The sequence below is a fragment of the Streptomyces sp. NPDC005303 genome (assembly GCF_040607335.1).
GTDB lineage: Bacteria > Actinomycetota > Actinomycetes > Streptomycetales > Streptomycetaceae > Streptomyces.
In genome coordinates this window covers 226,288-283,958 of the sequence record NZ_JBEXGM010000002.1, presented here as the reverse complement: position 1 = coordinate 283,958, position 57,671 = coordinate 226,288, and the positions used below count along the sequence as shown (strand labels likewise).

47 protein-coding genes and 1 pseudogene (2 of these 48 only partly in view) are annotated in these 57,671 nt (G+C 71.3%); 26 read left to right on the top strand and 22 right to left on the bottom strand.

Annotated elements, in window-relative coordinates; all coding sequences use genetic code 11:
* The 3 genes from ABZT93_RS05230 to ABZT93_RS05220 all read left to right on the top strand — a co-directional run.
* Positions 1–1,747, top strand: partial view of an ABC transporter ATP-binding protein gene (locus tag ABZT93_RS05230; protein ID WP_356099159.1) — the end only. The gene continues 1,961 nt to the left of window position 1, outside the view; only the last 1,747 of its 3,708 coding nucleotides appear in the window; the start codon falls outside the window, past its left edge; its stop codon occupies positions 1,745–1,747.
* Between the two features lie 454 nt (positions 1,748–2,201).
* A complete protein-coding gene (locus ABZT93_RS05225; RefSeq protein WP_356099156.1) occupies positions 2,202–2,591 on the top strand; it encodes a hypothetical protein in 390 nt (129 codons plus the stop codon).
* A 130-nt stretch (positions 2,592–2,721) separates the two neighbouring features.
* A complete protein-coding gene (locus ABZT93_RS05220) occupies positions 2,722–4,161 on the top strand; it encodes a S28 family serine protease (protein WP_356099153.1) in 1,440 nt (479 codons plus the stop codon).
* A 38-nt stretch (positions 4,162–4,199) separates the two neighbouring features.
* Here ABZT93_RS05220 and ABZT93_RS05215 read toward each other — a convergent pair whose 3' ends face one another.
* The gene (locus tag ABZT93_RS05215) at positions 4,200–4,841 is read right to left on the bottom strand and encodes a hypothetical protein (protein WP_356099150.1); all 642 of its coding nucleotides are present in this window, start codon (positions 4,839–4,841) and stop codon (positions 4,200–4,202) included.
* 132 nt (positions 4,842–4,973) lie between these two features.
* Complete coding sequence (locus tag ABZT93_RS05210) at positions 4,974–6,758, bottom strand: glycoside hydrolase family 3 protein (RefSeq protein WP_356099147.1); 1,785 nt, start codon at positions 6,756–6,758, stop codon at positions 4,974–4,976.
* 357 nt (positions 6,759–7,115) lie between these two features.
* On the opposite strand from ABZT93_RS05210, the gene ABZT93_RS05205 reads away from it, so the two are divergent.
* Positions 7,116–7,373 carry a hypothetical protein gene (locus ABZT93_RS05205; protein WP_356099144.1) on the top strand — a complete coding sequence of 86 codons (258 nt, stop codon included), beginning with the start codon at positions 7,116–7,118 and terminating at the stop codon, positions 7,371–7,373.
* Between the two features lie 59 nt (positions 7,374–7,432).
* The gene (aroA, locus tag ABZT93_RS05200; protein WP_356099142.1) at positions 7,433–8,692 is read left to right on the top strand and encodes a 3-phosphoshikimate 1-carboxyvinyltransferase; all 1,260 of its coding nucleotides are present in this window, start codon (positions 7,433–7,435) and stop codon (positions 8,690–8,692) included.
* A gap of 134 nt (positions 8,693–8,826) precedes the next feature.
* Here the strand turns inward: aroA and ABZT93_RS05195 are convergent, their stop codons facing one another.
* The 4 genes from ABZT93_RS05195 to ABZT93_RS05180 form a co-directional block, all read right to left on the bottom strand.
* Positions 8,827–10,062, bottom strand: a complete 1,236-nt coding sequence (locus ABZT93_RS05195; RefSeq protein WP_356099139.1) for an MFS transporter — start codon at positions 10,060–10,062, stop codon at positions 8,827–8,829.
* 85 nt (positions 10,063–10,147) lie between these two features.
* A complete protein-coding gene (locus tag ABZT93_RS05190) occupies positions 10,148–10,948 on the bottom strand; it encodes a sugar phosphate isomerase/epimerase family protein (protein ID WP_356099136.1) in 801 nt (266 codons plus the stop codon).
* An 85-nt stretch (positions 10,949–11,033) separates the two neighbouring features.
* Complete coding sequence (locus ABZT93_RS05185) at positions 11,034–11,966, bottom strand: bifunctional helix-turn-helix transcriptional regulator/GNAT family N-acetyltransferase (protein WP_356099133.1); 933 nt, start codon at positions 11,964–11,966, stop codon at positions 11,034–11,036.
* Positions 11,967–12,043: 77 nt separating this feature from the next.
* Positions 12,044–12,640, bottom strand: a complete 597-nt coding sequence (locus tag ABZT93_RS05180) for a dihydrofolate reductase family protein (RefSeq protein WP_356099130.1) — start codon at positions 12,638–12,640, stop codon at positions 12,044–12,046.
* 163 nt (positions 12,641–12,803) lie between these two features.
* Between ABZT93_RS05180 and ABZT93_RS05175 the strand changes: the two genes are divergently transcribed.
* Positions 12,804–13,391, top strand: a complete 588-nt coding sequence (locus ABZT93_RS05175; RefSeq protein WP_356099127.1) for a DinB family protein — start codon at positions 12,804–12,806, stop codon at positions 13,389–13,391.
* 129 nt (positions 13,392–13,520) lie between these two features.
* Here the strand turns inward: ABZT93_RS05175 and ABZT93_RS05170 are convergent, their stop codons facing one another.
* Complete coding sequence (locus ABZT93_RS05170; RefSeq protein WP_355739154.1) at positions 13,521–14,567, bottom strand: LacI family DNA-binding transcriptional regulator; 1,047 nt, start codon at positions 14,565–14,567, stop codon at positions 13,521–13,523.
* Between the two features lie 296 nt (positions 14,568–14,863).
* Here ABZT93_RS05170 and ABZT93_RS05165 point away from each other — a divergent pair, with 296 nt between their 5' ends.
* The 3 genes from ABZT93_RS05165 to ABZT93_RS05155 are packed head-to-tail and all read left to right on the top strand — an operon-like array spanning position 14,864 to position 17,999.
* The gene (locus ABZT93_RS05165) at positions 14,864–16,021 is read left to right on the top strand and encodes a Gfo/Idh/MocA family oxidoreductase (protein ID WP_356099124.1); all 1,158 of its coding nucleotides are present in this window, start codon (positions 14,864–14,866) and stop codon (positions 16,019–16,021) included.
* Positions 16,018–17,172 (top strand): dihydrodipicolinate synthase family protein, encoded by a 1,155-nt coding sequence (locus ABZT93_RS05160; protein WP_356099121.1) that lies wholly within the window; start codon positions 16,018–16,020, stop codon positions 17,170–17,172. Before ABZT93_RS05165 ends, ABZT93_RS05160 begins: the two co-directional genes overlap by 4 nt.
* Complete coding sequence (locus ABZT93_RS05155) at positions 17,169–17,999, top strand: sugar phosphate isomerase/epimerase family protein (RefSeq protein WP_356099118.1); 831 nt, start codon at positions 17,169–17,171, stop codon at positions 17,997–17,999. The genes ABZT93_RS05160 and ABZT93_RS05155 overlap by 4 nt, the downstream gene beginning before the upstream one ends.
* A gap of 200 nt (positions 18,000–18,199) precedes the next feature.
* On the opposite strand, the gene rbsD is transcribed toward ABZT93_RS05155, so the two are convergent.
* From rbsD to ABZT93_RS05125, 6 genes are all read right to left on the bottom strand, one after another.
* Positions 18,200–18,589, bottom strand: a complete 390-nt coding sequence (gene rbsD / locus ABZT93_RS05150) for a D-ribose pyranase (RefSeq protein ID WP_356099115.1) — start codon at positions 18,587–18,589, stop codon at positions 18,200–18,202.
* Positions 18,586–19,488 (bottom strand): ribokinase, encoded by a 903-nt coding sequence (locus tag ABZT93_RS05145; protein ID WP_356099112.1) that lies wholly within the window; start codon positions 19,486–19,488, stop codon positions 18,586–18,588. The genes rbsD and ABZT93_RS05145 overlap by 4 nt, the downstream gene beginning before the upstream one ends.
* A 66-nt stretch (positions 19,489–19,554) precedes the next feature.
* Positions 19,555–21,492 carry a substrate-binding domain-containing protein gene (locus ABZT93_RS05140; RefSeq protein WP_356099109.1) on the bottom strand — a complete coding sequence of 646 codons (1,938 nt, stop codon included), beginning with the start codon at positions 21,490–21,492 and terminating at the stop codon, positions 19,555–19,557.
* Positions 21,482–23,008, bottom strand: a complete 1,527-nt coding sequence (locus tag ABZT93_RS05135) for a sugar ABC transporter ATP-binding protein (protein ID WP_356099106.1) — start codon at positions 23,006–23,008, stop codon at positions 21,482–21,484. The genes ABZT93_RS05140 and ABZT93_RS05135 overlap by 11 nt, the downstream gene beginning before the upstream one ends.
* Positions 23,005–24,024, bottom strand: a complete 1,020-nt coding sequence (locus ABZT93_RS05130) for a LacI family DNA-binding transcriptional regulator (RefSeq protein WP_356099102.1) — start codon at positions 24,022–24,024, stop codon at positions 23,005–23,007. Before ABZT93_RS05130 ends, ABZT93_RS05135 begins: the two co-directional genes overlap by 4 nt.
* A 103-nt stretch (positions 24,025–24,127) precedes the next feature.
* A complete protein-coding gene (locus tag ABZT93_RS05125) occupies positions 24,128–27,814 on the bottom strand; it encodes a BTAD domain-containing putative transcriptional regulator (protein WP_356099099.1) in 3,687 nt (1,228 codons plus the stop codon).
* A 202-nt stretch (positions 27,815–28,016) separates the two neighbouring features.
* On the opposite strand from ABZT93_RS05125, the gene ABZT93_RS05120 reads away from it, so the two are divergent.
* The 4 genes from ABZT93_RS05120 (at position 28,017) to ABZT93_RS05105 (ending at position 33,474) form a co-directional block, all read left to right on the top strand.
* Positions 28,017–28,718, top strand: a complete 702-nt coding sequence (locus ABZT93_RS05120) for a hemerythrin domain-containing protein (RefSeq protein WP_356099096.1) — start codon at positions 28,017–28,019, stop codon at positions 28,716–28,718.
* On the top strand, positions 28,715–29,674 hold the full coding sequence (locus ABZT93_RS05115; protein ID WP_356099093.1) for a pyridoxamine 5'-phosphate oxidase family protein: 960 nt from the start codon (positions 28,715–28,717) through the stop codon (positions 29,672–29,674). The genes ABZT93_RS05120 and ABZT93_RS05115 overlap by 4 nt, the downstream gene beginning before the upstream one ends.
* Positions 29,675–29,733: 59 nt before the next feature.
* On the top strand, positions 29,734–31,953 hold the full coding sequence (locus tag ABZT93_RS05110; protein ID WP_356099089.1) for an ATP-dependent RecD-like DNA helicase: 2,220 nt from the start codon (positions 29,734–29,736) through the stop codon (positions 31,951–31,953).
* Positions 31,954–32,184: 231 nt separating this feature from the next.
* Positions 32,185–33,474, top strand: a complete 1,290-nt coding sequence (locus tag ABZT93_RS05105) for a citrate synthase (protein ID WP_356099086.1) — start codon at positions 32,185–32,187, stop codon at positions 33,472–33,474.
* 610 nt (positions 33,475–34,084) lie between these two features.
* Here ABZT93_RS05105 and ABZT93_RS05100 read toward each other — a convergent pair.
* Positions 34,085–36,307 carry a heavy metal translocating P-type ATPase gene (locus tag ABZT93_RS05100; RefSeq protein ID WP_356099084.1) on the bottom strand — a complete coding sequence of 741 codons (2,223 nt, stop codon included), beginning with the start codon at positions 36,305–36,307 and terminating at the stop codon, positions 34,085–34,087.
* Between the two features lie 83 nt (positions 36,308–36,390).
* Positions 36,391–36,630 carry a heavy-metal-associated domain-containing protein gene (locus ABZT93_RS05095; protein WP_356099081.1) on the bottom strand — a complete coding sequence of 80 codons (240 nt, stop codon included), beginning with the start codon at positions 36,628–36,630 and terminating at the stop codon, positions 36,391–36,393.
* Positions 36,631–36,781: 151 nt separating this feature from the next.
* Between ABZT93_RS05095 and ABZT93_RS05090 the strand changes: the two genes are divergently transcribed.
* On the top strand, positions 36,782–37,825 hold the full coding sequence (locus ABZT93_RS05090; RefSeq protein ID WP_356099078.1) for a zinc-dependent alcohol dehydrogenase family protein: 1,044 nt from the start codon (positions 36,782–36,784) through the stop codon (positions 37,823–37,825).
* Positions 37,826–37,879: 54 nt separating this feature from the next.
* Here ABZT93_RS05090 and ABZT93_RS05085 read toward each other — a convergent pair.
* From ABZT93_RS05085 to ABZT93_RS05075, 3 genes and pseudogenes are all read right to left on the bottom strand, one after another.
* Positions 37,880–38,102 (bottom strand): annotated as a pseudogene (locus tag ABZT93_RS05085) (GNAT family N-acetyltransferase); the annotation flags it as partial.
* Between the two features lie 163 nt (positions 38,103–38,265).
* A complete protein-coding gene (locus ABZT93_RS05080) occupies positions 38,266–38,466 on the bottom strand; it encodes a MerR family transcriptional regulator (protein WP_356099075.1) in 201 nt (66 codons plus the stop codon).
* Between the two features lie 288 nt (positions 38,467–38,754).
* A complete protein-coding gene (locus ABZT93_RS05075; protein ID WP_356099072.1) occupies positions 38,755–39,672 on the bottom strand; it encodes a sugar phosphate isomerase/epimerase in 918 nt (305 codons plus the stop codon).
* Between the two features lie 131 nt (positions 39,673–39,803).
* Between ABZT93_RS05075 and iolC the strand changes: the two genes are divergently transcribed.
* Genes iolC through mmsA form a run of 5 tightly spaced genes read left to right on the top strand, consistent with a single transcriptional unit; the run spans position 39,804 to position 45,851 of the window.
* A complete protein-coding gene (gene iolC / locus ABZT93_RS05070) occupies positions 39,804–40,754 on the top strand; it encodes a 5-dehydro-2-deoxygluconokinase (protein WP_356099069.1) in 951 nt (316 codons plus the stop codon).
* Positions 40,751–41,632, top strand: a complete 882-nt coding sequence (locus tag ABZT93_RS05065) for a deoxyribose-phosphate aldolase (RefSeq protein WP_356099064.1) — start codon at positions 40,751–40,753, stop codon at positions 41,630–41,632. The genes iolC and ABZT93_RS05065 overlap by 4 nt, the downstream gene beginning before the upstream one ends.
* A gap of 10 nt (positions 41,633–41,642) precedes the next feature.
* Positions 41,643–42,458, top strand: coding sequence for a 5-deoxy-glucuronate isomerase (iolB, locus tag ABZT93_RS05060; protein WP_356099061.1), 816 nt, complete (start codon positions 41,643–41,645; stop codon positions 42,456–42,458).
* The gene (gene iolD / locus ABZT93_RS05055; RefSeq protein WP_356099058.1) at positions 42,455–44,332 is read left to right on the top strand and encodes a 3D-(3,5/4)-trihydroxycyclohexane-1,2-dione acylhydrolase (decyclizing); all 1,878 of its coding nucleotides are present in this window, start codon (positions 42,455–42,457) and stop codon (positions 44,330–44,332) included. The genes iolB and iolD overlap by 4 nt, the downstream gene beginning before the upstream one ends.
* Before the next feature lie 16 nt (positions 44,333–44,348).
* Positions 44,349–45,851 carry a CoA-acylating methylmalonate-semialdehyde dehydrogenase gene (gene mmsA, locus ABZT93_RS05050; RefSeq protein WP_356099055.1) on the top strand — a complete coding sequence of 501 codons (1,503 nt, stop codon included), beginning with the start codon at positions 44,349–44,351 and terminating at the stop codon, positions 45,849–45,851.
* Positions 45,852–45,898: 47 nt separating this feature from the next.
* Here mmsA and ABZT93_RS05045 read toward each other — a convergent pair whose 3' ends face one another.
* Positions 45,899–46,732, bottom strand: coding sequence for a hypothetical protein (locus ABZT93_RS05045; RefSeq protein ID WP_356099053.1), 834 nt, complete (start codon positions 46,730–46,732; stop codon positions 45,899–45,901).
* Between the two features lie 202 nt (positions 46,733–46,934).
* Between ABZT93_RS05045 and ABZT93_RS05040 the strand changes: the two genes are divergently transcribed.
* The 4 genes from ABZT93_RS05040 (at position 46,935) to ABZT93_RS05025 (ending at position 53,694) form a co-directional block, all read left to right on the top strand.
* Positions 46,935–48,326, top strand: coding sequence for an APC family permease (locus ABZT93_RS05040; protein WP_356099049.1), 1,392 nt, complete (start codon positions 46,935–46,937; stop codon positions 48,324–48,326).
* Positions 48,327–48,529: 203 nt separating this feature from the next.
* A complete protein-coding gene (locus ABZT93_RS05035) occupies positions 48,530–51,154 on the top strand; it encodes a CocE/NonD family hydrolase (protein ID WP_356099046.1) in 2,625 nt (874 codons plus the stop codon).
* Positions 51,151–52,017: an ABC transporter permease gene (locus ABZT93_RS05030; RefSeq protein WP_356099043.1), complete on the top strand. Its 867-nt coding sequence runs from the start codon at positions 51,151–51,153 to the stop codon at positions 52,015–52,017. The genes ABZT93_RS05035 and ABZT93_RS05030 overlap by 4 nt, the downstream gene beginning before the upstream one ends.
* Before the next feature lie 174 nt (positions 52,018–52,191).
* Entirely contained in the window at positions 52,192–53,694 is a 1,503-nt protein-coding gene (locus ABZT93_RS05025; protein WP_356099040.1) for a von Willebrand factor type A domain-containing protein, read from the top strand.
* A 58-nt stretch (positions 53,695–53,752) separates the two neighbouring features.
* Here the strand turns inward: ABZT93_RS05025 and ABZT93_RS05020 are convergent, their stop codons facing one another.
* The 3 genes from ABZT93_RS05020 to ABZT93_RS05010 all read right to left on the bottom strand — a co-directional run bounded on the left by ABZT93_RS05020 (position 53,753) and on the right by ABZT93_RS05010 (position 55,847).
* Positions 53,753–54,433 carry a chaplin gene (locus ABZT93_RS05020; RefSeq protein ID WP_356099037.1) on the bottom strand — a complete coding sequence of 227 codons (681 nt, stop codon included), beginning with the start codon at positions 54,431–54,433 and terminating at the stop codon, positions 53,753–53,755.
* A gap of 285 nt (positions 54,434–54,718) precedes the next feature.
* Entirely contained in the window at positions 54,719–54,994 is a 276-nt protein-coding gene (locus ABZT93_RS05015; protein WP_356099034.1) for a hypothetical protein, read from the bottom strand.
* A 76-nt stretch (positions 54,995–55,070) separates the two neighbouring features.
* Positions 55,071–55,847: a hypothetical protein gene (locus ABZT93_RS05010; protein ID WP_356099032.1), complete on the bottom strand. Its 777-nt coding sequence runs from the start codon at positions 55,845–55,847 to the stop codon at positions 55,071–55,073.
* Between the two features lie 472 nt (positions 55,848–56,319).
* Between ABZT93_RS05010 and ABZT93_RS05005 the strand changes: the two genes are divergently transcribed.
* The 3 genes from ABZT93_RS05005 to ABZT93_RS04995 all read left to right on the top strand — a co-directional run.
* Positions 56,320–56,799 (top strand): hypothetical protein, encoded by a 480-nt coding sequence (locus tag ABZT93_RS05005; protein WP_356099029.1) that lies wholly within the window; start codon positions 56,320–56,322, stop codon positions 56,797–56,799.
* Between the two features lie 173 nt (positions 56,800–56,972).
* Positions 56,973–57,263, top strand: a complete 291-nt coding sequence (locus ABZT93_RS05000; RefSeq protein ID WP_356099026.1) for a hypothetical protein — start codon at positions 56,973–56,975, stop codon at positions 57,261–57,263.
* A 199-nt stretch (positions 57,264–57,462) separates the two neighbouring features.
* On the top strand, positions 57,463–57,671 hold the 5' portion of the coding sequence (locus ABZT93_RS04995) for a hypothetical protein (protein WP_356099024.1). The gene runs 79 nt beyond the window's last position; only the first 209 of its 288 coding nucleotides appear in the window; its start codon is at positions 57,463–57,465; its stop codon lies beyond the right edge, outside the window.

Below are 57,671 nucleotides of genomic sequence, written 5' to 3'. Positions count from 1 at the left end.
CACGTCCGAGGAGTCGTACGGTCTGCGCCGGCTGCTGCGCGGCTTCGGCCGCCCGCTGCTGATCAGCCTGGGCCTGGTCGCCGTGGACGCGGGCATGGGCCTGCTGCTCCCGGTGATGATCCGGCACGGCATCGACGACGGTGTCTCGCGGATGGCCATCGGGGCGGTCTGGACGGCGACCGCGCTCGCCCTGCTCTCGGTGCTCGTCCAGTGGGCGGCCCAGATCGGCGAGACCCGGATGACCGGACGCACCGGCGAACGGGTCCTCTACTCCCTCCGCCTGAAGATCTTCGCCCAGCTCCAGCGGCTCGGACTCGACTACTACGAGCGGGAGTTGACGGGCCGGATCATGACGAGGATGACGACGGACGTCGACGCCCTGTCGACCTTCCTGCAGACCGGCCTGGTCACCGCGTTCGTCTCCGTCGTCACCTTCTTCGGCATCATGGTCGCCCTGCTGGTGATCGACGTACAGCTGGCCCTGGTCGTCTTCGCGACCCTGCCGCCGCTGGTCGTCGCCACGTACTTCTTCCGCAAGGCGAGCGTGAAGGCGTACGAACTCGCCCGTGAGCGCGTCTCCGTGGTCAACGCCGATCTCCAGGAGTCGGTGTCGGGGCTGCGGATCGTGCAGGCGTTCCGCCGGGAGCGGGACGGCGGGGCGCGCTTCGCGGAGCGCAGCGACAGCTACCGCCAGGCCCGCATCCGGGGCCAGTGGCTGATCTCGATCTACTTCCCCTTCGTCCAGCTGCTGTCCTCCGTCGCCGCGGCGGCCGTACTCATCGCGGGCGCGGGCCGGGTGGACGCGGCGACCCTGACGACCGGCGCCCTGGTCGCCTACCTCCTCTACATCGACCTGTTCTTCGCCCCGGTCCAGCAGCTCTCCCAGGTCTTCGACGGCTACCAGCAGGCGACCGTCTCCCTGGGCCGCATCCAGGAGCTGCTGCGGGAGCCGACGTCCACGAAGGCGGCCGACGAACCCTCGGAGGTCCTCTCCCTGCGCGGTGAAGTGGCCTTCGAGAACGTGCACTTCGCGTACGGGGACGACGAGGAGGCCCTCGGCGGGATCGACCTGAAGATCCCCGCCGGTCAGACGGTCGCCTTCGTCGGCGAGACGGGCGCCGGCAAGTCCACCCTGGTCAAGCTGGTGGCCCGGTTCTACGACCCGACGGGCGGCCGGGTCACGGTCGACGGCACCGACCTGCGCACCCTGGACCTGACCTCCTACCGCCACCGCCTCGGCGTGGTCCCCCAGGAGGCCTACCTCTTCCAGGGCACGGTCCGCGACGCCATCGCCTACGGCCGCCCGGACGCCACCGACGCCGAGGTCGAGGCGGCGGCCCGCGCGGTCGGCGCCCACGAGATGATCGCCACGCTGGAGGGCGGCTACCTCCACGAGGTAGCCGAACGCGGCCGCAACCTCTCGGCCGGCCAGCGCCAGCTGATCGCCCTGGCCCGCGCCGAGCTGGTCGACCCGGACATCCTGCTCCTGGACGAGGCCACGGCGGCCCTGGACCTGGCCACCGAGGCCCAGGTCAACCAGGCCACCGACCGCATCGCGGGCCGCCGCACCACCCTCGTCGTCGCCCACCGCCTGACGACCGCCGCCCGCGCGGACCGGGTCGTCGTGATGGATCATGGCCGCGTGGTGGAGGACGGCACCCACGACGAACTGCTCGCGCGGGAGGGGCGGTACGCCGAGTTGTGGCGGACGTTCGTGGGGGAGCCGGTCGAGGTGTCCCGCCGGTAGGTTCCGCAACCCGGTTCGAGAGTGACCACGGGCTGCGGGCGATCCACGGCGGGCTTCACACCCTGTGAACGGGAAAAGCGATCAGTCCCTCTCCTGAGTTCAGCAGCGTGCCGGCAGCCCGTACGACCGCGTCGGACCCAGTCAAGGTCCGGGGGAGTTCCTGGAACAGAGCAGGGGGCAGGCGTACGACGCCGTCCTGCCTTCACATCGCCCTTACATGGGCTTGTGCGGGCTTCCAGTGGGATGGTTTCTTGGTCAACACTTGATGGAAAATCATCTCAAGTCGCAAAAAGAGGGCAATAGTTTGACGCGATGTCGACCAGGTCATTCACATCCGCAGGACCCGGTGCGCACCGAGTTGTGGACCCTGTGCCGCTGACGGTCGTGCAACCGTCCGACATACGTTGTGCGTCCGTACACCTGTACGCCCAGAAGAGCTGCGGGAGGGACGGCAGTGAAGAGTGGAGCGATACGGCGGCTGGCGGTGGGGCTGGCCGTGACAGCGGCCGCCGGGATGCTCGGGGTCGCGGTGCCGGGGCAGGCGCACGCCGCGGCCACGTCGTGCGAGGGGCGCAAGGTCAGGTCGTACCCGTTCTCCACCGGCACGGTGGAGGTCTACAAGCGGAGCGGCTATGTGTGCGCGGTCACGCTTCCCCGGCGGGTGGGGGGCCGCCAGTACATGATGGTGAGTCTGCGGGCGTACGGGCTGCGGCCGGTCGAGGACGCGGGCCGGTACAAGTACCGGGCCGGTCCGGTCACCGTGCACGCCGGGCAGCGCAAGGTGTGGATCAAGGGCGGGGTGGGGCGGGGCAGGTACGACTCGGACGGCTGGATCCGGCTCTGACGCGCAGGATCGGGCTCCGAGGCACGGATTCCTCACAGGGTTTTCCCCATCGAGGTGCCATCTCCCCTGGTGCGGAACGGACTTGCGCCGCTAGCGTCCGGCGCACATCTGTACTCACAGGGGAGGGTGCATGCGCAAGGCGCTCAGATGGCTTCTCACGCTGGTCGTGCTCATAGGCACGGTCGGCACGGCAGGGGCGGCCACCGCCGCCGAGCCGGAGGCCCGAGGCACCGGTGCCACCACCGACATCAAGGATCAGCTCCTCGCCGTCCCGGGGATGAGCCTGATCGAGGAGAAGCCGTACACCGGTTACCGCTTCTTCGTGCTCAACTACACCCAGCCGGTCGACCACCGGCACCCGTCCAAGGGCACGTTCCAGCAGCGCATCACCGTGCTGCACAAGGACGTGAGCCGGCCGACGGTCTTCTTCACCGGCGGCTACAACGTCTCCACCACGCCTCGCCGCAGTGAGCCGACCCAGATCGTGGACGGCAACCAGGTCTCCATGGAGTACCGCTTCTTCACGCCCTCCCGGCCCGCCCCGGCCGACTGGAGCAAGCTGGACATCTGGCAGGCCGCCGGCGACCAGCACCGCGTCTTCAAGGCGCTGAAGAAGATCTACTCGAAGAACTGGATCTCCACCGGCGGCTCCAAGGGCGGCATGACCGCCACCTACTACGAGCGCTTCTACCCGCGGGACATGGACGGCGTCGTCGCCTACGTCGCCCCCAACGACGTGGTGAACAACGAGGACTCCGCCTACGACCGCTTCTTCGCGAGCGTCGGCACCAAGGAGTGCCGCGACCGGCTGAACGCGGTGCAGCGCGAGGCCCTGGTCCGGCGCGAGCCGCTGGAGAAGAAGTACGCCGACTACGCGGCGGCGGAGGGCCTCACCTTCACCACCGTCGGCAGTCTGGACAAGGCCTACGAGGCCGTCGTACTCGACTACGTCTGGGGCTTCTGGCAGTACAACCTGCTGGCCAACTGCGGCGACGACACGTTGATCCCGGCGGACGCGAAGAGCGCGACCGACGACCAGATCTGGAACTCCATCGACACGATCTCCGGCTTCTCCGCCTACGCCGACCAGGGCCTGGAGACGTACACGCCGTACTACTACCAGGCGGCCACCCAGCTCGGCGCACCGACGATCAAGTTCCCGCACATCGAGAAGAAGTACATCCGCTACGGCTACCAGCCGCCGCGCAACTTCGTCCCGCGCAGCATCCCGACGAAGTTCCAGCCGTACGCGATGCGGGACGTGGACACCTGGGTGCGCAGCAACGCCCACCACATGCTGTACGTCTACGGCCAGAACGACCCGTGGGGCGCGGAGCGGTTCCGCGTCGACAAGGGGGCCAAGGACGCGTACGTGTTCACCGCGCCCGGCATGAACCACGGGGCGAACGTCGCCGGTCTGGTCGCCGACCAGAAGTCGTTCGCCACGGCCAGGATCCTCGCCTGGGCGGGCGTCCCGGCCACCGCCGTGACCGAGGCGAAGCCGCTCGCGAAGTTCGACCGGAAGCTGGACGTACGGGACGTGGAGCGGGAGCCCACCCTGCGTCCGTAGTCCCTCGTCCGTAGTCCGCTCGCCGCGCCCGGCCGGGATCACAACGGCCGGGCGCAGCCCACCGGCTGGGGGCCGCCGAGCTGCACGTACAGGGCCGTCGACAGCGGGCAGCGGCTGCGCGTGGCGACCGCCTTCACCACCTTGTACTGCGGTTTCCGCTCGCCCTTGCCGTCGCACGCGGTCTCCCTGACCTGCCCGCTGCCCGAGCCGTACACGCAGTCGCCGACGATGGTCCGGGGTCCGCCCCCGCCGCCGGGGTCGCCCGGATGCGGCGGCTGCAGGTTGCGCATGCAGGCGTAGCCCTGTGGCACGGCCCCGTCGCCGTCCTCGTCGGAGACCTGGCTCTGCTCACTGATGTGCAGCACGAAGTCGGTGGTCGCCGGGCAGGGCGGCCCACCCGTCGTGGTGCCGTCGTGCCGGGCCACGACCCGCGCCGCCGCCCGCTCACTGGTGCAGGGCACCTCGGTGAAGCTGGACTTGCCGAAGGAGCTGCACTCGTCGACCGCGAGGAACACCGCGCCGAAACCGGAGGCCCGGGTGGCGGACGGCGGGACGGAGGCCGTGCCGGCGGCCCCCTTGTCGTTCTCCCCGCCGGCGGCCGACTGCGTACACCCCGTCAGCAGGACGGCGAGCAGCACCGCCAGTGCGCACACCACCCCCGTGGACCACCTGTCGCGCATCGCCATCCCCCCGGCCTACCCCCGCGTCCAGCGTGACCGTCGCGGCGGAGCCACGCCAGACATGTGGGGTCCTTTGCGCCTTTCGGGGGTGATGTACGAGTTGTGAGTCGTACGGCGCCTACGCCCCGCGCGCTACCGGCCGTACGACAGCCCGTACCCGACCGGGTACAGCACCTGCGCCGGATCGTCGGCCCGCTGCACCGGCACCGGCAGCCTCCCGCGCGGTGCCGTCCTCCCGGCGATCACCCGCGCGGCCGCCCGCAGTTCGACGTCGGTCCAGGAGTAGGTCGCCAGGCAGGCCGGGGCGGTGGGCAGCCGGGCCACGTCGTAGGGATTGCGGATCGCGACCGCGACCACCGGCCGCCCGCTCGCCACGAGCTGCTCGACGAGCGCCTGCTGGGCGGCCGTGATGTTGTACGTCCCCACGACCACCGCGTCCGCGTCCCGTGCCGCCGCGACGGCCTGGGCGACGGTGGCCGCCGAGGGGGCCGTACCGGTCGACAGGGCGGTGGCCGTGAAGCCCAGTTCGGTCAGGGCGGCGGCCAGTACCCCGGTCGGCGGGCCCGTCGTACCGGACGGGGAGGCGGGGTCGGCGCCCACGACGAGCAGCTTGCGATGGGTGCGACGGGAGAGGGGCAGCAGTCCGTTCTCGTTCACCAGCAGGGTCGTCGTGCGTTCGGCGAGCCGGTCGGCGGCGGCGAGGTGGGCCGCGGTGCCGACGGTCCGGGTCACGCCGCCCCGGCTGACGTAGGGCTCCTCGAACAGTCGCAGCCGGGCCTTGAGCCGCAGGATCCGCAGGATCGACTCGTCGAGGCGCGCCTCGGTGAGCTCTCCGTCCTGTACGGCCTTCAGGACGGCCTGCCACGCCACGTCCAGGGAGGGCGGGTTGAGGAGCTGGTCGGCCCCGGCCTTGAGGGCGAGGACGGGCACGCGGTCGTCGCCGTACTTCTGCCGGACGCCCTCCATGCCGAGGGAGTCCGTGACCACGACCCCGTCGTAGCCGAGTTCGCCGCGCAGGATGCCGGTGAGGATCGGGTGGGAGAGCGTCGCCGGGTCGCCGGAGGGGTCGAGGGCCGGGAACTGGATGTGCGCGGTCATGACCGAGTCGATGCCCGCGCGGATCGCGGCCCGGAAGGGGACGGCGTCCAGCTTCTCCCACAGCTCCCGGCTGTGGGTGATGACGGGGAAGCCGTAGTGGCTGTCGACGGCGGTGTCCCCGTGCCCCGGGAAGTGCTTGGCGGTCGCGGCGACCCCGGAGCCCTGGTACCCGGCGACCTCGGCGGCCACGAGACCCGCGACGGCCTGGGGGTCGGCCCCGAAGGAGCGGACGCCGATGACCGGGTTGGCCGGGTTGACGTTGACGTCGGCGACGGGGGAGTAGTTCTGCCGGATGCCGATGGCCCGGAGTTCCTGCCCGGCGATACGGCCGAGGGTGCGGGCGTCCCTGCGCGAGCCCCCGGCGCCGACGGCCATGGCGCCCGGGAAGAGGGTGGCGGGCTCGCCGACCCGGCAGACGATCCCGTGCTCCTGGTCGGTGGAGACGAGGACGGGCAGTCCGCGCGGCTGTCGCAGTGAAGCCCTCTGGATGCCGTTGGAGAGATCGGCGATCTGGTGCGGATCACGGGTGTTGTGGGCCCAGGTGAAGTAGATGATCCCGCCCACCCGGTACCTGGCGATCATCTCGGCGGCCGTACGGACGCCGATCTCCTTGAGGTTGGCGTCGATGTCCGCCTGGTCGGGGGCGGTGGCGGAGTGGCCGTAGACCCGCATCACGAAGAGCTGGCCGACCTTCTCCTCGAGCGTCATACGGGAGATGAGGGAGCGGAGCTTCTTGTCGTCGGCGTGCGCGGTCCCGCCGAGGGCGAGTGAGGCGGCGACGCCTGCTGTGGCGGCGAGGACGGTACGTCTGGAGGGCACGTGCGCTCCTTCCGGAGGTGATCCGCTGAAGGAAACTTCCGTGGGGTCACCAATATCCGGGAAGTTTCTGCCAGTCAAGGGAGTGCACAGTAACCAGGGAGGGGCCGCCATCGGCGCAGTTGGAGGGGGGCGCGCCGATGACGGCGTGCTGCCGGCCGCAGTACGCAGGAGAGGGTTGGTCAGCGTTCGCAGCCAGCAGCGAGGCCGACGCCGCACCACGGTGACTCTCCGGCAGCTTGCGCTTTGGACGAGCGGCGGCGGGGCGGGGTTCCCGGCTCGGGCCGAATTTCCCAAAGTTGGTGTGGCCGGGGCCAACGGGGCGGATGAGTCGGCGACTTGTCGGCGTATGGTCGCTGCATGGGTCAGTTGATGCCGCTCCTGATCGTCATCGGTGCTCTCGTCGTCGTACTCGGCCCCTTCACGGCCCTGGCCCGGCATATCCGCAGACGGGGCACGGCCGGGGGCGGTCTGCGCGGGGCGCTGGCCGCACATGACGAGGCGTTCCACGGGACGGCGGCCGACTCGTACTACGAACTCCAGGTGCAGACGGACCGGAAAGCGCCGGTGCCGGACGACCGGTGGAAGCGGGGACCACGCTCCGGGCGCCGCGCCTGAACGGGTCCACCCCGTGGACGTCCCGGCGTCGGAGGCGGTCGTGGGCGATCATGAGGGGCATGCCCGTCGACACGCCCGCCCCGCGGACCCTCACCCTCCCCGGCTCCAAGTCCATCACCGCCCGGGCCCTCTTCCTGGCCGCAGCGGCCGACGGAGTGACCACCCTCGTACGCCCCCTGCGCTCGGACGACACGGAGGGCTTCGCCGAGGGCCTGGTGCGGCTCGGCTACCGGGTGGGCCGTACGCCGGACACCTGGCAGGTGGACGGCCGCCCGCAGGGACCGGCGGTCGCCGAGGCGGACGTGTACTGCCGTGACGGCGCGACGACCGCCCGCTTCCTGCCCACCCTGGCCGCGGCCGGCCACGGCACGTACCGCTTCGACGCCTCGCCCCAGATGCGCCGGCGTCCGCTGCTGCCGCTGACGCGTGCGCTGCGCGACCTGGGAGTGGACCTGCGCCATGAGGAAGCGGAGGGCCACCATCCGCTGATGGTACGGGCGTCGGGCGTCGAGGGCGGAGAAGTGGTCCTGGACGCGGGCCAGTCCTCCCAGTACCTCACCGCACTCCTGCTGCTCGGCCCCCTGACCCGCAGGGGCCTGCGCATCCGCGTCACGAACCTGGTGTCGGCGCCGTACGTCGAGATCACCCTCGCGATGATGCGGGCGTTCGGGGTGGAGGTGGCGAGGGAGGGCGAGGTCTTCGTGGTCCCGCCGGGCGGCTATCGCGCCACGACCTACGCGATCGAGCCGGACGCGTCCACGGCGAGCTACTTCTTCGCGGCGGCGGCGATCACGCCGGGCGCCGAGGTGACGGTCCCGGGGCTCGGCACGGGCGCGCTCCAGGGCGACCTCGGCTTCGTGGACGTACTGCGGCGGATGGGCGCGCGGGTGTCCGTCGGCGCCGACGCCACCACGGTCCGGGGCACCGGCGAACTGCGCGGCCTGACGGTCAACATGCGGGACATCTCGGACACGATGCCGACGCTGGCGGCAATCGCGCCGTTCGCCTCCGGCCCGGTCCGCATCGAGGACGTGGCCAACACGCGGGTGAAGGAGTGCGACCGGCTGGAGGCCTGCGCGGAGAACCTGCGGCGGCTGGGCGTGCGGGTGTCGACGGGCCCGGACTGGATCGAGATCGTGCCCGGAACGGCCACCGGGGCACAGGTGACCTCGTACGGCGACCACCGCATCGTCATGTCCTTCGCGGTCACCGGCCTCCGGGTCGCCGGAATCTCGTTCGACGACCCCGGATGCGTACGGAAGACTTTCCCCGGTTTCCATGAGGCGTTCGGGGAGCTGCGAAGGGGCATCGGGGGTTGAACGGGCGTTGGGTCTCCAGCCGGAAGGGCCGTTCCTGGCAGGCGAGTTGGTGCGCCTGGAACCGCTGGAACACGGCGGTCGGAGGACCGGTCACGCTCCTGGGCGCCCGATGAGGACGGACGGCTGCGCGAGGGTCACGCCCCGTCCGGGGCCGGAACCGCCCGCAACTGCGGTGTGCTCGCCCCGACGTACCCCACTGCTGCCACGCACATGAGGCCGCCCGTGATCAGCGCGGTCACTCCCGAGCTCCAGCCCGCGATCAGGCCGCCCCGCAGGTTGCCGAGGTGCGGGCCCGCCTGGCCGACGATCGTCTCGGCGGCCGTGACCCGGCCGAGCAGGGCGTCGGGGGTGCGGGTCTGGACGATGGTCGTGCGGGAGAGGACGGCGAGGGCGTCCGCGGCGCCGGCCAGTGCCAGGATGCCGAGGCCCGCCCACGCGCTGGTGGTCAGGCCGAACAGCATGAGGGCCGCACCCCAGGTCGCCGACGCGCACAGCATCACAGGGCCGGGGCGGGCGAGGCGGGTGACCGGGCCGGAGAACACCGTCGCGGCGACACCGCCCACGGCGAGCGCGGACAGGAACAGGCCGAGTGTGCGCGGGTCCCCGCCGAAGCGCTCCTCGTTGACCAGCGGGAACAGACTCACCGGCATGGACAGGACGGTGGCGGCCAGGTCGGTCAGCAGGGCGCCGCGCACCACCCGGTCGCCGGTCAGGAACCGCAGGCCGTCCAGGACGCCGTGCACCCCGGGCCGGGACTTCTCACCCTCGGGCGGCAGCGCGGGCAGGCCGTAGGCGCCGTAGAAGGACAGCGCGAAGCTGACGGTGTCCAGGAGGTAGCAGACACCGATGCCCCACCAGCCGAGCACGACCCCGGCGACGGCCGGGCCGACCAGCATCATCGCCTGACCGGTGACCTGCTGGAGCGCGAGACCGGCGGCCACCTGCTCGCGGGGCAGCAGCCGCGGCACGAACACCCCGGCGGCGGGCGCGCCGAGCGCGGCGAAGGAGGTCTGTGCCGCGACCAGCAGCAGCACGACCATCACCGGCGCGTGCCCGGCGAAGCCCTGCACGGCCAGCAGCAGGGAGCAGACCGCCGAGCCGACGGTGCCGGTGAGGTACACCCGGCGCCGGTCGGCCCGGTCGACCCAGGAACCCGCGAACAGGCTGACCCCGACCATCGGCACCGCCTGCGCGATGCCCACCGCGCCGCTCCAGACCGTGCTGTGGGTCATGTCCCACACCTGGTACATGACGGTCACCATGGTCATGAAGGTGCCGAGCGTGGACACCGTGCGCCCGAACAGCAGCCGCCGGAACACGGGCGAGGTGCGCAGGGGCCGTACATCGAGGAACGTACGGCTGAGGCTCATGACACGGGAAGCGGGGGAGGGGCGGGCTGAGGCACCCGGGGACGGTATCCGGCCGCGCCCGCCCCCGCATCCGAATTTCCCGCTGTCAGGCGGAGTCGTTCAGGAGCCGGGCCAGGTGCTCGCGGCCCGTGCCAAGGAGCTCCTCCAGCGGCGCGGCCGCCTCGTACCAGCGCTTCTCGTACTCCCAGCACAGCCAGCCGTCCCAGCCGTGCCGGGCGAGGACCTCCACGCACTCCGCGAGCGGCAGGACCCCGGCGCCGAGCGCGACCGGTGTGGTGTCGTCGGCCGAGGCGATGTCCTTGACCTGGACGTATCCGAGGTGCGGGGCGAGGGCCGCGTAGGTCTCGGAGGGCTGTTCACCGCCGAGCCAGGTGTGCATGACGTCCCAGAGCGCGCCGACCTGACGGTGGCCGACCGGGCCGAGGACACGGATCGCGTCGGCGCCCGTGCGGTGCGAGTCATGGGTTTCGAGGAGGATGCGTACGTCGAGGTCGCCGGCGTACTCCGCGGCCGTACCCAGCCGTCGGGCGGCCGTGGCGTCGGCCTCCTCGCGGGACTGGTCGGAGGCGGCGCCGGGGAAGACCCGGACGTATCCGGCGCCGAGGTCGCGGGCGAGGTCCAGGAGGCGGTGGATCTCCTCGACCACGGGTTCGTCGTCGCCGGGGGCGGCCACGCGCGCGTACCCGGCGAGCCCCAGCACCTCCACGCCGGCCGCCTTGAACTCGGAGACCGCGTCGGCCCGTTCGGCGAGCCCGATACCGGGGTGCACCGGCTCCTCCGGATGCGCGCGCAGTTCTACTCCGTGATAGCCGTGCGTGGTCGCGAGCCGCAGCACGTCGGCGAGGGGAAGGCCGGGGACACCGAGGGTGGAGAACGCCAGTTTCATGCGCCCTACTCTCGCCCGGTGGAGTCGGTGAGGTCCAGCCGGGCGGGTGCGGCGCTGCCGAGTCGCCCGATCGCCGCGCGCACCGTCACCCACCCGTACCGGTCAGGTCCAGTCGCCAGTCCTGCCCGTTCAGGTCCTTGCCGAAGGAGCGGTGGGGTTTCTCGGCGGCGAGGACGAAACCGTGGCGCTGGTAGACGCGGCGGGCGGCGGTGAGGACGTCGTTGGTCCACAGCACCAGGTCGCGGTAGCCGACGCCGCGCGCGAATTCGACGACGGCCGACACCAGACGGTCCCCGATGCCCAGTCCGCGCGCCTCGGGCTCGACGAGGAGCAGCCGGAGCCGGGCGGTCGCGGGCGCGTCGTCCCGTACGCACATCACGCACCCCACCGGCCGCCCGTCCAGCTCGGCGATCCACACCCGCTCCAGATGCGGGTCGTGGTCCTCCGCGAAGTCGGCGACGATCCTCGCGACCAGGCCTTCGTAGTCGGCGTTGAAGCCGTACTCGGCGGCGTAGACGGCCGCGTTCCGGGCCACGATCCAGCCGAGGTCACCAGGGCCCGGCTCGCGCAGCAGGACGTCCTCGCGGCGCGGCGGGCGGCCGTCGGACAGGAGCGTGCGGACGGTCCGCATCGCCTCGGAGAGCCGGGGCCGGTCGGCGGAGGGGACGGTGGCAAGGAGCGCGCCCACGGATTCGTCGGCGCGCTCGGCGAGCAGCGCGGCGGTCTCCCGGCCGCGCGAGGTGAGCACGATCCGGCGCCGGCGCGGATCACGGTCCGAGGCCGTGCGCTCGACCAGTCCGTCCTGCTCGAACTTGTTCAGGATCCGGCTCAAGTACCCCGCGTCCAGCGAGAGTTCGGTGCGCAGGTCCGCCGCGTCGGTGCGCGGCGAGTGCGCGAGCTCGTACAGCACGCGGGACTCGGTCAGGGTGTACGGCGCGTACAGCCGGCGGCTGTAGTCGAGGGCGCCGATGACGTTCGTGTAGAAGCGGTTGAAGGCGCGGATGTCCTGGACGGTCATGATCGGTCGACCCCCGGATACTTGACTCAGTCAGAGATACCGACGGACCGAGCGTAGGACGTCCGCGCCCGCCGCGGCTACCCCTCGGCGGCGGGCCGGTAGACGCACACCTGCACGCCGGTCTTCCCGGCGACCGTGGACACCAGCTCGAACGGCCGCTTCGCCCCGTCCTCCGGGAAGATCGACTTGCCGCCACCGAGCAGCACCGGCATCACGATCAGCTGGAGCTCGTCGACGAGCCCCTCACTGATCAGCGTGCGGACGAGGGTGGGGCTGCCCATCATCGCCAGCTCACCGCCCTCGCGCTCCCGCAGCTCACGGATCCGCGCGACGGCCTCGGAACCCGGGATCCGCTCGGTGTTGTTCCAGGTCAGCTCGTCATCGCCGAGGGTGTCCGTGACGACGTACTTCTTCAGGGAGTTCAACCGGTCGGCGAAGGGGTCCCCGGCACGCTCCGGCCAGGCCCCCGCCATCGTCAGATACGTCCGCCGCCCGTACAGCAGCGCCTCGGCCCGCTCCATCCCCTCGGTGAACGCCGGTCCGAGCACCTCCGCGTCGAAGTAGGGGTGCGACCAGCCCCCGTGCGCGAACCCACCGTCGGTGTCCTCCTCGGGCCCACCGGGCGCCTGCACGACCCCGTCCAGACTGATGAACTCACTGACCACGATGCGCATGGGACTCACTCCGGTTCCTAGTCGGTTACGGCATTGCAGACCGAGGCGGGGGGCGGAACTCATCGGTGGGGGGAGCGTACGGGTTCGCCGGCCGGGGAGGGGGACGACCGGGTCCCCGCCGAATTTCGATGGACAGAGATCATGCCGCCGGGAGACTGGTCCCATGACCGCACCGGATCCCACGGCCGACCTCCGCTTCTACCTCCAGGACGCCCGCGACGCCCTGCTCCTGAAGCTCGACGGGCTCTGCGAGTACGACGTCCGCCGCCCCCTCACCCCGACGGGCACCAACCTCCTGGGACTGGTCAAGCACCTCACCGGTGCCGAGGCGCTCTACTTCGGCGAGACCTTCGGCCGGCCGTTTCCCGGCGCGCAGCCCCTGTGGATCACCGGCGCCGCCGAACCCAACGCCGACCTGTGGGCCACCCCCGACGAGACCCGCGAGCAGATAGTCGACGGCTACCGCCGGGCCTGCGCCCACGCGGACGAGACCCTCGACTCCCTCCCCCTGAACACCCTCGGCCGCGTCCCCTGGCCCCCGCACCCCGAACTCACCCTCCAGCGCATCCTGATCCACATGATCGCCGAAACCCACCGTCACGTCGGCCACGCCGACGTCGTACGCGAACTCGTGGATGGGTCGGTGGGGCTGCGGGCGGAGGGGGACAACATGGCACCCGGTGACGCGACTTGGTGGGAGAAGCACCGCGAGCGCGTGGAGGAGGCGGCGCGGCAGGCCGGTGGGCGATGACGGCTCAGGGGGAGCAGACAGTCCGGTTTCGGGCCTCCGGCAGTGGCGGGTCCCACTCTGCACAGGGCATCTCCGGCCTCCTGTGACCCCTGCCCTGTGACCCACCCGCCCGCGGCGATCAGCCCCGCCTCAAGCCCGAGGCACCCCCGAAGACCCCCGAACCATCAACTCCCCCCGAACCGTGGCGATCCCCCCGGGCGGCGGCTCCTCCCGCCCCATCGCGATCCGCCCCGCCCGGGCCCCCGCCTCCGCCAGCGGCAACCGCACCGTCGTCAGCGCAGGCACCGCGTCGATGCTGAACGGCAGGTCGTCGAACCCGGCGACCGACACGTCGTCCGGGATCCGCAGCCCGGAGTCCCGCAGCGCCGCACAAGCCCCCAGCGCGACGGAGTCGTTCGCGGCCACCACAGCCGTGAGCGACGGGTCCCGCCGCAGCAGCTCCAGCGTGGCCTCGTACCCGGACCGCCGGTCGTAGCGGCCGTGCACGGTCCAGCGAGGGTCCTCCTCGATGCCGTGCGCCGCCAGTGCCGCCCGGTGTCCCTCCAGCCGGTGCCGGGTGGTCGTCCGTTCCTCGGGGCCCGCGATGTACCCGAGGCGACGGTGTCCGAGCCCGATGAGGTGTTCCGTCAGCTCGCGCCCCCCGCCCCGGTTGTCGAAGGTCAGCGCGAACGCCCCGGTCTCCGGCGCCGGCGGCCGCCCGCACAGCACGATCCGCGTCCCCGCGTCCGCCAGCTTCCGGAGCTTCGCGGACATCGCGGCCTGGTGCGGCGCGGCCTCCGTCGCCCCGCCCGTCAGCACGACCGCCGCCGCCCGCTGCCGCTGGAGCAGGGTGAGGTACGTCAGCTCCCGCTCCGGGGATCCCCCGGTGTTGCAGACGACCCCGAGCCGCTCACCGCCCGCGCGGCCGCCCGGCCCCCCGATCTCGGACTGGATCGCACCGGCCATGATCCCGAAGAAGGGGTCGGCGATGTCGTTCACGAGGATCCCGACGAGATCCGAGGTGGCGGCGGCGAGCGAGCTGGCCGGCCCGTTCAGCACGTAGTCCAGCTCGTCCACGGCCCGCAGCACCCGCTCACGGGTGGACGCTGCCACGGGGTAGTTCCCGTTCAGTACGCGCGACACCGTCGCGGGGGAGACCTGGGCGCGGGCCGCCACGTCCGCCAGGGTCACCGTCATCTCGTCGTCCTCCGGTTGCGCGCCTCAGCGTGCCGCGGTGTGCCGCGGCCCCGCCCTGGCGCATCTCAGTCGTACTCCGTCGTACACGCGGGCCCCCACGGCCCGGTTCCGAGCCGACCTTAAGCCCCCCGACCCCCGTTGTTCGCCCCCTCGAACAACTCACCCCTGCCGCGCTCTTGTCCAGACCGCTGGTCAGAGGCTAGCTTCTTCCTAGATAGAAAGCGCTTGCTGTAACGCTCATCAGTGGAGCGTGCGCGGCGCGCACAACCGCGTACGACTCCTATGAAGGGAATGACGTGACACGCAAGACGGTGCGTATCGCCATGAACGGTGTGACGGGGCGCATGGGCTACCGCCAGCACCTCGTCCGTTCCATCCTCGCCATTCGCGAACAGGGCGGTCTCGACCTCGGTGACGGCAACCTGCTGTGGCCCGAGCCGATCCTCGTGGGCCGCCGTGAGCATGCGCTGAAGGCCCTCGCCGAGCAGCACGGCCTGGACCCGGCGAACGTCTCCACCGACGTCGACGCGGTCCTCGCCGACCCGACCGTGGAGATCTACTTCGACGCCCAGGTGACCTCCGCGCGCGAGGAGGCCATCAAGAAGGCGATCGCCGCCGGCAAGCACATCTACACCGAGAAGCCCACCGCCACCGGTCTCGACGGCGCCCTGGAGCTGGCCCGCCTCGCCGAGGCGAAGGGCATCAAGCACGGCGTCGTCCAGGACAAGCTCTTCCTGCCGGGCCTGCTCAAGCTCAAGCGCCTCATCGACGGCGGCTTCTTCGGCCGCATCCTCTCGATCCGCGGCGAGTTCGGCTACTGGGTCTTCGAGGGCGACTGGCAGACCGCCCAGCGCCCGAGCTGGAACTACCGCGCCGAGGACGGCGGTGGCATCGTTGTCGACATGTTCCCGCACTGGGAGTACGTGCTCCACGAGCTCTTCGGCCGCGTGAAGTCCGTCCAGGCCCTCACCGCCACCCACATCCCGCAGCGCTGGGACGAGAACGACAAGCCCTACGACGCCACCGCCGACGACGCCGCCTACGGCATCTTCGAGCTCGACGGCGGCGCGATCGCCCAGATCAACTCCTCCTGGGCCGTCCGCGTCAACCGCGACGAGCTCGTGGAGTTCCAGGTCGACGGCACGGAGGGATCGGCCGTCGCGGGCCTGCGCAACTGTCGCGTCCAGCACCGCTCGGCCACCCCGAAGCCCGTCTGGAACCCCGACATCCCCGCCACCGAGGTCTTCCGCGACCAGTGGCAGGAGGTCCCGGACAACGCCGAGTTCGACAACGGCTTCAAGGCCCAGTGGGAGCTCTTCCTCAGGCACGTCTACGCCGACGCCCCCTACCAGTGGGACCTCCTCGCCGGCGCCCGCGGTGTCCAGCTCGCCGAACTGGGCCTGAAGTCCTCGGCGGAGGGCCGCCGTCTCGACGTACCGGAGATCTCGCTGTGACGATCCGACTCCCTGACTTCAAGGGTGGCTTCAGGGCCTACGAGCCCCGCGAGGAGCCCTTCGCCGCCACCTCCGGCACCCCCTTCACCTCCCGTACGGTCTTCTCGGCGGCGCACGTCGTGGCCGACCCGTTCGCCGACACGACCCCCGACTCGTCCGCCGCCGTCGACTGGGACGCCACCCTCGCCTTCCGCCGCCACCTGTGGTCCCACGGGCTCGGTGTCGCCGAGGCGATGGACACCGCCCAGCGGGGGATGGGCCTGGACTGGGCGGGCGCGGCCGAGCTGATCCGCCGCAGCGCCGCGGAGGCCAAGTCGGTCGGCGGGCTCATCGCCTGTGGTGTGGGCACCGACCAGCTCACCGGCCCGGCGACCCTGGACGAGGTCCGGGCGGCCTACGAGGAGCAGCTCGCCCTCGTCGAGGAGTCCGGCGCCCAGGCCATCCTGATGGCCTCCCGGGCCCTCGCGGCGGCCGCCAAGGGCCCCGAGGACTACCTGGAGGTCTACGGCCACCTGCTCCGCCAGGCGACCGAGCCGGTCGTCCTGCACTGGCTGGGCCCGATGTTCGACCCGGCCCTCGACGGCTACTGGGGCTCCAGCGACCTCGACGCGGCCACGGACACGTTCCTCCAGGTCATCGCCGCCCACCCCGACAAGGTCGACGGCATCAAGGTCTCGCTCCTGGAGGCCCAGCGCGAGATCGACATCCGCCGCAGGCTCCCGCAGGGCGTCCGCTGCTACACCGGCGACGACTTCAACTACCCCGAGCTGATCGCGGGCGACGACCAGGGCTTCTCGCACGCCCTGCTCGGCATCTTCGACCCCCTGGGCCCGCTCGCCGCCGAGGCGGTCCGCGTCCTGGACACCGGTGACGCCAAGGGGTTCCGCGAACTCCTCGACCCCACCGTCGAGTTGTCCCGCCACCTCTTCCAGGCGCCGACCCGCTTCTACAAGACGGGCGTGGTGTTCCTCGCCTGGCTGGCCGGTCACCAGTCGCACTTCACGATGGTCGGCGGCCTCCAGTCGGCCCGCTCCCTCCCGCACTTCGCGCGCGCCTACGAACTCGCCGACGGCCTGGGCCTGTTCCCGGACCCGAAGCTCGCCGAGGAGCGTATGAAGAACCTGCTGTCCCTGTACGGGGTGACCCAGTGACCGACCTGTCCCGCTTCTCCATCAACCAGATGACGGTCAAGCAGCTGTCACTGCCGGAACTGGTCGCCGCCTGCGGTGAGTTGGGCATCGGCAACATCGGCCTGTGGCGCGAGCCCGTCCAGTCGTACGGCGTCGAGGAGACGGCCAAGCTGGTCCGCGACGCGGGCCTGACCGTCACCACGCTGTGCCGCGGCGGCTTCTTCACGGCGATCGACCCGGAGGAGCGGGCCGCGGCGCTGGACGACAACCGGCGCGCGGTCGACGAGGCGGCCACCCTCGGCACCGACACGCTGGTCCTGGTCTCGGGCGGTCTTCCGGCCGGCTCCAAGGACCTGCACGGCGCCCGTGAGCGCATCTCGGACGCCCTGGCGGTGCTGGGCCCGTACGCGGAGGAGCACGGGGTGAGGCTGGCCATCGAGCCGCTGCACCCCATGTACGCCTCGGACCGCTGTGTGGTCTCCACGCTCACCCAGGCCCTCGACCTCGCGGAGCGCTTCCCCGCCCGGCAGGTCGGCGTCACGGTGGACACGTACCACATCTGGTGGGACGACAACGCACCCGCGCAGATCGCCCGCGCGGGCGCCGGCGGCCGTATCCACACCTTCCAGCTCGCGGACTGGACGACCCCGCTGCCGGAGGGCGTGCTGAACGGCCGCGGCCAGATCGGTGACGGCGCGATCGACATGCGGGAGTGGCAGCGGTACGTCGAGGCGGCCGGCTACACGGGCGCCATCGAGGTCGAGCTGTTCAACGACGCGCTGTGGGCCCGCGACGGGCGTGAGGTCCTCGCGGAGACGGCGGAACGGTTCGTGGCACACACCGTGTGAAGCGGGCCGGACATTTCGAAGGGGCCCGGCCGATGACCGGGCCCCCTCGGGTTTCCCTCCCCGTCAGAACCCCCGCGATCCCCCCGGATCCCCCTCCAAGAGTCCTGATGCCAAGTACGACCCGCCAGGTCGGGGGAGGGTTGTACGGCTGCCGGGATTTTTTTCCGCGCCCCTGCCGGTGCGCCCCGACCGCCCCGACGTCAGAAGAACACCCCGCACCTGAGCAGCACGTTCGCGTACGGTCGTGCCTCCCCCGTGCGCACGACCAGGCGGGCGCCCGCCGACAGTTCCTTGAGCTTCTCGTGGGAGACCAGGTCCAGCTCGGGGAAGCGGGCGGCCAGCAGCTCCGCGGCCGCCGGGTTGGCGTCCCGCACCTCCTCCGCCGCCGTGCCCCCCTCCACCACCAGCTCGGCGAGCAGCCCGTCGAGGACCTCCGCGAAGGACGGCACCCCGGCCCGGAAGGCCAGGTCGACCACGCGCGGCCCGTCGGGGATCGGCATGCCGGCGTCGCACACCAGCACCCCGTCCCCGTGTCCCAGCTCGGCGAGGGCGCCGGAGAGCTGACGGTTCAGTATCCCGGCCTTCTTCACAGGGCCTCGACCTCCTCCGACGTGGGGAAGGAGTCCTGCGCACCCTTCCGGGTCACCGCGACCGCCCCGACCCGGGACGCGTACGAAGCGGCCTCCACCAGGGACGCACCCGCCCCCAGCCGGAACGCCAGCGCCGCCGTGAAGGCGTCCCCCGCGCCTGTGGTGTCCACGGCGTCCACCTTCACCGACGCCACCCGGCTCACCCCGGCCGAGGACGCCACCAGGGACCCCTCGGCGCCCAGCGTCACCACGACCGACCGCGGGCCCTTCGCGAGCAGCAGCCGCGCCCAGTCCTCCGGCACGTCGCTCACACACGCGTCCCCGAGGATCACCTTCGCCTCGTGCTCGTTGACGATCAGCGGATCGCAGGCCGCGAGGATCTCGGTGGGCAACGGCCGCGGCGGCGACGGGTTCAGCACGAACCGGCTGTCCGGCGACAGATTCCGTACGACCTCCACGACCGTCTCCAGCGGGATCTCCAGCTGGGTCGACACCACCCGGGAGGCGTGGAAGAGGCTGACCGCGGCCCGTACGTCCCCCGGCGTCAGACGCCCGTTGGCGCCCGGCGAGACCACGATGCTGTTGTCCCCGGACGGGTCGACGGTGATCAGCGCGACCCCCGTCGGTGCCCCGCCCACCAGCACCCCCACCGTGTCGACCCCGGCCGCCCGCAGCGAGTCGAGCAGCAGCCGGCCGTGCCCGTCGTCGCCGACCCGGGCCAGCAGGGCCGTACGCGCGTCCAACCGGGCCGCCGCGACCGCCTGGTTGGCGCCCTTGCCCCCCGGGTGCACGGCCAGGTCCGAGCCGAGCACCGTCTCGCCGGCCCCCGGCCGCCGCTCCACGCCGATCACCAGGTCGGCGTTGGCCGACCCTACGACCAGAAGGTCGTAGTCGTACATGAATGACTCCCCTAGTCAGTGACGCGGGGCGGGCGGTCGAAGCGACCGCCCGCCCTTACGCCGTCGTCAGCCCGTGAAACCGGCCACGTTCTCCTTCGTGACCACCTTCACCGGCACCTTGATGGTCTCCTCGACCTTCTTGCCCTGAAGGGCCTTGAGCGCGTTGTCCACCGCGATTTTGCCGAGTTGGGAGGGCTGCTGTGCGACGGACGCGTACAACGTGCCGCCCTTCACCGCGTTCAGGCCGTCCGGAGTGCCGTCGAAGCCGACCACCGAGACCGACTTGCCGGCCTTGGAGCCCAGCGCCTTGATCGCGCCGAGCGCCATCTCGTCGTTGGCGGCGATGACGCCCTGGACGTCCGGGTGGGCCTGGAGCAGGTTCGACATCACGTCGAGGCCCTTGGTGCGGTCGAAGTCGGCGGGCTGCTGCGCGACGACCTGGATGCCCGGGTAGGCCTTCAGACCCTGTGCGAAGCCCTGCGCCCGCTCACGGGCGGCGGACGTACCGGCCTGGCCCTGGAGGATCACGATCTTGCCCTTGCCGCCCAGCTTCTCGGCGATCGTCCTGGCGGAGAGCTCACCGCCGGCGACGTTGTCGGAGGCCACCAGGGCGTCCGTCCTGGCGTTGTTGACACCGCGGTCCACCGCGATGACCGGGATCTTCGCCTTGTCGGCGGCCTTCACGGAGTTGCTCGCCGCGTCCGAGTCCACCGGGTTGACGATGATCGCGCCGAGGCTCGAACTGGTGAAGTTCTGCAGCTGGTTGGCCTGCTGGGAGGCGTCGTTCTGGGCGTCCGTGACGGTCAGGTCCACACCCAGCTTCTTCGCCTCGGCCTGGGCGCCCGCCCGGATCTGCACGAAGAAGGGGTTGTTGAGGGTGGACAGCGACAGACCCACCTTCGGGTTCGCCGACGAGGACGAGTCGTTGTGCAGGAAGGAGGTCGCGCCGACGATCGCCACGGTGACCACGGCCGCGAGACCGTACGTCGCCGTCTGGCGCCCCTTGCCGCCCTGCGAGGCACCGGTCACCGGGGTCGCCCCCGCCTTGCGGCGCAGGGTGTCCAGGAGCACCGCGAGCGCGATGACCACACCGATGACGACCTGCTGCCAGAACGCGGAGACGTTCAGCAGGTTGAGGCCGTTGCGCAGCACCGCGAGGATCAGCGCGCCGATCAGCGTCCCGGACGCCTTGCCGGTGCCGCCGGCGAGCGAGGCGCCGCCGATGACGACCGCGGCGATCGCGTCCAGCTCGTAGCCGTCGGCGGCCTGCGGCTGCGCCGAGGACAGCCGGGCGGCGAGCACGACACCCGCGACGGCGGCGAAGACACCGGAGAAGGCGTAGATGGCGAGCTTCTGCTTCTTCACGCGCAGGCCGGACAGGCGGGCCGCCTCCTCGTTGCCGCCGATCGCGTACATGGAGCGGCCGATGTAGGTCCGTCCCAGCACGAAGGCCGCGAGGAGCCCCATGACGACCATCACGAGGACGGGCACCGGCAGCCAGCCACCGAGCGTGTCACCGAGGTGCGACACGGAGTCGGGGAAGGCGATCGGGGAGCCCTCGGAGATCACCAGCGACAGACCGCGGGCCACCGAGAGCATCGCCAGCGTGGCGATGAACGGGGGGAGCTTGCCGTACGCGATCAAGAACCCGTTGACGAGTCCCGCCGCGATGCCGGTGACGACGGCCAGCACGACCGCTATGAAGACCGGCACCCCGTGCGAGGTCGCGCTCCAGGCGAGGACGGTGGCCGACAGGGCCGCCACCGAGCCCACCGACAGGTCGATGCCCGCGGAGACGATCACGAACGTCACACCGAAGGCGAGGATGGCGGTCACGGCCGCCTGGACGCCGACGTTGAGCAGGTTGTCGGTGGTCAGGAAGTCGCCGGACAGCGCCGACATGGCGACGACGAGGACGATCAGCGCGGTGAGCGCGCCGTTGTCGAGCAGGAGACGGCGCAGGCCACCCGCGCTCGCCCCGCTCTTGAGCGTGTCAGTGGCCACGAGGGGCCTCCTTCTCGGTCTTGACGGTGTTCGTGCTGACGGCGAGGGCCATCACGGAGTCCTGCGTGGCCTCGTCGGCGGTGAGTTCGCCGGCGATCCGGCCCTGGGCCATCACCAGCACCCGGTCGCTCATGCCGAGCACCTCGGGCAGATCGCTGGAGATCATGAGGACGGCGGCACCGGCCGCGGTGAGTTCGTTGATGAGCTGGTAGATCTCGACCTTGGCGCCGACGTCGATCCCGCGCGTGGGCTCGTCGAGGATCAGCACCTTGGTGTCGGCGAGCAGCCACTTGCCGATGACGACCTTCTGCTGGTTGCCGCCGGAGAGGGTTCGCACATGCTGGTGCAGTCCCGCCATCCGCACTCCGAGCTGCTCGGCGATCCGGGCGGCGGCCTCCCGCTGGCCCTTGAGGTCGACGAGCCCCGCGCGAGTGGCGGCCCGCATGGTCACCAGACCCAGGTTCTCCTCGACCGACTGGTCGAGCACCAGGCCCTGGCCCTTGCGGTCCTCCGGGATCAGGCCGATCCCGGCCGCCATCGCGGCGCCCACGTCATGCCCCTTGAGGGCGGCCCCGGCAACCTTCACGGCCCCCTTGTCGTACGGGTCCGCGCCGAACACGGCCCGCACGACCTCGGTACGTCCCGCGCCGACCAGCCCGGCGATGCCGACCACCTCGCCGGCGTGCACCTCGAAGCCGATGTCGTGGAAGACGCCGTCCCGGGTGAGCCCCTCGACCCTGAGCAGGGGCGCTCCCGTCTCGCCGCGCTCGCGCGGGTACTGCTGCTCGATCGACCGCCCCACCATCAGGCGTACGAGCTCGTCCTCGGCCGTGGCGGCGGGCACCTGCCCGACGGACTTGCCGTCGCGGATGACCGTGACCCGGTCGCCCAGGGCGGCGATCTCCTCCAGGTGGTGGGTGATGAAGACGATCCCGACCCCGTCCTCGCGCAGCCTGCGCACGATCGCGAAGAGCTTGTCGACCTCCTCGGAGGTGAGCACGGCGGTCGGCTCGTCCATGATCAGCACGCGTGCGTCCAGGCTGAGCGCCTTGGCGATCTCGACCATCTGGAGCCGGGCGATACCGAGTTCACGCACCCGCGCGCGGGGCGAGACGTTGACGCCGACCCGCTTCAGGAGCACCTCGGCGTCGGCCTCCATCCGCTTGCGGTCGATCATCCCGAGCCGGCGCGGCTGCCGCCCCAGGAAGATGTTCTCGGCGACCGTCAGATCCGGTACCAGGTTGAACTCCTGGTAGATGGTGGCGATGCCCAGCCGCTCGGCGTCCTGCGCCCCACGGATGTGCACCTCCTCGCCGTCCACCAGGACGCGGCCCTCGTCGGGGTGGTAGGCGCCCGAGAGCATCTTGATCAGCGTGCTCTTGCCTGCGCCGTTCTCGCCGAGCAGCACGTGCACCTCGCCCCGGCGCAGGTCGAAGTCGACGCCGTCGAGCGCGACCACGCCGGGGAAGGTCTTGCGGATGCCCTCGATGCGCAGCAACTCGTCCTCGTTGCTCACGACGTGCTCCTTTGCACAGGGTTGAGGTTCTCGCCGCACGAGCGGCGGACGACCAGACGGGCGGGGAGGGCGACCGACGCGGGTGGCCGCCCCTCGATGCGGTCGACGAGCGCGCGCACGGCGGCCCGCCCCAGCTCGCCCGTGGGCTGGGCGATCGCGGTGATCGGCGGATCGGTGTGCACGAACCACGGGATGTCGTCGAACGCGGCCAGCGCGAGGTCCTCCGGCACCCGCAGCCCACGCGCGCGTACGGCGTCCAGCGCGCCGAGCGCCATCAGGTTGTCGGCCGCGAAGACGACCTCGGGCGGCTCCGGCAGGTCGAGGAAGCCCTCGGTGACCCGCCGCCCGCTGTCGGCCTGGAAGTCGCCCTGCCCGATGTAGGCGGCGGGCAGCTCCAGGCCGTACGCCTCGAGGGCCTCACGGAAGGCGGCCACGCGCTCCTGGCCGGTCGTGGTGGCGGCGGGCCCGGCGATGATGGCGAGCCTGCGGTGCCCGAGGCCGTGCAGATGGGCGACGAGATCGCGCACCGCGGCCCGCCCGTCGGCCCTGACCACCGGCACGGCCACGCCCGGGATCCACCGGTCCACGAACACCATCGGCGTCCCCGCCCGCACGGCGTCCAGCATCAGCGGGGAGCCGCCGTCGGTGGGGGAGACCAGGAGGCCGTCGATCCGGCGGTCCAGCAGGTTGCGTACGTGGTGGTCCTGGAGGTCGGGCCGTTCGTCGGCGTTCCCGATGATCACGCTGTAGCCCAGCGCGCGGGCCTCCTCCTCGACGGAGCGGGCCAGTTCGGTGAAGTAGGGGTTCATGACGTCGCTGATGACCAGGCCGAGGGTGTGGGTCTGGTCGGTGCGCAGGGAGCGGGCGACGGCATTCGGGCGGTAGCCCAGGGTCTCGACGGCGGCCAGCACGCGGGTGCGTGCGTCCGCGCTGACCGACGGATGGTCGTTGAGGACCCGCGACACCGTGGCGACGGATACCCCCGCCTCGGCAGCGACGTCCTTGATGCTCGCCATCGCCGCTCCACCTCCTCGTGGAATCGATTACACGACTTCGTGCACCAGGATTGGAATCGATTACACAGCGGGTTGGCAAGCCCTCGAAACCGGATCGTGATGTTCAGCCTCCGGTGATCTCCCCGAGGGCCCGGCGGGCGGCGGCCATGTGGTGCGGGGAGCCCCAGACCCGGGCGACCCGCTCGGCCAGCGTGTAGGCCCCGGCCGCGAGCCCCCGCTCCCCGACGAGCAGGTACAGGTCCGCGAGGGCGTGCGCGAGGGGACGGGTGGCGTAGGCCCCGCCCGCGGTCCCGGCGAACTGCTCCTTCAGCGGCAGCAGCGACCCGATCAGAGACTCCGCCGTCTCCCGGTCGTCCAGCAGGACCGCGAGCTCGGCGCGGTAGTCGAGCTCCATGCCGTACAGGTGGTCCGTCACCGGCCGGACGGGGAAGGGCACGGCCGCGGCCTCGTCCAGGCGTCCCAGCCGGGCCAACACGAGGGCGTGCGCCACCGCGACCGGCGTGCCGACCGACTCGTACACCTCACGCACGGCCGGTTCGAGGTCGGCCTCCCGGCGCTGGGTGAGCCGGATGGTCCACAGTCCCAGCGTCCGCGGGGCCGTCGCGTGATGCGCCCCGACCCGCTGGAACAGCCCGTCCGCCTCGGTGTAGCGCGCCTCCGCCTCCTCGAAGCGCCCGGCGACCGCCGCCAGCATGGCCGACGTGGCGGTGTTGATGCCCTGCGCCCACCGCATCCGGTACCGCTGCGCCAGCTCCAGGCCCGCGGCGGTGTGCCGGCGTACCGCGTCGGGATCGTTGCGGGTCGCGGCGGTCAGGGTGTCGAGGTGCTCGCACACCCAGCGGTGCGCGGGGAGGTCGTGGTCCCGGGCGAGACCGCGCAGTTCGCCGACGAGCGGGGTGCGGGCGGCGCCCTGCGCCTCGTGCGGCAGCAGCCGGGCGGAGGTCATCAACGCCGAGGCCAGCAGCCGCGGTTCGCCGTCGGCCCGGGCCAGCTCCAGCTGGGCGTGGGCCGCGTCCCGGGCCCGCCGCGCGTCCTCGCCCGCCACCGCGTCCGCCAGCACCTGGAGCACACGCGCGCGTGTCGGGCCGTCCAGCGTACGGTCCTCGGCGAGCCGCTCCAGATGGGCCAGCGAGGTCCGGGCCAGGAAGCCCTCCAGACGGCTGCGCCAGGGCGAGGGCTCGGCCCAGGCGCCGTAGACGGCCGCGGCCAGGTCGTCCCGGCCGGCCCGCACCGCCAGGTCCACCGCCTGCCGCCGGGTGTGCCGGGCGGCACCCGTGGCACCGGCCCGCACCTGCGCGCCCAGCAGCCGCACCAGCAGCGCGACCGTGCCGTCCGGGTGGGCCTCGGGGTCGGCGGTGGCCGCGGTGTGCGCGTCCAGCGCCTGCCGGACGAGTCCTACGGCCACGTCGTGGGCGTACCGCCGCTCGGCCCGCTCCGCCGCCCGCAGCGCGTAGTCGACGGCCAGCGGGGCGTTCGCCGTCCGGCCCGAGCGGGCGAAGTGGTGGGCCAGCGCGGTGAGGTCGTCGGGGCGGTGGGTGCGCAGCCGTTGCGCGATGCGGTCGTGCAGCCGGGCCCGGCGGATCCCCGACAGGTCGGTGTAGACGGTGTCGCGGACCAGCGCGTGCACGAAACGGACCCGTCCCGGCCCGGGCTCGGTCAGCAGATCCGCGGCCATGGCGGCGTCCAGGCCCGCCAGCACGGTCTCCTCGTCCGTCTCCGCCGCGTCCGCCAGCAGCGCCACGTCGGACTCCGGCCCGGCGACCGCCGCGAGCTGTACGGCCGTGCGCGCGTCGGCGGACAGCAGGGCGAGGCGCCTGCGCAGCACGTCCCGGACGCCCTGGGGGACCTCCGACACGGCCACCAAGGCGCCCTCGTCGGCCAGCAGCCGCGCGCTCTCCCGGACGTAGAACGGGTTGCCGCCGGTGCGTTCGGCGAGCGTCGCCACCGTGGCCCCGTCGACGGGCTCCCCGCAGACCGCGGCGACCACCGTGGCGACGTCCCGCGGCGACAGACCGGTCAGCGCGATGCGGTGCGGCAGCCGGGGAGCGAGGTGGGCGAGCGTCTTGGCCAGCGGTTCGCCGGCCTCGGCCGGGCGGTAGCCGGCGACGGTCAGCAGCGGTACGCCGGTGACCGCGGCCGCGGCTTCGAGCAGGGCGAGGGTCTGCCCGTCGGCCCGGTGCAGGTCCTCCAGGAGCACGGCCACGGGGCCCTCGGCGGCCGCCTCGTGCACCCATGCGGCGAATGCCCGGTGCAGCCGGAACCGTCCCGCGGTCGCCTCGTCCCGGGTCGTGGCGGCCGTGCCGTCCGGTTCGTGCAGCAGCGCCGCCACCTCGTCGGGCCGCGCCGGAGGCACGAGCCGGGCGAGCGTCCCGAGCGCCTCCACCCAGGCCCACGCGGGCGGGGCCCCCTCGTGCTCCGGGCACCGCCCGACGACCACGGTCCACCCCTGGGCCCGCAACCGCCCGGCGAGCCGCCCGAACAGCGCGCTCTTGCCGGCCCCCGCCTCCCCGGTGACCAGCACGAGCCCACCGCCCCGACGAGCGGCACGGGCGGCGGAGTCCAGGGCGCGGAGTTCGTCGACGCGGCCCACGAAGAGGTCGTGGCCGGGGTAGGGGGCCGACCCGGTGGTGGGGTGGGGCTCTCGCGGTGCGGCCGGGGTCGACTCGGCCGGGGTGCGTGTCCGGTCCGGCGCACCGGAGGCCAACTCCGCTGCGCTGTGCGCATGGTCCCGTCCGTTCGGCCTCATCTCCCGCCGACCGTGATTCTGTTCTGATGCGGCTGAGGGAAACTCCGCTGCGGTGTACGCCCGACCCGGGGCGGTGGCCTTCCTCAACTCCCCTTCACCACGCGCCTGTTCCGGCGTAGACCGCATCGACTCCGTCCCGTCGCACACCCGTTCCGAAGCGGCGGCGGCCCGCGCCGGTACGGCGGAGTCCCGTTCCGGTGCGTCCAGGCTCCTGTCGGCCAGGGCACCCCCCTGACCCGGCGCGGCTGCCCACCTCCGCCCGGCAGCCCGGCGCTCCGGCACCGCCGCCCGCAGCACCTCCACCCGCTGGGCGAGGATCGCCTGCGCCAACTCGGTCAGGGCCGGGGACAGGTCGCAGCCGAGTTCGTCGCGGAGTGTCCTGCGGGCCCGGCGCAGTGCCGTGAGGGCGTCGCCGCGGCGGTCCGTGGCCCAGTGGGCCAGTGCCAGGAGCCGCCAGCCCTCCTCCCGCAGCGGCCGTTCCCGCACCATGGCCTCGGCGCTCGGCGTGACCTCGGCGGCGTGCCCCGTGAACAGGCCCGCGGCCACGGCGAGTTCGCGGGCCTCGGCACGCAGCGCGCTCAGCCGGGCAACCTCGGGCGCCGCCCAGGTCTCGTCCGCGTGCTCCTGGAACGCGGGCCCGTGCCACCACCCCAGGGCCTCCGTCAGCAACTCCCGGGCCTGCGCGGCCGGTGCGCGCCGGGCACGCTCGACCCGGGCGCCGAAACGCCAGGCGTCCACCTCGTCCTCGGGCAGCCGCAGGGCGTATCCCGGGGGCGAGGAGACCAGGACGGCGGCGGGGGCGCGCGGCGGCCGCTCCGGTTCGAGCACCCGGCGCAGGTTCGACACATATGCCTGGAGGGACACCGTCGCCCTGGCCGGGGGCGCCCCGCGCCACAGCTCCTCCGCCATCCGGTCCACGGAGACCACCGCGCCACGAGCCGCGACCAGCAGCGCGAGAACGGCACGCTGCCGCGGGGTGCCCAGTCCCACCGGCGCACCCGCGACCTCGGCACCCAGCGGTCCCAGCACTCTGATTCGCAGCACGCCGCCGGAATCTATCCGAGCGGTGCGCGCATCCCGTCAACGAGCGGTAAACGCCCTGGTCGGCACGGCTCCAGGCACGGCTCCAGGCCCGGCTCCAGGCCCGCTTCCAAGAGCACGCCAAGCGGGACGCCAAGTCATCACCAAGCGGACGACGACAGCGTGGGAGGCCGTCGTCCGCAATCCGAACATCGAAGGACTCAGCGTGCCCCGCAGCAGTACACCGCCCGGACCTCTGACCGCCGGCCGCCCCTACACCCACGAGATGGTCGTGGTCCACCGTGTCTTCCGCCGGGAGTCGGCACTGCTGCCCCGTATGGTCCGGGCCGTACCCGACGGGGGGGCGGCGCGGGCCGCGCAGGTCTCGGCGTACCTCACCGACTATGTGGGGGGACTGCATCACCACCACACCCTCGAGGACGAGTTGATCTGGCCGCTGCTGCGTGACCGGGCCGCCGGCGCCGAGGAGCTGGTCGCCCGCATGGAGGAGCAGCACGGCCGTATCGACAGCACCCTGGAGGCCGTCGCCCAGTGGGCGCCGCAGTGGCGGCACTCGGCCGACAGCGTCGCCGGCCAGGAACTCGCGCTGGCCCTCGAAGAACACCGCCTCGCCCTTCTCGACCACCTCGACGACGAGGAACGCCTGGTCCTGCCCCTGGTCCGCGAGCACCTGACGGTCGACGAGTGGGACCTGGTCGGCCGCCGGGGACTGGAGAACCTGCCCAAGGACAAGGTCATGTTCGCCATCGGCGCGATCCTGGAGGACGCCACCGAAGAGGAGCGGGCGTACTTCCTCGGCAAGGCCCCGCTGCTCGGACGGCTGGCCTGGAAGCTGGTGGGGCGGCGGCAGTACGCCGCGGCCTGCCACACCCTGCGCGCCCCGCTGGCCGGGGAGGCGGGCCGATGACCGTGCTCGACTCGGCGCCGACGGCCGTCCTCGACGCCTACCGGACCTGCGAGTTCGTCACGCTGGGCCGGGACGGGACACCGCTGGCCTGGCCGACGGCGGTCCGGCGCCGCGAGGACGGCACGCTGGTGCTGACCACGTCCCTCGCCTTCGCGCAGAAGGCGCTGAACATCCGCCGCGACGGCCGGGTCGCCCTGCTCTTCTCCGACCCCACCGGCAGCGGCCTCACCGATGCCCCGCAGCTGTTCGTCGGCGGCCGGGCGGAGTGCCCCGACGACATCCGGACGGGCCCGCAGGACCTGGAGGACTACTGGCGGATGCTGTTCGAACGGCAGCCGCACAGCCGCGCGTATCTCTCCCGGCCCATGAGGCGGCTGATGGACTGGTACTACCTGCGGCTCGTCATCACCGTCGCCCCGGAGCAGCTGATCGTGCGGTCCGCCGCGCGACCACCGCTCCCCGAGGCACCCGCCCCGTCGGCACCGCTGCTCGGAGCCGTCCAACTCGCCCGCTACGACACCGCGGTGCTGGCGGCCCGGGACGCCTCCGGAGCCCCCGTCCTGGCCCGCACCCGTGCGGTGCCGTCGGCCGGCGGGTTCGCGGTGCGGCCGCCCGACGACTGCGCCGTGACACCGGGCCCCGCCTCGCTGCTGGTGCACCGGCACGACGAGCGGATCAACGACATGCGCAACGCGCTGGTCCGCGGGCGGCTGGACCGGACCGGCGACGGCTGGCTGCTGGCCCCCGAGAAGCTCCTGGAACCCATGGGTTCGGGGCGGCCGACGGACGCGATACGGGTCCTGCGCCGCACCCAGCGCGCCACCGACCGGTATCTGGAGCGCCGGGGCCTGTCCCGGCCCGCGGTGCAGTGGGACCGCTTCCGCGCACTCGCGGCACCCGCCGCCCGGTCCGGCCCGGCGCACACGGACCACGTGATGCGCTCCCCGCACCACTGAGCGAACCCCGTCACCGAACCGGGCTCCCGGCTGTCAGACCTCGCCTGTAGCGTCGGATCATGTCCAACCTGGCGGTGCTCGAAGGGGTCCTGGAGCGGATCACGTACGCCAACGAGGAGAACGGCTACACCGTGGCCCGGGTCGACACCGGCCGGGGCGGCGGTGACCTTCTCACCGTCGTCGGCGCGCTGCTCGGTGCCCAGGTGGGGGAGTCCCTGCGGATGGAGGGGCGCTGGGGCTCCCACCCGCAGTACGGCAAGCAGTTCACCGTCGAGAACTACACGACCGTCCTGCCGGCCACCGTCCAGGGCATCCGCCGCTATCTGGGCTCCGGGCTCGTCAAGGGCATCGGGCCCGTCTTCGCCGACCGCATCACCCAGCACTTCGGCATGGACACCCTGAAGATCATCGAGGAGGAGCCGAAGCGGCTCGTCGAGGTGCCGGGGCTCGGCCCCAAGCGCACCAAGAAGATCGCCGACGCCTGGGAGGAACAGAAGGCGATCAAGGAGGTCATGCTCTTCCTCCAGACCGTCGAGGTGTCCACCTCCATCGCCGTGCGCATCTACAAGAAGTACGGCGACGCCTCGATCTCCGTCGTGAAGAACCAGCCCTACCGGCTCGCCTCCGACGTCTGGGGCATCGGCTTCCTCACCGCCGACAAGATCGCCCAGTCCGTCGGCATCCCGCACGACAGCCCCGAGCGCGTCAAAGCCGGTCTCCAGTACGCCCTTTCGCAGTCCACCGACCAGGGCCACTGCTACCTCCCCGAGGAGCAGCTCATCGCCGACGCGGTCAAGCTCCTCCAGGTCGACACCGGCCTGGTCATCGAGTGCCTCGCCGAACTCGCCCTGCCCGACGAGGACTCGGGCGAGCCCGGCGTCGTACGCGAAAAGCTCCCCGGCCCCGACGGCCATGAGGTCACCGCCGTCTACCTCGTCCCCTTCCACCGTGCCGAACTCTCCCTGTCCGCCCAGCTGTTGCGCCTCCTGCGCACCGACCAGGACCGGATGCCGGCCTTCCGTGATGTGGCCTGGGACAAGGCACTGGGCTGGCTGAGGTCCCGTACCGGAGTGGAGCTCGCGCCCGAGCAGGAGGCCGCCGTCAAGCTGGCGCTCACCAAGAAGGTCGCGGTCCTCACCGGCGGCCCCGGCTGCGGCAAGTCCTTCACCGTGCGCTCGATCGTGGAGCTGGCCCGCGCCAAGAAGGCCAAGGTCGTCCTCGCCGCCCCCACCGGGCGTGCCGCCAAGCGCCTCGCCGAACTCACCGGCGCCGAGGCCTCCACCGTCCACCGGCTCCTGGAGCTGAAGCCCGGCGGGGACGCGGCCTACGACAAGGACCGCCCGCTCGACGCCGACCTGGTGGTGGTCGACGAGGCGTCCATGCTGGACCTGCTGCTCGCCAACAAGCTGGCGAAGGCGGTGCCGCCGGGCGCGCACCTGCTGTTCGTCGGGGACGTCGACCAGTTGCCCAGCGTCGGCGCGGGTGAGGTCCTCAGGGACCTGCTCGCCGAGGGCGGCCCGGTCCCCGCGGTGCGCCTCACGCGCGTGTTCCGTCAGGCCCAGCAGTCCGGCGTCGTCACCAACGCGCACCGGATCAACGCCGGGCAGCACCCCGTGACCGACGGTATGAAGGACTTCTTCCTCTTCGTCGAGGACGACACCGAGGAGGTCGGCCGGCTCACCGTGGATGTGGCGGCCCGTCGGATTCCGGCCAAATTCGGTCTCGACCCGCGCCGGGACGTCCAGGTGCTCGCGCCCATGCACCGGGGCCCCGCCGGCGCCGGAAACCTCAACGGCCTGCTCCAGCAGGCCATCACCCCGGGCCGCCCCGACCTCGCCGAGAAGCGGTTCGGCGGCCGGGTATTCCGGGTCGGCGACAAGGTCACCCAGATTCGCAACAATTACGAGAAGGGCGCCAACGGTGTCTTCAACGGCACCGTGGGCGTGGTCACCTCCCTCGACCCGGTCGACCAGCGCCTGACCGTGCTGACGGACGAGGACGAGGAGGTGCCGTACGAGTTCGACGAGCTGGACGAACTGGCCCACGCGTACGCGGTGACCATCCACCGTTCCCAGGGCAGCGAGTATCCGGCCGTGGTGATCCCGGTCACCACCAGCGCCTGGATGATGCTTCAGCGGAACCTGCTGTACACGGCGGTCACCCGGGCGAAGAAGCTGGTCGTGCTGGTCGGTTCGCGCAAGGCGATCGGTCAGGCGGTGCGCACGGTCTCGGCGGGACGGCGTTGCACCGCGCTGGACTTCCGGCTCTCGGGTCGGTGACGGGCGTCAATCGTGAGACAACACAAAAAATGATCGATCAAATGAGTCACGTGGATCACAGAGCCCTTCCGGAAGCGGGTGGAGAGGGGCAGGATGAACAAGTTGGCGGCACTCAGTGCCGCTGATACGCCCAACGGCCGACCCCGAGTGCACTCTCCTGCGCCAAATGGGGGATGGTAGAGACAGTCAGGGCAACCTCGAAGAAGAGGCACAACGTCGGTGAGGGATGACGTGAGCGACAACTCTGTAGTAGTGCGGTACGGCGATGGCGAGTACACCTACCCGGTGATCGACAGCACCGTCGGCGACAAGGGCTTCGACATCGGGAAGCTCCGCGCCCAGACCGGTCTGGTCACCCTGGACAGCGGCTACGGCAACACCGCCGCGTATAAATCCGCCATCACCTACCTCGACGGCGAGGCCGGCATCCTCCGGTACCGCGGCTACCCGATCGAGCAGCTGGCGGAGCGCTCCACGTTCCTGGAGGTCGCCTACCTGCTGATCAACGGTGAGCTTCCGACGGTCGACGAGCTCTCGGTGTTCAAGAACGACATCACGCAGCACACCCTGCTGCACGAGGACGTCAAGAACTTCTACCGTGGCTTCCCGCGCGACGCCCACCCGATGGCCATGCTGTCCTCGGTCGTCTCCGCGCTGTCCACGTTCTACCAGGACAGCCACAACCCCTTCGACGAGAAGCAGCGCAACCTCTCGACGATCCGCCTGCTCGCCAAGCTCCCGACGATCGCGGCGTACGCGTACAAGAAGTCGATCGGTCACCCGTTCGTCTACCCGCGCAACGACCTCGGTTACGTCGAGAACTTCCTGCGCATGACCTTCTCGGTCCCCGCGCAGGAGTACGACCTGGACCCGGTCGTGGTCGCCGCCCTGGACAAGCTGCTCATCCTGCACGCCGACCACGAGCAGAACTGTTCGACCTCGACGGTCCGCCTCGTCGGCTCGTCCCAGGCGAACATGTTCGCGTCGATCTCCGCCGGCATCAACGCCCTGTGGGGCCCGCTGCACGGCGGCGCCAACCAGTCGGTGCTGGAGATGCTGGAGGGCATCCAGACCTCCGGCGGTGACGTCGACTCCTTCATCCGCAAGGTGAAGAACAAGGAGGACGGCGTCCGCCTGATGGGCTTCGGCCACCGGGTCTACAAGAACTTCGACCCGCGCGCGAAGATCATCAAGGCCGCCGCGCACGACGTCCTCTCGGCCCTCGGCAAGTCCGACGAGCTGCTGGACATCGCGCTCAAGCTGGAGGAGCACGCGCTCTCCGACGACTACTTCGTCTCGCGCAGCCTCTACCCGAACGTCGACTTCTACACGGGCCTGATCTACCGCGCCATGGGCTTCCCGACCGAGATGTTCACGGTCCTGTTCGCCCTCGGCCGCCTCCCGGGCTGGATCGCCCAGTGGCACGAGATGATCAAGGAGCCGGGCTCCCGCATCGGCCGCCCGCGCCAGATTTACACGGGCGTCGTCGAGCGTGACTTCGTCCCGGTCGAGCAGCGCTGACACCTGCCGGTGAACTGAGGGGCGTCGCTTCGGCGGCGCCCCTTCGGCGTCCCGGCGCGCGAACGGCCGTAGCGAACAAAAAGCGGAAGGCGCCCTGGCGACGGTCCCCCCACGGGCCGGCGTCCAGGGCGCCTTCCCATGTCCCGGTGCGGATTCCCCCCACGGGATCCGGCCGGGCGTCTGAGAGACCAGCGCCTGAATTCGCTGTCTTTTCCGGTAGTGCTGGCACTGCTGTTGAGCAGAACGAGCAAAACTCCTCGTACTACTCCTGTGTGCGGTCTGCCGGGACAGCGCACGGTCGGGAGGGCCGCTCAAAGCTTCCCTAAGTGCGTGCCCCGGCAACGCAGCTCCGAGGAAGTCCCCCAAGACATCCTCAGACGTCAGTCAACGCCCCCCAAGACGCTGCCTGACATCGCCAACTTAGACCTTCGAACCCCTTCGATGGTTACCTTCACATCACTGTGATCTGCGTCTCTTGCAAATGTCCGTTAGATACGCAAGAGCCCGGATACGGTGAACGGGACCCCAGCGTAAGGACGATGCGCGAGTCTTGTGAAGAGCTTATGTGAGCGTGGCTCCGGACTCCAGAGGGGGTCCGTCAAAGGAATCCTCAACGGAAGGCACGCAGCCGCAGGCTGTTGGTCACCACGAACACCGAGGAGAACGCCATCGCCGCCCCGGCGATCATCGGGTTCAGCAGCCCGGCCGCGGCCAGCGGCAGCGCGGCCACGTTGTAGCCGAAGGCCCACACGAGATTGCCCTTGATGATCGCCAGGGTGCGCCGCGAGAGCCGGATCGCGTCGGCGGCCACCCGCAGATCCCCGCGCACCAGCGTCAGGTCCCCCGCCTCGATCGCCGCGTCGGTCCCGGTCCCCATCGCGAGCCCCAGGTCCGCGGCGGCGAGCGCGGCCGCGTCGTTGACCCCGTCGCCGACCATCGCCACGACACGTCCCTCGCCCTGAAGCCGCCGTACGGCGTCGACCTTGTCCTCGGGCAGCACCTCGGCGATCACCTCGTCGATCCCGACGGCCCGGGCCACCGCCTCGGCCACCGTCCGGTTGTCCCCGGTCAGCAGCACCGGCGTGAGCCCCAGCGCCCGCAGCGACCGCACCGCCTCCGCACTGGTCTCCTTGACCGCGTCGGCGACGGCCAGGACGCCGTACGCCACCCCGTCCCACCCGACGACGACAGCCGTACGGCCGCCCCGCTCGGCCTCCTCCTTCGCCCGGGCCAGCTCGGCGGGCAGCGCGCCGAACAGCCGCCCCACGGCCACCTCACGGCCCTCCACGTGCCCGCGTACGCCCTTTCCGGGGACGTTCTCGAAGCGCTCGGCCTCCGGCAGTGGCCCGACCCGCTCCTCGGCGCCCACGGCGACCGCCCGGGCCACGGGATGCTCGGAGGCGTGCTCCAGGGCGCCCGCGAGCCGTAGTACCTGCTTCTCGTCGGCGTCCCGGACGACGTGGACCTCCTGGAGTCTCATCCGGCCGGTGGTGACCGTGCCGGTCTTGTCCAGGACGACGGTGTCGACGCGCCGGGTGGACTCCAGGACCTCCGGCCCCTTGATGAGGATGCCGAGCTGGGCGCCGCGCCCGGTGCCGACCATGAGCGCGGTCGGCGTGGCCAGCCCCAGCGCGCACGGACAGGCGATGATCAGTACGGCGACGGCCGCGGTGAACGCGGCGACGGTGTCCTCGGTGGCGCCCAGCCAGCCCCCGAAGGTGGCCACGGCGATGCCGATGACCACCGGCACGAAGACCGCGGAGACCCGGTCGGCCAGCCGCTGCACCTCCGCCTTGCCGTTCTGCGCGTCCTCCACCAGCTTCGCCATCCGCGCGAGCTGCGTGTCGGCCCCGACGCGGGTCGCCGCGACGACGATCCGTCCGCCGGCGTTGACGGTCGCACCGGTGACCGCGTCTCCGACGCCGACGTCCACCGGTACCGACTCGCCGGTCAGCATGGCGGCGTCCACGGCCGAGGCGCCCTCGACGACGGTCCCGTCGGTGGCGACCTTCTCGCCGGGCCGTACGACGAACCGGTCCCCGACGACCAGCCGCTCCGCCGGGATCCGCACCTCCCGCCCGTTGCGCAGCACGGAGACCTCCTTGGCCCCGAGCTCCATCAGGGCCCTGAGAGCCGCCCCCGCGTGACGCTTGGCGCGGGCCTCCAGGTAGCGGCCCAGCAGGAGGAAGGCGGTGACTCCGGCGGCCACTTCGAGATAGATCGTCGAGGCACCGTCCATGCCGCCGACGGTGAGCTCGAACCGCTCCCGCATGCCGGGCATCCCCGCGTCACCGAAGAACAGGGCCCACAGTGACCAGCCGAACGCGGCGAGGGTCCCGACCGAGACAAGGGTGTCCATGGTGGCCGCGCCATGCCGGGTGTTCGTCCAGGTGGCCTTGTGGAAGGGCCACGCGCCCCAGACGACCACGGGCGAGGCGAAGGCCAGCGCGAGCCACTGCCAGTTGTCGAACTGGAGGGCCGGGACCATGGAGAGGGCGATGACGGGGACGGCGAGCGCGACGGAGACGAGGAGCCGCTGCCGCAGGGCGGTGAGCTCGGGGTCTGTTTCGTCGCGGCCGTCGGGCTGCTGTGCCGGGGGCGCCGGCTCCTCGGCCGTGTAGCCCGTCTTCACCACGGTGGCGATCAGGTCGGCGACCTCGACCCCCGCCGGGTAGGCGACCTTCGCCTTCTCGGTCGCGTAGTTGACCGTGGCGGTGACGCCGTCCATCCGGTTGAGCTTCTTCTCGACCCGGGCGGCACAGGAGGCGCAGGTCATCCCGCCGATGACGAGTTCGACTTCGGACACGGGGGCTGTCGGGGCCGTGGTGGACATGTTCCCTACTCCAGAAAACGGTTCAGCCACGACAGGCCGTCGGTCGTCGACGCCCTGTCGTGGCACTCCTCGGGGCAGTCGGGTCAGGCCCTGCCCACGAGCTCGAAACCGGCCTCGTCCACGGCGGCCCGCACGGCTTCCTCGTCCAGCGGCTCCGCCGATACGACCGTCACCTCACCGCTGGACGCGACCGCCTTCACGGAGCTGACTCCCGCGATCTCGGAGATCTCACCGGAAACGGAACCCTCGCAGTGCCCGCAGCTCATGCCGCTCACCTTGTAGACGGCGGTGACGGAACCCGGGGTGTCGGTCTGGGCGGTCATGTCGTTCTCCTCGTGGAGGCTTGTGGGGTTACCGCATCCGAGCCTATACCCCTAGGGGGTATTTCTCCAAGAGGGGGGCGGCCGGGTCGCGGCGGTGGATCAGTGACCAGTCACGATGTACCGGCAGACGAACACGGCGAGGGAGACGCGGATGCGAGCGGTTGTCTTCGAACACTACGGCGAAGCCGCCCAGGTACGGGACGTGCCCGACCCCCGCCCGGCGGACCATGGAGTCGTCGTCCGCGTGGAAGCCACCGGCCTGTGCAGAAGCGACTGGCACGGCTGGCAGGGCCACGACCCGGACATCGCCCTCCCGCACGTGCCGGGCCATGAACTCGCGGGCGTGGTGGAGGCGGTCGGCCCCCGGGTGCGCGGCTGGCACCCCGGCGACCGGGTGACCGTCCCCTTCGTCTGCGCCTGCGGCAGCTGCGCGTCCTGCGCGGCCGGCGACCACCAGATCTGCGAGCGCCAGACCCAGCCCGGCTTCACCCACTGGGGCTCGTTCGCCCAGTACGTGGCGCTGGACCACGCCGACGTGAACCTCGTGGCCGTACCGCGGGACATGTCCTTCGCCACGGCCGCGTCCCTGGGCTGCCGTTTCGCCACGGCGTTCAGGGCGGTCGTGCAGCAGGGGCGGGTCACCGCGGGGGAGTGGGTCGCGGTGCACGGCTGCGGCGGCGTGGGCCTGTCCGCCGTGATGATCGCTGCGGCCGCAGGGGCCCGCGTGGTGGCCGTGGACGTGTCCGCCGGTGCCCTGGCCCTGGCGCGGGAGTTCGGCGCGGCGGAGTGTGTGGACGCGACCGGCACGCGGGACACCGCGGCGGCGATCCGTGAGCTGACCGGCGGCGGGGCCCAGGTGTCCCTGGACGCCCTCGGTTCCCCGGCGACCTGCGCGGCATCCGTCGACTCCCTGCGCCGTCGCGGCCGGCATGTCCAGGTCGGCCTGCTGCCCTCGCCGGACGGCAGGACACCGGTCCCCATGGCCCGCGTGATCGCCCTGGAACTCGAGCTCCTCGGCAGCCACGGCATGGCCGCCCACACCTACCCGCCGATGCTGGAGCTGGTCCGCGCGGGCGTCCTGCGACCGGATCTCCTGGTCACGTCCACGATCACCCTGGACACGGCCCCGGACGCCCTCGCGGCGATGGGCACGGCCCCCGGAGCGGGGGTGACGGTCATCGAGCCGTGGCGATGAGGGCGGCCCACGCACGGTCGACTCTCGACTTCGCTCGAGCGGGGGGACCCCCGTGTGCAGGACGACCTCCAGTTCCCCGGTGGCGCGGTCGGTGACGGCGAGGTCGAGACGGTCGGGCTGACCGGACCGGGAGCCGCCAACGGACAACCTCGGGGTCCTCGATGATCGCCGCCATGACCTCGGCGTCCGCCTCCGTGAACGGCCGCAGCACGGTCTTGTCGCCGGTGTCGAAGCCGGTGTCGCCGGTGAGGACGGGCTCGACGGAGAAGCCGCTCATGGGCCGACCGTGTCAGACGCCGGCACCTCCCGGCCCGCGCTTCTCGGCGCCCCGGCGGACCCACGAGCCCAGTGCTCCGGCGGCCTCCACGGACCCCGCCGAAACCGAAGGAGCGGGTGCCCACGCCGTGCACAGGCACCCGAAGTCGCCGGGCGGGCCGGCCTCAGTCCTGTCTGCGCCCTCTGTTCCCCGGCCGGGACGCGACCCACGCGCGCACGGTGTCCGCATACCAGAAGGGCTTGCCGCCCTCGATCTGGTCGGGCGGTGGCAGCAGCCCGTGCTTGCGGTACGACCGCACGGTGTCCGGCTGCACACGGATGTGCGCCGCGATCTCCTTGTACGACCAGAGCCTTCGGTCGGTCATGTGGTGCACCTCCTCGCGCGCGCCGCGGCGGCGGCCGGGAACGGCCGTCGGGGGTACCGGGCGCTGCGCTGGCGATCACAAAGCCTGCGCCTCGTGAACGACCTTCGGTGACCGTCGGTCAGGGCCTGTGCGCCGGGTGTGACGAGGGACCTGCGTACTCGCGACATATGTGACACGGAAGGGGGGTTTGTGACAGAGGTGACGCAAAGGCGCACGCGGGCGTGCGGGCGCGGCGTGTTGACATCGGGGCGTCTCGGCCCCCGGACGGCCGCCCCCGCGGACGAACGACTACGCGCCGCAGGACCGCAGGAACGCCCGGGTCCGCTGAGCGATGGGCAACGGCTTGTCCGGCTCGCACGGGTACATGTCCTGCTCGACGATCGCGAACAGATCCACGTCCAGCTTCTGGGCGGCCTCCAGCACGGGCCCCAGCGCCGGCACACCCGAGGGCGGCTCGCACATCACGCCCTGCGCGACGGCGGGCCCGAACGGCGTCCCCTTGGCCCGCACGTCCGCCAGGATCTCCGGGTCCACCTGCTTGAGGTGCAGATACCCGATCCGCGACCCGTAGGTCTCGATCAGCTTGACGCTGTCCCCGCCGCAGTACGCGTAGTGCCCGGTGTCCAGGCACAGCGACACCAGGTCGGAGTCGGTGGCGTCCAGGAACCGGACCACGTTCTCCTCGCTGTCGATGTGGGTGTCGGCATGCGGATGGACGACGATCCGAAGGCCGTACTCCTCCTTCACCCGCTGCCCCAGGCGCTCGGTCAGCGAGCCGAGGTTGCGCCACTGCTCCGGCGTGAGCGTGTCCGGTTCCAGTACCTCGCCCGTCTTGTCGTCTCGCCAGAACGACGGGATCACGACCAGGTGCTTCGCACCCATCGCCTGCGCGAGTACCGCGTTGTCCGCGACATGCGCCCAGGTCTTCTCCCACACTGCCTCGCCGTGGTGCAGGCCGGTGAAGACGGTGCCCGCGGACACCTTCAGGCCACGCCGGGAGACCTCCTCGGTGAGGACCGCGGGGTCGGTCGGCAGGTACCCGTACGGGCCCAGCTCGATCCACTCGTACCCGGAGTCGGCGACCTCGTCGAGGAAGCGCTGCCAGGGGACCTGCTGGGGGTCGTCGGGGAACCACACGCCCCAGGAGTCGGGAGCCGAGCCGATCCGGATGCGGGACAGTGAGGGCTGAGGTGCGGGCGCTGTCATGCCGGTCAGCTTCGGTTCGGAAAGCAAGCGCTGTCAAGGTCTCGTCCGAATGTCTGGACAAAACATTGACAGGGCTCGCCGTGCGGGGCTACAAACGCCGGGAGAGCCGACGCAGGTACGAAGGGAAGCCGATGGCGTACGACCTGATCACCATGGGGCGGATCGGTGTGGACCTGTATCCACTCCAGACCGGTGTCCCGCTGCCGCAGGTGACGTCCTTCGGCAAGTTCCTCGGAGGCTCGGCGACCAACGTCGCGGTCGCCGCGGCACGCCTGGGACGGCGGACCGCGGTGATCACCCGCACCGGTGACGACCCCTTCGGCACCTATCTGCACGAGGCGCTCCAGGGCTTCGGCGTCGACGACCGCTGGGTCACCCCGGTCCCGGGCCTGCCGACCCCCGTCACCTTCTGCGAGGTCTTCCCGCCGGACGACTTCCCGCTGTACTTCTACCGGCAGCCCAAGGCCCCCGACCTGGAGATCGACGCCCACGAGCTGGACCTCGACGCGCTCCGCGAGGCGAGCGTCTTCTGGGTCACCGGCACCGGCCTGAGCGAGGAGCCCAGTCGTACGGCGACGCTGGCGGCCCTCGCCCACCGCGCGAAGTCCGGCACGACGGTCTTCGACCTCGACTGGCGTCCCATGTTCTGGCGGGACCCCGCCGAGGCCCGCCCCTTCTACGAAGAGGCCCTCCGCCACACCACCGTCGCCGTCGGCAACCTCGACGAGGTCGAGGTCGCGACCGGAGTGCGCGAGCCGCACGCCGCCGCCCGCGCCCTCCTGGACGCCGGTGTCGAACTGGCGGTCGTCAAGCAGGGCCCCAAGGGTGTCCTCGCCGTCAACAGCAGGGGTGAGTCCGCCGAGGTCCCGCCGCTGCCCGTCAACGTCCTGAACGGCCTCGGCGCCGGTGACGCCTTCGGCGGCGCCCTGTGCCACGGTCTGCTCAGCGGCTGGGACCTGGAGAAGATCATGCGGCACGCCAACGCGGCCGGCGCCATCGTCGCCTCCCGCCTCGAATGCAGTTCGGCGATGCCGACGACCGACGAGATCGAGAGCGCGATCGCGGCGGGAGCGGTTCTGTGAGCGTCGACCCCGCGGAGCTCGTCCGCCTGCGCGCCGAACGTCCCGAGGCGATCGCCGAGGCCGCCGCCCGCCGCACCCGGCGTCCCCTCCTGAACGACAGCGGCCGCCTGATGATCGTCGCCGCCGACCACCCCGCCCGGGGCGCGCTCGGCGTCGGCGGCAACCGGATGGCCATGGCCAACCGCGCCGACCTGCTCGAACGCCTCTGCCTGGCGCTGTCCCGCCCCGGTGTCGACGGCGTCCTCGCGACCGCCGACATACTGGACGACCTGCTGCTGCTCGGCGCTCTCGACGGCAAGGTCGTCATGGGCTCCATGAACCGCGGCGGCCTCCAGGGCGCGAGCTTCGAGCTCGACGACCGCTTCACCGGCCACCGCCCCGAGGACATCGAGCGGCTCGGCTTCGACGCCGGCAAGCTGCTCCTGCGCATCGACTACGACGACCCGGGCTCCCTGACCACCATGGAGTCCACGGCCCGCGCCATCGACGACATGGCCGCGCGCCGGCTCCCCGTCTTCGTCGAGCCGTTCATCAGCGGGCGCACCACCGAGGGCAAGGTCAGGAACGACCTGTCCGCCGAGGCCGTCACCAAGTCGATCGCCATCGCCTCGGGCCTGGGCGGCAGTTCGGCCTACACCTGGCTCAAGGTCCCGGTCTGCGACAACCCCGACGACATGGGCGAGGTCATGGCCGCCTCCACCCTGCCCGCCGTGCTGCTGGGCGGGGAGGTCGGAGACGACCAGGACGGCGCGTACGAGAAGTGGCGCGGCGCCCTTCAACTCCCCACCGTGCGCGGCCTGGTGGTGGGCCGCTCGCTGCTGTACCCGGCGGACGGCGACGTGGCCGCCGCCGTGGACACCGCCGTAGGACTGCTGTGAGGGCCGCCGCATGACACAGACCGAGCTGTACGTCCCCAAGGGCGGCTCCATCAACGCCCAGTACACGGTGGACATCGACCCCAAGCGGGCCGGCTGGACCCACAGCAGCCTGCGGATCGTCGAGCTGGCACCGGGTGGCACGCACACCTTCACCTCCGGTGACAGCGAGTGGATCGTGCTTCCGCTGGAAGGCGGCTGTACCGTCCACGTGGGTTCCGAGGATTTCCAACTCCTGGGCCGGGAAAGCGTGTTCGCCGGAGTCTCGGACTTCGCGTACGTGCCCCGGGACGCCCAGGCATCGATCGCCTCCGGCGCGGGAGGCCGCTTCGCCCTGGCAGGAGCGAAGTGCGAGCGACGACTCCCCGCCCGCTACGGCCCCGCGCCGGAGGTCCCCGTCGAAGAGCGCGGCAGCGGCACCCAGTTGCGGCATGTGCGCAACTTCGCCTCCGCCGACGCCTTCGACTGCGACAAGCTCATCGCCGTCGAGGTGATCACCCCCGGCGGCAACTGGTCCTCGTACCCGCCGCACAAGCACGACGAGCACCGGCCCGGCGTGGAAGCCGAGTTGGAGGAGATCTACTACTTCGAGATCGACGGCCCGAACGGTTTCGGCTATCAGCGCGTATCTCCCTCCCGTGAGGGCGGTTCCGACGTCCTCGCCGAGGTCCGCTCCGGCGACGCCGTCCTCGTCCCCGACGGATGGCACGGCCCGTCCATCGCCCAGCCCGGCCACGACATGTACTACCTCAACGTCATGGCGGGACCGGGTGAGACGCGGGAGTGGCGGATCTGCTTCCACCCGGACCACACGGAGGGGTACCGATGACCACCCGCCTGACCGTCGCGCAAGCGCTGGTCCGCTTCCTGGCCGCCCAGTACACCGAACGCGACGGTGTACGACGGCGGTTGATCTCCGCGACCTGGGGCATCTTCGGCCACGGCAATGTCGCGGGGCTCGGCCAGGCGCTCGTCGAGTACGGCGACGAGATGCCCTTCCACCAGGGCCGCAACGAGCAGTCCATGGTGCACGCGGCCGTGGGCTACGCGCGTCAGTCGGGCCGCCTGTCCACGCACGCGGTGACGACGTCGATCGGCCCGGGCGCCACCAACCTGGTGACGGGCGCGGCCCTCGCGACCATCAACCACCTGCCGGTCCTGCTCCTGCCCGGCGACATCTTCGCCACCCGGGTGGCCGACCCGGTCCTCCAGCAGCTCGAAGTCCCCTACGCCGGTGACATATCGGTCAACGACTGTCTGCGCCCGGTGTCGAAGTACTTCGACCGCGTCACACGTCCGGAGGCCCTGATACCGGCCGCCCTCCAGGCCGTACGCGTCCTCACCGACCCGGTCGAGACCGGCGCCGTGACCCTCGCGCTGCCCCAGGACGTCCAGGCCGAGGCGTACGACTGGCCGGACGAGTTCTTCGCCGAGCGCACCTGGACCGTACGGCGGCCGGGCGCCGATCCGACCGAACTCGCCGAGGCGGTCCACGCGATCCGCGACGCCCGGCGCCCCCTGGTGGTCGCCGGCGGCGGAGTCCACCACAGCCGCGCCGAGGAGGCCCTCGCCGAGTTCGCGAGCGCCACCGGCATCCCGGTCGCCTCCACCCAGGCCGGCAAGGGCTCCCTGCGCCACGACCACCCCCAGGACGTCGGCGGCATCGGCCACACCGGCACCGCGACGGCCAACGAACTGGCCCGCCAGGCCGACCTGGTGATCGGCGTCGGCACCCGGTACACCGACTTCACGACGGCCTCCGGCACCCTCTTCGCGAGCGACGGCGTCCGCTTCCTCAACCTGAACATCGCGCCCTACGACGGCCACAAGCTCGCCGGTATGCCGCTGGTCGCGGACGCCCGCAGCGGCCTGACGGAGCTCACCGAGGCACTCCGGCTGCACGCCCACCGCGTCCCGGACGTGTACGTCGACGAGTACACGCTCGACAAGGAGCGCTGGGAACAGCGCGTCGACGCCTGCTACGAGGCCGACGAGCCCGACATCAGGCCGACCCAGCCGCAGGTCCTCGGCGCCCTGGACGCCCTCGTCGACGAGTCCGACGTGATCATCAACGCGGCCGGCTCCCTCCCCGGTGACCTGCACAAGCTGTGGCGCGCCCGGTCGAGGGACCAGTACCACCTGGAGTACGGCTACTCCTGCATGGGTTACGAGATCCCGGCCGCGATCGGTGTGAAGATGGCCGCTCCCGACCGCAACGTCTGGGCGCTGGTCGGCGACGGCACGTACCTGATGATGCCGACGGAGATCGTCACGGCCGTACAGGAGGGCATCGCGATCAAGCTCCTCCTGATCCAGAACCACGGCTACGCCTCCATCGGCGGCCTGTCCGAGACGGTCGGCGGCGAGCGCTTCGGTACGGCGTACCGTTACCAGTCCGAAGACGGCACCTACACGGGCGCTCCGCTGCCCGTGGACCTGGCCGCCAACGCGGCCAGCCTCGGTATGCGCGTCCTGCGCGCGAAGACCGTACGGGACCTGCGCGCCGCCCTCGAAGCGGCGCGGACCGCCGACACTCCCACATGTGTCTACGTCGAGACCGAAACGGCCGACACAGTGTCGGGCCCGCCTCCGGCGCAGGCCTGGTGGGATGTACCTGTGGCCGAGACCGCGACGCGCGCGTCCGCGGTGAAGGCCCGTGAGCTGTACGAACGGCACGTCTCAACCCGACGCCGCCATCTGTGAAAAGGAGTACTCGGTCATGACGAAGATCGTCAACCACTGGATCGGCGGCAAGACCGTCGAAGGCGCGTCGGGGAACTACGGGCCGGTCACCGACCCGGCGACCGGCGCGGTCACCACGAAGGTCGCGTTCGCCTCGGTCGACGAGGTCGACGCCGCCGTGGCCGCCGCGAAGGACGCGTTCCAGACCTGGGGCACCTCCTCGCTCGCCAAGCGCACCACGATCCTGTTCCGCTTCCGGGCGCTCCTGGAGGCGAACCGGGACGCGATCGCCGAGCTGATCACCGCCGAGCACGGCAAGGTGCACTCCGACGCGCTCGGCGAGGTCGCGCGCGGCCTGGAGATCGTGGACCTGGCGTGCGGGATCACCGTGCAGCTGAAGGGCGAGCTGTCCACCGAGGTCGCCAGCCGCGTGGACGTGGCCTCGATCCGCCAGCCGCTCGGTGTCGTCGCCGGCATCACACCGTTCAACTTCCCGGCCATGGTGCCGATGTGGATGTTCCCGATCGCCATCGCGACCGGCAACACCTTCGTGCTCAAGCCGTCCGAGAAGGACCCCTCGGCCTCCATCAAGATCGCCGAGCTGCTCGCCGAGGCCGGTCTGCCCGACGGCGTCTTCAACGTCGTGCACGGCGACAAGGTGGCCGTCGACCGTCTCCTGGAGCACCCGGACGTCAAGGCCGTCTCCTTCGTCGGCTCGACCCCGATCGCCCGCTACATCCACACCACCGCCTCCGCCAACGGCAAGCGGGTCCAGGCGCTGGGCGGCGCCAAGAACCACATGCTGGTCCTGCCGGACGCCGACCTGGACGCGGCGGCGGACGCGGCGGTGAGCGCCGCCTACGGTTCGGCCGGCGAGCGCTGCATGGCCATCTCCGCGGTCGTCGCGGTCGGCGCCATCGGCGACAGCCTGGTCGAGAAGATCCGCGAGCGTGCCGAGAAGATCAAGATCGGCCCGGGCAACGACCCGGCCTCCGAGATGGGCCCGCTCATCACGAAGGTGCACCGCGACAAGGTCGCCTCCTACGTCTCCGGCGCGGCGGCCGAGGGCTGCGAGGTCGTCCTGGACGGCACCGGCCACACCGTGGAGGGCTTCGAGGACGGCCACTGGATCGGCATCTCGCTCCTCGACAAGGTCCCCACCACCGCCAAGGCCTACCAGGACGAGATCTTCGGCCCGGTCCTGACCGTGCTGCGCGTCGACACCTACGAGGACGGCCTGGCGCTCATCAACGCCTCACCCTTCGGCAACGGCACCGCGATCTTCACCCGGGACGGCGGCGCCGCCCGCCGCTTCCAGCTGGAGGTCGAGGCCGGCATGGTCGGCGTGAACGTCCCGATCCCGGTCCCCGTCGGCTACCACAGCTTCGGTGGCTGGAAGGACTCGCTCTTCGGCGACCACCACATCTACGGCAACGACGGCACGCACTTCTACACCCGCGGCAAGGTCGTCACCACCCGCTGGCCCGACCCGGCCGACGCCCCCGCCGGCGTGGACCTGGGCTTCCCGCGCAACCACTGAGTCACCCCTGAGGCCGGGCACACGCGTGTGCCCGGCCTCAGCCGTGGTCACTGCCCGCTGGTGGCGTTCTTGAGGACCTCGGTCAGGTCACCGGTCTCGGTGGCCGGCGGGGCCTTCACCACGGCCGTCCTGCCGAACTTCTCGAAGTCCATGGTGACCGTCATGGTGCCCATCCGCTGCTTCAGCCGGACCGGCAGGTCCCCGGCGCCGACCCAGACCTCCATGGTCATCGAGGTCAAGCCGCCGGTGGCCTTGCCCAGGAGCCCGTCCTGGTCGCCGTAGGCCTCCTTGAGCCGGCCCAGCTTCTTCTGGTCGATCTCGGCCCGGTAGTGGGTCGTGCTCTTCCCGTCGACGGTCTCCTTGCCGAGGTTCTCGACGTCGTCGGCGTACTTGAGGCCCTTCATGGACGCCGACGGGCTGCCGTTGTTGCCACTGAGCGCCTTGGCACCGGACTCGCCGAACACGGCGGACCCGTCGATCTTCATCCACTCCTTGCCCTTGAGCGGGCCGGCGGGCTGCGGGTCGACGTCGTAGTAGTAGGCGCCGTCCACGAACAGGACGCGGATCGACGGGTCGGCCGTCAGCGTCTGCATCTGTGCGGCCTTCGTGTCCATCTCGATGTCGTAGGCGTATCCGTCGCCCCACGAGTAGGTGCCGTCCATGGCGATCGGGGTGCCGTTGCCGACGTCCGTCGTCATCCTGACCTCGGCCGAGCCGAGCTGCTCGGTCCGGTCGGTCGCCCGTGCGAGCGCCGCCATGATCGCGTCCGACTTGTCGACGACGTCCGCCGCCTGCTTCACGCCCTCGGAACCGCATGCCGTGACCGCGACCATCGCCGCCGCCGTGAACCCCACCCAGGCAGCGGTGTGATTGAGCTTCATGTGCCCCCCTGTGAATGACCTTTGAGGGGAGACTTTAGCGGCACGTTTTTTCACCCCGACGCTACGGTTCCCGTACCGCCCGAATCGTAGAAGCAGCCACGCAGGACTGTCGTATTCACCATTCAGGACGCTTTCGATCTACGGATTTCGCGGCTGGACACCTATTGACGTGCCGGTTTTCGTCGGGGTTCCATGCAACACCATGACCGACACCCTCCGCCCTGCCGACACCGCCGTCCCAGAGGCGCGGGAGCACGGCCCCGCCAAGCTCAACCGTTCCATCGGCGTGGTCGGCGGCACCCTCCTGACGCTGTCCTGCGTGACCCCGGCCTCCACGCTCTTCGTGGTCGTCCCCGACCTCTTCGGCTCGCTCGGCACCGCCACCGCCCTGACGATCGCCATCGGCTCCCTCCTCTGTATCGCCGTGGCGTTCTGCTACTCGGAGCTGGGCACCCTCATCCCCAGCGCGGGCGGCGAGTACGCCATCGTCTCGACGCTGGCGGGACGACTCGCGGGCTGGCTCGTCTTCGTGCTCTCCCTCCTGGTCGTCATGATCGTCCCGCCGGTGATCGCGATGGGCACCGCGGACTACCTGGCCCCGGTGATCCACCTGAACCCCTCCCTGGCGGGCGCCGCGGTCATGCTCCTGGCCACCCTCGCCGGCCTCCTCGACCTGCGCGCCAACGCCTGGATCACCGGAATCTTCCTGGTCCTGGAGGTGATAGCGGCGGCGATGGTGGCCCTCCTGGGCTTCACGCACGCGGAACGCGGCCCCAGCAGCCTGCTGTCCATGCAGGTGGCGGGCGCGCACGGCGGGACGGACACGGTCACGGCCATGCTGGTCGTCTCCGGCCTCGCGATCGCCCTCTTCGTCACCCAGGGCTTCTCGACGGCCGTCTACCTCTCCGAGGAACTGGAGAACCCCCGCCGCAACGTGGCCCGCACGGTTTTGGCCACCCTCGCCATCTCCACCGTGATCATCCTGGTCCCGGTGGCCGCGATCACCATGGGCGCCTCCGACCTGACCGAACTGACCGGCGGCGACATCAGCGCCATGGTCACGGCCTGGTCCGACTCCGCGGTCGGCACCTTCGTCAGCCTGTGCGTGGCCCTGGCGATCATCAACGCGGGCATCGTCATGGTCATCCAGAACTCCCGCGTCCTCTTCGCCTCGGCGAGGGACCAGGCCTGGCCGGCCCCGGTCAACCACGTCTTCTCGAAGCTCGGCCGCTTCGGCTCCCCCTGGGTCGCCACCCTCGCGGTGGGCATCCCGGGAGCGGCCCTGTGCTTCGTGAACCTGGACACGCTGTACGGCGTCACGGGCGTCTCGGTGACGGGCATGTACCTGCTGGTCGCGATCGCCGCCCTGCTGTCCCGCCGCCCCCACCACAAGCACACCCCGGCCTGGCGCATGCCCCTGTGGCCGGCGATGCCGATCCTCCTGATCGCGGTACTGGCCTACATCCTGACCCAGCAGGAGCCGGAGTACCTGCTGTGGACGGGGGGGATCACGGCGGCGGCGACCCTGTACTGGGCGCTGTACCTCCGCCCCCGAGGGGAAACAAGGTGGCTCGTTTCGATTCCGGAGGACTGATCGCCCCGCAGGGGCGAACAGGGGCGCGGGGAACTGCGCGACCAGCCACGACGGCGCAGCAGACGGCCGAGAGCAGGACCTCCCGAGCTCGTAGCCGTACCGCACCCGCTGTACATGACGAACCCCCCTCCACCCCCAGGATGGCCCGGAGTTCAGCCCTCGGTCGATAAGCCCCCGACAGTTTCACCCCGTACCGTTGACACATGGATCTTCGACGCCTCCGGAGGCCACGGTGGATCGCCGCCGCGGCCTCCGTCGTCGTGCTCGCCGCTGCCGGGACATGGACGGCCGCCGCCTCTGACGACCCGCCCCCGGTGCACCGCACCGACCAGATCATGGCGCTCGACGGCGTCCGCATAGACACCTCTTACTTCACGACGAGCGGCACCGGGAAGCGCCCCGCGGTCCTCCTCGGCCACGGCTTCGGCGGCAGCAAGAGCGACGTCCGCGCGCAGGCGCAGGACCTCGCGAGAGACGGCTACGCGGTCCTCACCTGGTCGGCGAGAGGCTTCGGCAGGTCCACGGGCAAGGTCGGCCTCAACGACCCGAAGGGTGAGGTCGCCGACGTTTCCCGGCTGATCGACTGGCTGGCGAAGCAACCCCAGGTCCAGCTCGACAAGCCCGGCGACCCCAGAGTCGGTGTGGCGGGCGCGAGCTACGGCGGCGCGATCTCCCTTCTTGCCGCCGGCCACGACCGGCGCGTGGACGCGATCGCCCCGTTGATCACGTACTGGAACCTCTCGGACGCCCTCTTCCCGAACGGGGTCCTCAAGAAGCTCTGGGCCGGCATCTTCGTCAACTCCGCGGGCGGCTGCGACAAGTTCGAGCCGCAGATCTGCGCGATGTACCAGCGGGTGGCCCAGTCCGGCGTACCGGACGCGCAGGCCGAGAAGATGCTGGAGGAACGCTCCCCGTCGGCCGTGGCCGAGGACATCAAGGTCCCCACCCTCCTCGTCCAGGGCCAGACGGACTCCCTCTTCCCCCTGAACCAGGCCGATGCCGCCGCCAAGGCGATCCGCGCCAACGGTGCCCCCGTCGACGTCGACTGGATCGCGGGCGGCCATGACGGCGGCGACCTGGAGACGAGCCGTGTCCAGTCCCGCGTGGCCCACTGGTTCGACCGCTACCTCAAGGACGACAGGTCCGCCGACACCGGCCCCGCCTTCCGCGTCACCCGCACCCTCGGCACCGACACCGGCGACGGCGAGACCCGCCTCACCGGCGTCACCGCGGACACCTACCCGGGCCTGGAGAGCGACGGTCGCAAGGTCGCCCTCACCGGCCGCGAACAGGACTTCGACAACCCGGCCGGCGCCAGCCCGCCCGCCGTCTCGGCCCTCCCCGGCCTCGGCGGAGGCGGCCTCTCCCAGCTCTCCTCCCTCGGCGTCGGCGTCTCCCTCGACTTCCCGGGCCAGTACGCCGCCTTCGAGTCGGCCCCCGTCAAGGACGACCTCCAGATCACCGGCTCACCCACGGTCACCGTCCACGTCAAGTCGACGACCGACGACGCCGTCCTCTTCGCCAAGCTGTACGACGTGGGCGCGAACGGTCGGCAGACCCTGCCGTCCCAGCTCGTGGAGCCCCTCAAGGTCGAGGGCGCGAAAGCCGGCAAGGACGTCACGATCACCCTCCCGGCGATCGACCACGCCATCGACGACGGCCACCGCCTCCGTCTGGTCCTCGCCTCCACGGACCTCGGCTACGCCTCCCCGACGGCCCCGGCGACGTACACCGTCTCCCTCAAGAGCGACCTCGAGGTCCCCACGGCCCTCAGCCAGAAGAACACCCAGGCCCCCCTGCCCGCCTGGGTGTGGTGGCTGCCGCTGGCCGGCGCGGTGCTCGCGCTGGTCCTCGTGATGACGGGCCGCCGCCGTACGGCGGCCCCCGCGGCCCCCGAGCCGGAGCTCGCCGAAGTCCCCCTGCAGATAACCGACCTGAGCAAGCGGTACGCCAGGTCCGCCGACCGGTACGCGGTCCGCGACCTCTCCTTCCGCGTCGAGAAGGGCCAGGTCCTCGGCCTGCTCGGCCCGAACGGCGCGGGCAAGACGACCACCCTGCGCATGCTGATGGGCCTGATCAGGCCGGACGGCGGCGAGGTCCGCGTCTTCGGCCACGCGATCGCGCCCGGCGCCCCCGTGCTCTCCCGGGTCGGCGCCTTCGTCGAGGGCGCGGGCTTCCTGCCGCACCTGTCGGGCCGGGAGAACCTGGAGCTGTACTGGCAGGCCACCGGTCGCCCGACCGAGGACGCCCGCATGGACGAGGCGCTGGAGATCGCCGGTCTCGGCGACGCGCTGTCCCGCGCGGTCCGCACCTACTCCCAGGGCATGCGCCAGCGCCTGGCCATCGCCCAGGCCATGCTGGGCCTGCCGGACCTGCTCATCCTCGACGAACCGACCAACGGCCTCGACCCACCGCAGATCCGCGAGATGCGCGAGGTGATGATCCGCTATGCGGCGGCCGGCCGCACGGTCATCGTCTCCAGCCACCTCCTCTCGGAGGTCGAGCAGTCCTGCACCCACCTCGTGGTCATGGACCACGGCAAGCTCGTCCAGGCGGGCCCGGTCGGCGAGATCGTCGGCTCCGGCGACACCCTCCTGGTCGGCACCGCCGCGGAGGTCGAGGAGCCCGTCGTCGAGAAGGTCGCGGCCCTGCCGGGCGTGGCCTCCGCGGTCGGGACCGAGGGCGGTCTCCTCGTACGGCTCGACGCGGACGGCAGTGCGGCCCGCCTGGTCGCCGAACTCGTCCGGCTGGAGGTCCCGGTGGAGTCGGTGGGCCCCCACCGCCGCCTCGAGGACGCCTTCCTCACCCTGATTGGAGACTCCGCATGAGCAGCACGCTGACCGAGCGCGCGGAGGTCGCCGACGGCTACCGCGCGGGCCGTACGCTGCCGATCCGGGTCGAGCTGATACGGCAGCTGAAGCGGCGCCGCACGCTCGTCATGTTCGGCATCCTGATCGCCCTGCCCTTCGTCCTGCTGATCGCCTTCCAAGTGGGCGGCGGACCGGGCTCGGGCAACACCCGGGTCAACCTGATGGACACGGCGACGGTGTCCGGGGCGAACTTCGCCGCGGTGAACCTCTTCGCCTCCGCGGGTTTCCTCCTGGTCGTCCCCGTGGCGCTGTTCTGCGGGGACACGGTCGCCTCGGAGGCCAGCTGGTCCTCCCTGCGCTATCTCCTGGCGGCACCCGTGCCCAGGGCCCGCCTGCTGTGGTCGAAGCTCGTCGTCGGCCTCACCCTCAGCCTGGCCGCGATGCTCCTGCTCCCGCTGATCGCCCTCGCGGTCGGCACGGCGGCGTACGGCTGGGGCCCGCTCCAGCTGCCCACCGGCGGCTCACTGGAACCCGGCACGGCGGCCCAGCGCCTGCTGATCACGGTGGCGTACATCTTCGTCTCCCAACTCGTCACCGCGGCCCTGGCGTTCTGGCTCTCCACCCGCACCGACGCCCCCCTCGGCGCGGTCGGCGGCGCGGTCGGCCTGACCATCGTCGGCAATGTGCTGGACCAGGTGACGGCCCTCGGCGACTGGCGCGACTTCCTCCCCTCGCACTGGCAGTACGCGTGGCTCGACGCCGTACAGCCGACGCTTCGGTGGTCCGACATGATCCAGGGCACCTCGCTGTCGATAACGCTCGCCCTGGTGCTGTTCGCCCTGGCCTTCAGGGGTTTCGCCCGCAAAGACGTGGTCTCCTAGGTCAACGGAAGATCTCCCACCGGTCTCGACGGGCCGTCTCCGTGCCCCCTTCGATACCCATCCGCAACGCTCCGTAGCGCACGCTCCGGCCCCCCGGCCCGTCACAGTCGCAGAAGCCGACGTCAACAGGCCCAGGGGGTACGGACGATGGAGCGACAGCGGACACGACAGGTGATGATCGCCCTCACACTGGCGGGCGGCCTGCTGCTCACCGGTTGCGGCGGGAGCGACGACGGGAGCAAGAGCAGCTCCGACGGAGCGAGGGGCGGCTCGTACGACTCGGGCTTCCCGGCCCCGGACCAGCCCCAGGGCGAACAGGACTCCGGCGAGTCCCGCGACGACTACGTCACCCCGTCCCCCGACTACCTCTCCACCTTCGCCCTCGACGTCGACACCGCCTCCTACGGCTACGCCCGCCGCACCCTCGCCGAGGGCCGCCGCCCCGACCCCTCGACGATCCGCCCCGAGGAGTTCGTCAACAGCTTCCGCCAGGACTACGACCGCCCCCACGGCAACGGCTTCACGGTCACCGTCGACGGCGCCCGCACCGACCGCGACGACTGGTCCCTGGTCCGCGTGGGCCTGGCCACGAGGGGCGCCGCCGAGGACTCCGCGAAGCGCCCGCCCGCCGCTCTCACCTTCGTCATCGACATCTCCGGCTCGATGGCCGAACCCGGTCGCCTCGACCTCGCCCAGCAGTCCCTCGGCACCATGACGGAACGGCTGCGCGACGACGACTCGGTCGCCCTCGTCACCTTCAGCGACCAGGCCGAGACCGTCCTGCCGATGACCCGCCTCGGCGGCCACCGCCCCGAGGTCCACCATGCGATCGAGAACCTGCGGCCCACGTACTCCACCAACCTCGGCGCGGGCGTCGAGACCGGCTACCGGACGGCCGTCGACGGCCTGCGCAAGGGTGCCACCAACCGGGTCGTCCTCATCTCCGACGCCCTCGCCAACGACGGCGACACCAGCCCCGACTCCATCCTCGACCGCATCGACACCGCCCGCCGCGAGCACGGCATCACCCTCTTCGGCGTCGGTGTCGGCAGCGACTACGGCGACGCCCTCATGGAACGCCTCGCGGACAAGGGCGACGGTCACACCGTCTACGTCTCCGGCGCCGACGACGCCGAGAAGGTCTTCTGCGAACAGCTCCCGCAGAACATCGACCTGACCGCCCGTGACGCCAAGGCCCAGGTCGCCTTCGACCCCGAGACCGTCGCCTCCTTCCGCCTCGTCGGCTACGACGACCGCCGCGTCGCCGACGACGACTTCCGCGACGATCGTGTGGACGGCGGCGAGGTCGGCCCCGGCCACACGGTCACCGCGCTCTACGCGGTCCACACCCGCCCGGGCGCCGACGGCCACCTGGCCACCGCGACCGTCCGCTGGCAGGACCCCGACTCCCGTGCCCCGCACGAGAAGTCCGGTGAGCTGGAGACCGGCTCCCTCGACGACTCCGTGTGGAGCGCGAGTCCCCGTTTCCAGGTCACCGCGGTGGCCGCCTACCTCGCCGACGACCTACGCCGGGGCGACGACCGCTGGAGCTCCCTGCCGGGAGCCCCACACCTGAGCGAACTGGCCGACCGGGCGGACACGTTGGCGGACCAGACGGAGGACCGGGCGGTACGGCAGCTCGCCGACACCATCCGGCGGGCGGAGCACCTCGAGTGACCGTCCCGCCGAGCAGCCGGGTGGCCGAAGTGGTGGCTCGTGGGCAGGGCGGCCGGGATCACCCCTGGCGGCCGCCGACGCTCGAACGCGAGCGCCGGTACAGCACCGATCCGGCGGTCAGGAGGGCCAGGCTGGCCACGGACGGTACCCAGGGGCTGTTCGCCCCGGTGTGCGCGAGGGTGGCGGCCGCTTCCTGCTGCACCACGGCGGGGGCCGACCTCGGGGTCGCGTGCGCCTTCGCCGGGTGCGACGGCTGGTGGTGGACCGGCGGCGTGCGCGGCGTGGACGGTACGGACCGGTCCTCAGGCTCGTCGGGGCGGTGGGCCGGTCCGTTGACCGACTCGTTGCCGAAGACGGGATTGGCGATACCCACCAGGTTCGCGCTGTTGCCGCTGAGGTTCACGGGCAGGTCGACCGGAAGCTGGAGGTTGTTGCCGGACACGACACCCGGCGAGTCGTGGGCGCCGCCGACGGCCGTGGCCCCACCCGGCGCCGCGTGCTTCTCGTCGCCCGCGGCCGGGCCGTCCTCGTTGGCGCAGCGGTTGCCCATGGCGGGGTTGAGGAGCCCGACCACGTTCAGGGTGTTCCCGCACACGTTCACCGGCACGTCCACGGGCAACTGGACGTTGTTGCCGGAGAGCACCCCGGGCGAGCCGTCCGCGGAGCCCTCAGCGGTGGAGTCGGCCTGCGCCGGCCCCGCGACTGCCATCGCACCGGAGGCGACAGCGACGGCGATCACACTGTTTCGGATAGCCCGTTTCATGGGTTCCCTGCCCTTCAGACATGTCGCGGGCACTCACCCGCACTCGGTGAAACATGTGCGAAACCATGGAAGTTATGGTTTTTCAGTCATTTGCCCGGAACGAGGTCGTGTGCAGACACCAGTCGGAGCCTGTTCGAGCCGCCTCGTGACCGCGCATGGCCGCCCGCTCCACAGAAAGACCCTCGCCCCGCACCGAGAGTGCCTCGGCGCAGGGGAGGGGCGAAGGCCGCCTGTCGGGCTTCGATTCGGGCTTCGATTCGGTCAGAACGCCCGGCTGTCGCAACCCATGTCTGAACCGAGCTGGTTCTGCTGCGCACCCGGGTTGCCCTCGCCGTTCAGCACGTTGCCTGCCAGGCCGGTGAGTGCTCCGACGCTGCCGAGCACCTCGATGTTCATGTCGTGCGAGCGGCACTCGATGCCCTGAGTGACGTCGATGTCGTGGCCCGGCTCACCGTGTGCCACGGCGCTGCCGGCGCCGAGGGAGCCGACACTGCCGAGGATGGCGCCCACGAGGACTGCCTTGTGGAACGTGCGCATGGGGTACTCCATTTCGAGCGGATGGGGGTCTGCAACAGATCGGGCTGGTACGCGATGGACGCGCTCGGGCGGCCGTTCAGCCGAGTCGGGGAAGCCCCAGTTGACCGACGGGCGGCGCCGCGAGCTGTCCGAGGCCGACCGGAGCCAACTGCGGTGCGCCGGCCGGCGCGATCTGCGGGTTGAGGAGCGGGTTGACCTGCGGGTTGACCTGTGGGTTCACCTGCGGGGTGACACTCGCCGGAGGCTCTGGCGCAAAGGTCTGGGGCACGGCCACCTGCGGGGCGACCTGCGGCATCACCTGCGGCATCACCTGAGGCTGCGGTGCGGGGGCGGGCGCGGGTGCGGCCGGTGCCGGTGCCGGTGCCGGTGCCGGCTGCGCGGCTACGGCCTGTTGCGGGTACGGCGAGGCCGAGGCCTGTGCCGATCCCTGCGACGAGGCGGCGGCGTAGCTGGCCTGCTGCGGTGCGGGCTGGTAGGCGGGTGCCGGGGCGGCCTGCGGAGCCGGCTGGTAGGCGGGCTGTGGGGTCGGCTGCGGCGCGGGCTGGTAGGCGGGTGCCGGGGCGACCTGCGGAGCCGGCTGGTAGGCGGGCTGTGGGGCCTGCTGCGGTGCGGGCTGGTAGGCGGGTGCCGGGGCGACCTGCGGTGCGGGCTGGTAGGCGGGCGCAGGAGCGGCCTGCGCAGCCGGCTGGTAGGCGGGTGCCGGGGCGGCCTGCGCAGCCCCGAGATCGGGAGCCGGCGCCGGCGTGGGACTGCGTTGAGCGATGGGAGAGTCGGCATGGCTGATGCCGGTGCCCATGGCGGACAGACCGCTGGCCGCTGCTACTAGGAGCACGGCCTTGTGAAGCTTGCGCATGAAACTCTCGGCCCTTCATACCTGAAATTAGGGAAGTCCATTGCGTTGAGTGCGGTCACGCGTGCAGTTCGGTGCGCTGCTCCCATATGCACGGTAAGCAGCGGTTGTTCCGAGTGGCACGCGGACTTCGCATCAAAGCCGGCAGCGACTCGCCTCACCCTCTTTCAGGTCCACGACCGCTGCCCTCTCCCCGTTGGAACGATGACGCCTGGCCGTGGTCACGGAACCCCATGGTCCGTCACCCGTTTGCCGCGCTGATGTGTGCGTGTCGCGGCGTCAAGCAAGCTGTTTGCGGCAAACGGGTGACCACGGTCCGGCGCCCGTATCTGCGTCTGTTCTCGTGTCGTTCCCCACGGGGCAAGGACGTTGGTCCATCGCGGCCGCTCAGGGCAGTAGGAACAGCTGCAACTGCGCTGCCGTATCAGCGTTCCCGAGACTTTCGTGCACAGGTCAATGAAGGGCCGAGAATTCCATGCGCAAGTTCCAGCGATTCGCGCTCGTCGTCGCAGCGGCCGGCGGACTGTCCGCCGTCGGGGCGGGACAGAGCTCTGCCGTCACCCCCGCCGCCTTCAACGGGGCTGTGCCGCCTCCCGTTTCACAGCCGGACGCCCAGGCCGCCTCGGCCACGTCCGCTCAGGCGACCACGCAGACCTACGGCTCGCCGGCCCCTCAGCAGTCGGCCCCGCAGCGTGGCACCCAGGTCGCACCGCAGCTCAACCCTCAGCTCAACCCACAGATCAACCCTCAACTCTCCTCCCCGGCCCCGCAGATGGCGCAGAGTGCCGCCGCCGCACCGGCCCAGAACAACCTGTTCCGGCCGTACCAGGAGTGCAGCCCACAGACCGTGCTCGACGCGAACGTCCCGGTCGCCGTGCTCGCCGCCTCCCAGACCCGTGGCGTCGAATGCACCCAGGCCAACAGTCAGTCGAACGCCCTCGCCACCGCGCGCTAGCTCTTCCGCGGGCGGCCGGACATTCCACGCGCTACGACTTCCGGGTGGTTTCGCTTCGCGATCACGAAACCGGCGCGCCTATGACTGCTTTGGGATGCTTTGCCCTAATATTTCGTAACTGTAAGGAGTCGATCTCGCACAGATCGCACCCATTCACTCTCACCGGAGAAGACATGCGCAAGCTTCGCAACGTTGCCGTCCTGGTCGTTGCCCTCGGCAGCATCGGACTCGTGGGCGGCACCGCCCACGCCGGCGGTCAGGGAGGGAAGGAAGGCGAGCACGGGGACAAGTTCAGCATCACGCAGAGCTCCAACTGCCGCTCGCACGACCTGAACCTCGACGTCCTGGGCGAGGTCGGCATCCTCAACGGTCTGCTGGGTAACGGCCTCAACGGCGAGGGCAACCCGGGTGCTCAGGCCACCGACATCGGCTCCACGATGGGCTGCAACAACAGCGCCTTCTAAGGCTCTGCCCGGCGCCCAGGCGCCGAACACCGCAAATGGTCCCGGCGCAGGGCCGGGACCATTTGCGTGCCGCCAGGCCTGCCAGGCGGCGATGGTTCCGGCGCGTCGCCGGAACCTGTCGGCTGTTCCCTTCGGCCTTCATGACCGCACTGATGTCGATCAACTCGGATCGCGTCCACCTCAATTCACCGGAGATGACATGCACAAGCTCCGCACGGCTGCCGTCCTCCTTGCCGCGTTCGGGAGCATCGGCCTCCTTGGAGCCGGCACCGCCCACGCCGACCGCGGTGGAGACAAGGGCGGTGACGCTTTCAACATCCTGCAGACCAGCTCCTGCACGTCGCACGACAGCAACGTCGACATCCTCGGTGAGGTCGGCATTGCCAATGGCCTGGGCGGCAACCTCCT

Coding starts and splice junctions, on each gene's coding strand:
- ABZT93_RS05220 (WP_356099153.1), top strand. CDS start 2,722: ATGCGCAAGGCGCTCAGATGGCTTCTCACGCTGGTCGTGCTCATAGGC.
- ABZT93_RS05215 (WP_356099150.1), bottom strand. CDS start 4,841: ATGCGCGACAGGTGGTCCACGGGGGTGGTGTGCGCACTGGCGGTGCTG.
- ABZT93_RS05205 (WP_356099144.1), top strand. CDS start 7,116: ATGGGTCAGTTGATGCCGCTCCTGATCGTCATCGGTGCTCTCGTCGTC.
- aroA (WP_356099142.1), top strand. CDS start 7,433: ATGCCCGTCGACACGCCCGCCCCGCGGACCCTCACCCTCCCCGGCTCC.
- ABZT93_RS05195 (WP_356099139.1), bottom strand. CDS start 10,062: ATGAGCCTCAGCCGTACGTTCCTCGATGTACGGCCCCTGCGCACCTCG.
- ABZT93_RS05190 (WP_356099136.1), bottom strand. CDS start 10,948: ATGAAACTGGCGTTCTCCACCCTCGGTGTCCCCGGCCTTCCCCTCGCC.
- ABZT93_RS05185 (WP_356099133.1), bottom strand. CDS start 11,966: ATGACCGTCCAGGACATCCGCGCCTTCAACCGCTTCTACACGAACGTC.
- ABZT93_RS05180 (WP_356099130.1), bottom strand. CDS start 12,640: ATGCGCATCGTGGTCAGTGAGTTCATCAGTCTGGACGGGGTCGTGCAG.
- ABZT93_RS05175 (WP_356099127.1), top strand. CDS start 12,804: ATGACCGCACCGGATCCCACGGCCGACCTCCGCTTCTACCTCCAGGAC.
- ABZT93_RS05170 (WP_355739154.1), bottom strand. CDS start 14,567: ATGACGGTGACCCTGGCGGACGTGGCGGCCCGCGCCCAGGTCTCCCCC.
- ABZT93_RS05145 (WP_356099112.1), bottom strand. CDS start 19,488: ATGTACGACTACGACCTTCTGGTCGTAGGGTCGGCCAACGCCGACCTG.
- ABZT93_RS05130 (WP_356099102.1), bottom strand. CDS start 24,024: ATGGCGAGCATCAAGGACGTCGCTGCCGAGGCGGGGGTATCCGTCGCC.
- ABZT93_RS05115 (WP_356099093.1), top strand. CDS start 28,715: ATGACCGTGCTCGACTCGGCGCCGACGGCCGTCCTCGACGCCTACCGG.
- ABZT93_RS05110 (WP_356099089.1), top strand. CDS start 29,734: ATGTCCAACCTGGCGGTGCTCGAAGGGGTCCTGGAGCGGATCACGTAC.
- ABZT93_RS05100 (WP_356099084.1), bottom strand. CDS start 36,307: ATGTCCACCACGGCCCCGACAGCCCCCGTGTCCGAAGTCGAACTCGTC.
- ABZT93_RS05095 (WP_356099081.1), bottom strand. CDS start 36,630: ATGACCGCCCAGACCGACACCCCGGGTTCCGTCACCGCCGTCTACAAG.
- ABZT93_RS05090 (WP_356099078.1), top strand. CDS start 36,782: ATGCGAGCGGTTGTCTTCGAACACTACGGCGAAGCCGCCCAGGTACGG.
- ABZT93_RS05080 (WP_356099075.1), bottom strand. CDS start 38,466: ATGACCGACCGAAGGCTCTGGTCGTACAAGGAGATCGCGGCGCACATC.
- ABZT93_RS05075 (WP_356099072.1), bottom strand. CDS start 39,672: ATGACAGCGCCCGCACCTCAGCCCTCACTGTCCCGCATCCGGATCGGC.
- iolC (WP_356099069.1), top strand. CDS start 39,804: ATGGCGTACGACCTGATCACCATGGGGCGGATCGGTGTGGACCTGTAT.
- iolB (WP_356099061.1), top strand. CDS start 41,643: ATGACACAGACCGAGCTGTACGTCCCCAAGGGCGGCTCCATCAACGCC.
- iolD (WP_356099058.1), top strand. CDS start 42,455: ATGACCACCCGCCTGACCGTCGCGCAAGCGCTGGTCCGCTTCCTGGCC.
- mmsA (WP_356099055.1), top strand. CDS start 44,349: ATGACGAAGATCGTCAACCACTGGATCGGCGGCAAGACCGTCGAAGGC.
- ABZT93_RS05045 (WP_356099053.1), bottom strand. CDS start 46,732: ATGAAGCTCAATCACACCGCTGCCTGGGTGGGGTTCACGGCGGCGGCG.
- ABZT93_RS05040 (WP_356099049.1), top strand. CDS start 46,935: ATGACCGACACCCTCCGCCCTGCCGACACCGCCGTCCCAGAGGCGCGG.
- ABZT93_RS05035 (WP_356099046.1), top strand. CDS start 48,530: ATGGATCTTCGACGCCTCCGGAGGCCACGGTGGATCGCCGCCGCGGCC.
- ABZT93_RS05030 (WP_356099043.1), top strand. CDS start 51,151: ATGAGCAGCACGCTGACCGAGCGCGCGGAGGTCGCCGACGGCTACCGC.
- ABZT93_RS05025 (WP_356099040.1), top strand. CDS start 52,192: ATGATCGCCCTCACACTGGCGGGCGGCCTGCTGCTCACCGGTTGCGGC.
- ABZT93_RS05015 (WP_356099034.1), bottom strand. CDS start 54,994: ATGCGCACGTTCCACAAGGCAGTCCTCGTGGGCGCCATCCTCGGCAGT.
- ABZT93_RS05010 (WP_356099032.1), bottom strand. CDS start 55,847: ATGCGCAAGCTTCACAAGGCCGTGCTCCTAGTAGCAGCGGCCAGCGGT.
- ABZT93_RS05005 (WP_356099029.1), top strand. CDS start 56,320: ATGCGCAAGTTCCAGCGATTCGCGCTCGTCGTCGCAGCGGCCGGCGGA.
- ABZT93_RS05000 (WP_356099026.1), top strand. CDS start 56,973: ATGCGCAAGCTTCGCAACGTTGCCGTCCTGGTCGTTGCCCTCGGCAGC.